Origin of the sequence: Photobacterium sp. Alg240-V54 (assembly GCF_900537155.1) — a bacterium.
Classification (GTDB): domain Bacteria; phylum Pseudomonadota; class Gammaproteobacteria; order Enterobacterales; family Vibrionaceae; genus Photobacterium.
Genome location: NZ_UNRL01000001.1, coordinates 749729 through 807399 on the forward strand (window position 1 = coordinate 749729; position 57671 = coordinate 807399).

The 57671-nt window shown below is 38.9% G+C and carries 47 protein-coding genes (2 of these 47 running past the window's edge); 24 read left to right on the forward strand and 23 right to left on the reverse strand.

What is annotated here, in order from left to right:
- Together G6R09_RS03190 and G6R09_RS03195 are read right to left on the reverse strand one after the other, a co-directional pair.
- Positions 1-393 carry the beginning of an amino acid aminotransferase gene (locus G6R09_RS03190; RefSeq protein WP_065166725.1) on the reverse strand. It extends 789 nt beyond the left edge of the window, so 393 of the gene's 1182 nt are visible here — the first part of the coding sequence; the start codon lies at positions 391-393; its stop codon lies off the left edge, out of view.
- 155 nt (positions 394-548) lie between these two features.
- Entirely contained in the window at positions 549-1256 is a 708-nt protein-coding gene (locus G6R09_RS03195; RefSeq protein WP_306440112.1) for a GntR family transcriptional regulator, read from the reverse strand.
- 1164 nt (positions 1257-2420) lie between these two features.
- Between G6R09_RS03195 and G6R09_RS03200 the strand changes: the two genes are divergently transcribed.
- The 6 genes from G6R09_RS03200 (at position 2421) to G6R09_RS19820 (ending at position 10556) form a co-directional block, all read left to right on the forward strand.
- Positions 2421-3854: an APC family permease gene (locus tag G6R09_RS03200; RefSeq protein ID WP_065176972.1), complete on the forward strand. Its 1434-nt coding sequence runs from the start codon at positions 2421-2423 to the stop codon at positions 3852-3854.
- Positions 3855-4085: 231 nt separating this feature from the next.
- Positions 4086-5999, forward strand: a complete 1914-nt coding sequence (locus G6R09_RS03205) for a pyridoxal-dependent decarboxylase (protein ID WP_065176973.1) — start codon at positions 4086-4088, stop codon at positions 5997-5999.
- 159 nt (positions 6000-6158) lie between these two features.
- Positions 6159-7382: an aromatic amino acid transporter gene (locus G6R09_RS03210; RefSeq protein ID WP_163920470.1), complete on the forward strand. Its 1224-nt coding sequence runs from the start codon at positions 6159-6161 to the stop codon at positions 7380-7382.
- Between the two features lie 29 nt (positions 7383-7411).
- A complete protein-coding gene (gene tyrS, locus G6R09_RS03215; RefSeq protein ID WP_065166719.1) occupies positions 7412-8686 on the forward strand; it encodes a tyrosine--tRNA ligase in 1275 nt (424 codons plus the stop codon).
- 274 nt (positions 8687-8960) lie between these two features.
- On the forward strand, positions 8961-10073 hold the full coding sequence (locus G6R09_RS03220) for a M20/M25/M40 family metallo-hydrolase (protein ID WP_163920472.1): 1113 nt from the start codon (positions 8961-8963) through the stop codon (positions 10071-10073).
- A 315-nt stretch (positions 10074-10388) separates the two neighbouring features.
- Entirely contained in the window at positions 10389-10556 is a 168-nt protein-coding gene (locus G6R09_RS19820; protein WP_181314991.1) for a hypothetical protein, read from the forward strand.
- Positions 10557-10644: 88 nt separating this feature from the next.
- Here G6R09_RS19820 and gcvT read toward each other — a convergent pair whose 3' ends face one another.
- On the reverse strand, positions 10645-11763 hold the full coding sequence (gcvT, locus tag G6R09_RS03225; protein ID WP_065176975.1) for a glycine cleavage system aminomethyltransferase GcvT: 1119 nt from the start codon (positions 11761-11763) through the stop codon (positions 10645-10647).
- 250 nt (positions 11764-12013) lie between these two features.
- On the opposite strand from gcvT, the gene gcvH reads away from it, so the two are divergent.
- Both gcvH and gcvP read left to right on the forward strand, forming a co-directional pair.
- Complete coding sequence (gene gcvH / locus G6R09_RS03230) at positions 12014-12394, forward strand: glycine cleavage system protein GcvH (RefSeq protein WP_065166716.1); 381 nt, start codon at positions 12014-12016, stop codon at positions 12392-12394.
- A gap of 22 nt (positions 12395-12416) precedes the next feature.
- Complete coding sequence (gcvP, locus tag G6R09_RS03235; RefSeq protein WP_163920474.1) at positions 12417-15293, forward strand: aminomethyl-transferring glycine dehydrogenase; 2877 nt, start codon at positions 12417-12419, stop codon at positions 15291-15293.
- 98 nt (positions 15294-15391) lie between these two features.
- Here the strand turns inward: gcvP and G6R09_RS03240 are convergent, their stop codons facing one another.
- Genes G6R09_RS03240 through G6R09_RS03255 form a run of 4 tightly spaced genes read right to left on the reverse strand, consistent with a single transcriptional unit; the run spans position 15392 to position 21887 of the window.
- The gene (locus tag G6R09_RS03240; RefSeq protein ID WP_065166714.1) at positions 15392-16252 is read right to left on the reverse strand and encodes a hypothetical protein; all 861 of its coding nucleotides are present in this window, start codon (positions 16250-16252) and stop codon (positions 15392-15394) included.
- Positions 16249-17490 (reverse strand): hypothetical protein, encoded by a 1242-nt coding sequence (locus tag G6R09_RS03245; protein WP_163920476.1) that lies wholly within the window; start codon positions 17488-17490, stop codon positions 16249-16251. The genes G6R09_RS03240 and G6R09_RS03245 overlap by 4 nt, the downstream gene beginning before the upstream one ends.
- Positions 17491-18132, reverse strand: a complete 642-nt coding sequence (locus G6R09_RS03250; protein WP_163920478.1) for a hypothetical protein — start codon at positions 18130-18132, stop codon at positions 17491-17493.
- Positions 18129-21887 (reverse strand): ATP-binding protein, encoded by a 3759-nt coding sequence (locus tag G6R09_RS03255; protein WP_163920480.1) that lies wholly within the window; start codon positions 21885-21887, stop codon positions 18129-18131. The genes G6R09_RS03250 and G6R09_RS03255 overlap by 4 nt, the downstream gene beginning before the upstream one ends.
- Before the next feature lie 284 nt (positions 21888-22171).
- Between G6R09_RS03255 and G6R09_RS03260 the strand changes: the two genes are divergently transcribed.
- The 3 genes from G6R09_RS03260 to G6R09_RS03270 all read left to right on the forward strand — a co-directional run bounded on the left by G6R09_RS03260 (position 22172) and on the right by G6R09_RS03270 (position 25594).
- Complete coding sequence (locus G6R09_RS03260) at positions 22172-23038, forward strand: WYL domain-containing protein (RefSeq protein ID WP_065166913.1); 867 nt, start codon at positions 22172-22174, stop codon at positions 23036-23038.
- Positions 23039-23652: 614 nt separating this feature from the next.
- A complete protein-coding gene (locus G6R09_RS03265) occupies positions 23653-24330 on the forward strand; it encodes a hypothetical protein (protein ID WP_065166914.1) in 678 nt (225 codons plus the stop codon).
- A 148-nt stretch (positions 24331-24478) separates the two neighbouring features.
- Complete coding sequence (locus G6R09_RS03270) at positions 24479-25594, forward strand: HD domain-containing phosphohydrolase (RefSeq protein ID WP_065166915.1); 1116 nt, start codon at positions 24479-24481, stop codon at positions 25592-25594.
- Positions 25595-25620: 26 nt separating this feature from the next.
- Here G6R09_RS03270 and pcp read toward each other — a convergent pair whose 3' ends face one another.
- The 3 genes from pcp to G6R09_RS03285 are packed head-to-tail and all read right to left on the reverse strand — an operon-like array spanning position 25621 to position 27878.
- The gene (gene pcp, locus G6R09_RS03275) at positions 25621-26259 is read right to left on the reverse strand and encodes a pyroglutamyl-peptidase I (RefSeq protein WP_065166916.1); all 639 of its coding nucleotides are present in this window, start codon (positions 26257-26259) and stop codon (positions 25621-25623) included.
- A 13-nt stretch (positions 26260-26272) separates the two neighbouring features.
- Positions 26273-27178 (reverse strand): DUF979 domain-containing protein, encoded by a 906-nt coding sequence (locus G6R09_RS03280; protein WP_065166917.1) that lies wholly within the window; start codon positions 27176-27178, stop codon positions 26273-26275.
- A complete protein-coding gene (locus G6R09_RS03285) occupies positions 27171-27878 on the reverse strand; it encodes a DUF969 domain-containing protein (RefSeq protein WP_065166918.1) in 708 nt (235 codons plus the stop codon). Before G6R09_RS03285 ends, G6R09_RS03280 begins: the two co-directional genes overlap by 8 nt.
- A 432-nt stretch (positions 27879-28310) precedes the next feature.
- On the opposite strand from G6R09_RS03285, the gene yfcC reads away from it, so the two are divergent.
- The 4 genes from yfcC (at position 28311) to G6R09_RS03305 (ending at position 32013) form a co-directional block, all read left to right on the forward strand.
- Positions 28311-29759, forward strand: coding sequence for a putative basic amino acid antiporter YfcC (gene yfcC / locus G6R09_RS03290; RefSeq protein WP_240345703.1), 1449 nt, complete (start codon positions 28311-28313; stop codon positions 29757-29759).
- Positions 29760-30037: 278 nt separating this feature from the next.
- Positions 30038-30634 (forward strand): LemA family protein, encoded by a 597-nt coding sequence (locus G6R09_RS03295; RefSeq protein ID WP_235004321.1) that lies wholly within the window; start codon positions 30038-30040, stop codon positions 30632-30634.
- A complete protein-coding gene (locus tag G6R09_RS03300) occupies positions 30635-31396 on the forward strand; it encodes a YgcG family protein (RefSeq protein ID WP_163920484.1) in 762 nt (253 codons plus the stop codon). It abuts the gene before it with no gap.
- Positions 31396-32013: a TPM domain-containing protein gene (locus tag G6R09_RS03305; RefSeq protein WP_065166921.1), complete on the forward strand. Its 618-nt coding sequence runs from the start codon at positions 31396-31398 to the stop codon at positions 32011-32013. Before G6R09_RS03300 ends, G6R09_RS03305 begins: the two co-directional genes overlap by 1 nt.
- A 102-nt stretch (positions 32014-32115) precedes the next feature.
- Here G6R09_RS03305 and G6R09_RS03310 read toward each other — a convergent pair whose 3' ends face one another.
- From G6R09_RS03310 to G6R09_RS03325, 4 genes are all read right to left on the reverse strand, one after another.
- Positions 32116-32484 (reverse strand): DUF6404 family protein, encoded by a 369-nt coding sequence (locus G6R09_RS03310; protein ID WP_163920486.1) that lies wholly within the window; start codon positions 32482-32484, stop codon positions 32116-32118.
- Positions 32485-32699: 215 nt separating this feature from the next.
- Positions 32700-33695 carry a transposase gene (locus tag G6R09_RS03315; RefSeq protein WP_163920488.1) on the reverse strand — a complete coding sequence of 332 codons (996 nt, stop codon included), beginning with the start codon at positions 33693-33695 and terminating at the stop codon, positions 32700-32702.
- 110 nt (positions 33696-33805) lie between these two features.
- Positions 33806-34150, reverse strand: a complete 345-nt coding sequence (locus tag G6R09_RS03320) for a sulfatase-like hydrolase/transferase (RefSeq protein ID WP_205522973.1) — start codon at positions 34148-34150, stop codon at positions 33806-33808.
- Between the two features lie 156 nt (positions 34151-34306).
- Positions 34307-34825 (reverse strand): hypothetical protein, encoded by a 519-nt coding sequence (locus G6R09_RS03325; protein ID WP_163920490.1) that lies wholly within the window; start codon positions 34823-34825, stop codon positions 34307-34309.
- Positions 34826-35219: 394 nt separating this feature from the next.
- Between G6R09_RS03325 and G6R09_RS03330 the strand changes: the two genes are divergently transcribed.
- Positions 35220-37325, forward strand: coding sequence for a S9 family peptidase (locus G6R09_RS03330; protein ID WP_235859631.1), 2106 nt, complete (start codon positions 35220-35222; stop codon positions 37323-37325).
- Positions 37326-37382: 57 nt separating this feature from the next.
- Here the strand turns inward: G6R09_RS03330 and G6R09_RS03335 are convergent, their stop codons facing one another.
- The gene (locus G6R09_RS03335; protein WP_163920499.1) at positions 37383-38138 is read right to left on the reverse strand and encodes a ZIP family metal transporter; all 756 of its coding nucleotides are present in this window, start codon (positions 38136-38138) and stop codon (positions 37383-37385) included.
- A gap of 314 nt (positions 38139-38452) precedes the next feature.
- Here G6R09_RS03335 and G6R09_RS03340 point away from each other — a divergent pair, with 314 nt between their 5' ends.
- From G6R09_RS03340 to G6R09_RS03350, 3 genes are all read left to right on the forward strand, one after another.
- Positions 38453-38695: a hypothetical protein gene (locus G6R09_RS03340; RefSeq protein ID WP_163920501.1), complete on the forward strand. Its 243-nt coding sequence runs from the start codon at positions 38453-38455 to the stop codon at positions 38693-38695.
- 143 nt (positions 38696-38838) lie between these two features.
- Positions 38839-39153, forward strand: a complete 315-nt coding sequence (locus G6R09_RS03345; RefSeq protein WP_163920502.1) for a hypothetical protein — start codon at positions 38839-38841, stop codon at positions 39151-39153.
- A 344-nt stretch (positions 39154-39497) separates the two neighbouring features.
- Positions 39498-40499, forward strand: coding sequence for a YadA-like family protein (locus tag G6R09_RS03350; protein ID WP_163920504.1), 1002 nt, complete (start codon positions 39498-39500; stop codon positions 40497-40499).
- Between the two features lie 6 nt (positions 40500-40505).
- On the opposite strand, the gene G6R09_RS03355 is transcribed toward G6R09_RS03350, so the two are convergent.
- The 4 genes from G6R09_RS03355 to G6R09_RS03370 form a co-directional block, all read right to left on the reverse strand.
- Positions 40506-43628, reverse strand: coding sequence for an efflux RND transporter permease subunit (locus G6R09_RS03355; protein WP_163920506.1), 3123 nt, complete (start codon positions 43626-43628; stop codon positions 40506-40508).
- 3 nt (positions 43629-43631) lie between these two features.
- A complete protein-coding gene (locus G6R09_RS03360) occupies positions 43632-44855 on the reverse strand; it encodes an efflux RND transporter periplasmic adaptor subunit (RefSeq protein ID WP_163920508.1) in 1224 nt (407 codons plus the stop codon).
- Positions 44856-44963: 108 nt separating this feature from the next.
- Positions 44964-45716, reverse strand: coding sequence for an exonuclease domain-containing protein (locus tag G6R09_RS03365; protein ID WP_163920510.1), 753 nt, complete (start codon positions 45714-45716; stop codon positions 44964-44966).
- Complete coding sequence (locus G6R09_RS03370) at positions 45716-47602, reverse strand: DUF294 nucleotidyltransferase-like domain-containing protein (RefSeq protein ID WP_065166932.1); 1887 nt, start codon at positions 47600-47602, stop codon at positions 45716-45718. Before G6R09_RS03370 ends, G6R09_RS03365 begins: the two co-directional genes overlap by 1 nt.
- Before the next feature lie 583 nt (positions 47603-48185).
- Here G6R09_RS03370 and G6R09_RS03375 point away from each other — a divergent pair.
- The 5 genes from G6R09_RS03375 (at position 48186) to G6R09_RS03395 (ending at position 53704) form a co-directional block, all read left to right on the forward strand.
- Complete coding sequence (locus tag G6R09_RS03375; RefSeq protein WP_087844649.1) at positions 48186-48629, forward strand: Hsp20 family protein; 444 nt, start codon at positions 48186-48188, stop codon at positions 48627-48629.
- Between the two features lie 256 nt (positions 48630-48885).
- Positions 48886-50793, forward strand: coding sequence for a molecular chaperone DnaK (gene dnaK / locus G6R09_RS03380; protein WP_163920512.1), 1908 nt, complete (start codon positions 48886-48888; stop codon positions 50791-50793).
- Positions 50794-51058: 265 nt separating this feature from the next.
- Complete coding sequence (locus G6R09_RS03385; protein ID WP_065166934.1) at positions 51059-51970, forward strand: DnaJ C-terminal domain-containing protein; 912 nt, start codon at positions 51059-51061, stop codon at positions 51968-51970.
- Positions 51971-52077: 107 nt separating this feature from the next.
- On the forward strand, positions 52078-52530 hold the full coding sequence (locus tag G6R09_RS03390; protein ID WP_107204480.1) for a hypothetical protein: 453 nt from the start codon (positions 52078-52080) through the stop codon (positions 52528-52530).
- Between the two features lie 184 nt (positions 52531-52714).
- Positions 52715-53704, forward strand: a complete 990-nt coding sequence (locus G6R09_RS03395) for a hypothetical protein (RefSeq protein WP_065166935.1) — start codon at positions 52715-52717, stop codon at positions 53702-53704.
- A 93-nt stretch (positions 53705-53797) separates the two neighbouring features.
- Here G6R09_RS03395 and hflX read toward each other — a convergent pair whose 3' ends face one another.
- The 4 genes from hflX to G6R09_RS03415 form a co-directional block, all read right to left on the reverse strand.
- Positions 53798-55141, reverse strand: coding sequence for a GTPase HflX (hflX, locus tag G6R09_RS03400; protein ID WP_065176984.1), 1344 nt, complete (start codon positions 55139-55141; stop codon positions 53798-53800).
- A 124-nt stretch (positions 55142-55265) separates the two neighbouring features.
- Positions 55266-56024 (reverse strand): TatD family hydrolase, encoded by a 759-nt coding sequence (locus G6R09_RS03405; RefSeq protein ID WP_065166937.1) that lies wholly within the window; start codon positions 56022-56024, stop codon positions 55266-55268.
- Positions 56025-56195: 171 nt separating this feature from the next.
- A complete protein-coding gene (locus G6R09_RS03410; protein WP_163920514.1) occupies positions 56196-56897 on the reverse strand; it encodes an SH3 domain-containing protein in 702 nt (233 codons plus the stop codon).
- A gap of 386 nt (positions 56898-57283) precedes the next feature.
- Positions 57284-57671, reverse strand: partial view of a LysR family transcriptional regulator gene (locus G6R09_RS03415; protein ID WP_163920516.1) — the 3' portion only. 539 nt of this gene lie beyond the right edge of the window; only the last 388 of its 927 coding nucleotides appear in the window; its start codon lies off the right edge, out of view — the gene reads right to left on this strand; its stop codon occupies positions 57284-57286.

Genomic DNA, 57671 nt, shown 5'->3' on the forward strand with positions numbered 1-57671 from the left:
TTTATGGTTGACATAACTTGGATCGGTCAGCCAGACAGTGGTATTCGCATTCGCTACATGGATCAGATCTGCCAGCATACGCAACGCCCCACTCGCGCCTGGCGTTTGAACACCAACTGTGCGGCTATGTGCTGATGTATCAACAAGCAATAAATCAATCATTGCTTGGTTAAACACTTCACTTCCTGCAAGCCCCACATAAGATTTAGTGGTTTGAGTTTGCAATAAGCGGGTTTCGGCTTGTGAGATTGCCGTCATGATCGGGGTCTGACCGTGATTATTACGATAAACGCCAATGCCAAGATCCATCTTATTTTCACGCTGATCAGCATTATAAATAAGTGATAATGATAATATTGGATCAGGTTGTGCAGCAGAGAGTTGTGTGAACATGAATTAAATTCCATTTAACGAGCATGAGTTCAAATTAGCATTTCAATTTCATGTCGTCATTAGAAATAATCACCTCACACACATTTATTATAAGGAGACAAGATGGATTAATTGATTAAGTTAAACTTTATAACTTAATCAATTATTGAAGGATATTACCAAATGGTTTCATCACCAGGTAAGTTTAGTAATGCTTTTAATGATGGTGCTTTTTCCAGTAAAGAATATAAACGCTCGCTGTGTTCTTCTAATAATTGGCATGACAACTCAACATTGCGCGCTAATACCGCTTTCATCAACGCTTCATGTTCACCGTTATCATGATATTGCTTTTCTGGTGATAAGCGTGCATTAAGTAAAAAATGGCGATAACGTTCTTGCTGATCGTAAACATGCGAGATCATACCTCGAATAAACTCAGATCCCTCACACGCTACTAGCGATAAATGAAATTCTTTATGGCGTAATTCCCATTCATCATAATCAAACAAGGCCGATTCAGGATCTAAACGATTAAGCTTATGAAAAGCAGTTAAAATCTGTAACTCCCAAGCCTCATCACCTTTTTTAATCGCATCCTTTAACGCTACGTGTCCTAGTGCCAAACGGGCTTTTAAAATACCCCGCAGTTCATCAAGAGACACATCAGCTACCCAAAAACCTTTTTGTGGTTTCATAGTGACATACTTTTGCCACGATAATTGCACCATCGCTTCTCGTAGCGGTGTTCCACCAACTTGATAACGCTCTTTTAATTCACTTAAAAGCAGTTTCTGTCCAGCTTCAAACTCACCACATAAGATATCGTGCCTTATTTGGCACATTATTCTATCGCTTATGGTTGCAAAGTTATTTTTAGTCATACCAACCATCTAGTCTTTTCATCAGATTAAATATAAAACTCGTATCATTAACAATCATCACTGATCATTACCAAATTTTATTACTCTTACACGCCACAAAACCGCATTATTTATGAATAATCCCACTTCACTTTAATGCTCTAAAAGTAAATAATTATTCACAATATAGTCACAGTAACAAATCTGTGCTTATGTTTTTGTTGTTAACTCAAATTATGTGTTATCTACAATAATTCGTTTTTTATACTAATAATGACTATTTATAGTTCATCGATTACTTATAAAACTAAAAATCAATAAGTTAAATAAGTCATGCCAATAATATACAACCCCTTACTGAAACTTAAATATACCATAAACATATACAAATTTAATAAACGTTATATTTTTAACCATTATATTTAGAAAAACTACTTCTTATGCTGTTTTATGAGCAATGTAGCGATATTTATACTAAATAAAAAATATAATATTAGACATGAATGCCTAACTTATCTTTTATTATTATGACTAATCGTATTTATTCTATTGTTTGCGTATTTATTATTAATCTCATTATGTTCAATTGGCATAATCAACACGGTGTATTCAGTTTTTCTATCATTCTATGGTCGTTAGTTCCTCTTCTGGGTTTACATTATGTTATTAAACACTATGAACTTTTCCACAATAAAGCACTTACCGTTATCAATTCATATTCTGCATGGGTATTATTCTTTGCTTGGATAACATGTATATGTTTTTCTATAACAATGCCTTACGCTGTAAATGTGATTAGTGAAACCAATGACCATTATATTTCACTGTATATCTTATCGCCTGCCGTTAGTTTATTCGTCGCTAGTATTGCTGCGTTTATCGCCAGCTTAATAACTCTCATTGTTAATCGACTAGTGCGTTAATTATTATAACCACACACAATATGCATATTGCTTAGTAGTTTCCCCTCTTAAATATACAACTATCACCAAAACGACAATTGCTTAAAAATGCAAATTAAACTATCAGAATTTAGCAGCTAAATTCGCTTCCCAAAACTAAAATCGATCATTACTATAAAATCGATTTTTACGGACAGACAGTTTAAATATCGATATTTTTAACATTGATAGAGTATCGTTTTTTAAGTCTTTACTGCTTAACTGATAGATTTTGAGGTCTACAATGGCAAGCTCCAATTCTTCACCCGCTAAAATTGGCGTATTTAGTTTCGTCATGATTACCGCTGCGGTTGTTATGAGTGTTCGTACACTCCCAATGACAGCGCAGCCAGGAATGATGACGATATTCCTAACGTTAGCTGCAGCAATTTGTTTTATGATTCCGACCGCACTTGTTTCGGCAGAGCTAGCAACAGCTTGGCCTGAAGATGGTGGTATATTTATTTGGGTTCGTGAAGCATTTGGCGAGCGCATGGGTTTCGTTGCTGTATGGATGCAATGGATTCAAATGGTTTTCGGCATGACATCGATTCTGATGATTGTCGGTGCAATTTTTGCCTATGCTTTTGATCCAGCATTAGCACAAAACAAGATGTACATTCTTGCCGTAATCTTAGTGGTTTATTGGGCATGTACGCTAGGTAATATGCGTGGTGTTAAAACACTGGGTTGGGTATCTACTCTTTGTGTAATCTTGGGTGTATTTTTACCATTCTTTGTACTTGTAGCATGTGCGATTGCCTACCTTGTTGGTGGTCACCCTATTGTTACTGACCTTTCATTTACTACAGCTAACCTTATTCCTGATTTTTCAGACAAAGGTACTTGGGCATTATTCATTGGCTTCGTATTCGTAGTAATGGGTATGGAAGTATCAGCATCTAACGTATCTCACGTTAAAAATGCTGAGCGTAACTACCCTATCGCAGTGTTCTTAGTGGCATTATTTGTAGTTATTGTGTCTGTTGTGGGTTCATTTGCTATCTTCATTGGTATTCCAACTAAACACATTTCAATGACAGCGGGTCTTATCCAAGCATTCCAGACTTACTTCAAGATGTGGGGTCTAGGTTGGTTAACACCTATCATGGCAATTTGTATGGCTATCGGTCTTGCAGGTCAAGTTAACTCATGGGTTCTTGGTCCTGTTCGTGGTCTACAAGCAACCGCTAACGCTGGCGCACTACCTAAGGTTCTCCAAAAAACTAACAAACAAGGCGTACCTGTTAACCTTATTTACCTACAAGCTATCCTAATCTCAATTGTGGGTGTGCTTATCTGTGTAATGCCTAACGTAGACTCATTCTACTTTATGCTACTAGGTCTAACATCTCTTGTTTACATCGTTGCTTACTTACTAATGTTCTCTGCTGCAATCTACCTACGTTACAAACGTCCTGATATCAAACGTAGCTTTACAGTTCCTGGCGGCAACATCGGTATGTGGATCTGCTCAGGCTTAGGTATCGCAACATGTCTACTAGCGGGTTACTTTGGCTTTCAAGCTCCGTCAAGCTACGTTGGCACTGCAAGCAGTTACTTCAACTTCCAGTTCTTCGGCTTACTTGTCATGATCATTATCCCAATCATTGTATACGCATGGGGTAAACGTTCAAACAAAGCTGAACTAACAAAAGCTGCTGCTAAAGCACACTAATAAATAACAAAACCTCCTTAACGTTTATCAACGCTATCGCAGGTAATAGAGAGAAAGCCGTTAATCGTAACCGTTAATGACTTATCAATAATGGCTTTCCTCTCTATATAACAATCGATTTAGCGGTCTCAGACCAAAAATTATTAAATTAACTACTAAAAACAATATATTCATTATGACTCACAAACCGTCTTTTGAATTGCGTTTATTGATAAGTAAATAGGTTTTATTATGAGCGACAAAATGAACGTAGATGCCCTATTCTTAGGTCCAAAATCAGAAAACCAAGTATTCTTCAAAGAAATGATGGATTACGCTGTCAGTGAACATATGCACTGGCGTTCTGATTTCCATCCTGAAGATGCGCCATTAATGACGCCTGTTACTCAACATCAACCTGATTTCCGCGATACGCTTTACCGTACTGAAGGTATTTTGCAAGATCTATCAGCACGCCTTAAAACAAAGTCAGTGCCATGGTTCTCTCCTCGTTACCTTGGCCACATGAATGCTGATACATTAATGGTGTCAAACCTTGCATACGTGATGACGATGCTTTACAACCCAAATAACTGTGCACACGAAGCGTCACCTGTGACGACAGAACTTGAGTTGGCTGCAGGTCATGACCTATGCCGTATGTTTGGCTACGATGTAAACAAATCATGGGCACATATCACTTCAGGCGGTACTGTTGCTAACTATGAAGGTGTTTGGGTTGCACGTAATCTTAAAACAATGCCACTCGCCATTGCAGCTTGTGATAAATCAAAAGATCTTGTTGAAGGTATGACTGAGCACCAGCTACTGAATATGAAATCTAAAGATATTCTAGATTTAACAGATGAGTTGAAAAAACGCGGTATTTTTGAAGAAGTTCGTGCATTAACAGCACGTGGCGTTGGGGTTGATGCAGGTAAACTAGGTAAGTTCTTAGTGCCTCGTTCTAAGCACTATTCATGGATGAAAGCAATGGATGTACTTGGCCTAGGTCAAGAGCACATTGTTCCTCTAGACGTTGATGGTAACTACCGCACTGACGTTGAAAAAATGCGTGAAGTAACATTCAAACTCATGGAAGAAGGCACACCTATTCTTGGTATGGTATCTGTTGTTGGTACGACTGAAGAAGGCTCTATTGACGCTGTACATGAAGTGATCAAACTTCGTCAAGAGTGTGAAGAGAAATACGGCGCATCTTTCTACGTGCACGTTGATGCAGCATACGGTGGTTACGTACGTTCAATGTTCCTTGATGATGATAACCAATTCATGGAATACGATGCACTGATCGAGCGTTATCGTAACGATGATGTGATCCCTGAAGGTGTTGTATGGCCTAAACGTGCTGTTTACGATGCGTTTGCGGCAATGTCTGAAGCTGATTCTATCACTGTCGATCCACATAAGGTTGGTTTCATTCAATACGCAGCGGGTGCTGTCGCTATGAAAGATAAGCGTATTGTAGACTTAATTTCTTACCACGCCGCTTACGTATTTGAAGAAGCGGGCGACGAAAATGAAGAAAATAAACAAGTCGTACTTGGTTCTTCTATCATGGAAGGTTCAAAAGCCGGTGCAACAGCTGCTGCAGTATGGGCCGCTCACCGTCTAGTACCACTAAACATCAGTGGCTATGGTCATGTGATTGGTCGCGGTATTGTGACTGCCGATTGGTTTGCGAAGAAATTAGCAACAGCAGAACCATTTGTTGTTGATGGTCGTCGGTTTGAGGTTCGCCCTCTAATGCACCCAGACTTCCATATGGTTGACTTTACTTTCAAAGAAATCGGTAACGATAGCTTAGAAGCGCATAACAAACTAAACCAACGCATTTACGAACTATGCTCTTACGCAACAGGTCGTACTTACACTAAAGACTTCCTAACCTCTTCTACTTCTCTATCAGAAGAAGAATACGGTCAAACTCCACGTCTCTATGCAGAAAGCCGTGGCTTTAGTGACAATGAATGGAACACTGTTGGTTCTGTATATATTCTTCGTTCAGCGGTAATGACTCACTTCCTACGTGATGAAATTCGCTTTAATAATTACTGGAATAACCTTCGTGATGTATTCACAAGCCTTCTAAGTGAAATTATTGATGAAGAAAACAAACAAAAATTAGCACATACCGCTGCTTAATAAGGAATACAGCGCCAGTCTTCATGACTGGCGTTTTTTTATACCAATGAAACCAACTTATATTTTAATTAATTATCGTCGATTATTCATTATCGACGGTTAAGTTCTTATTGCCTAATACCTTGGTAACTATTAGGTACTATTCACAGGACAATCGTCATGAATGTAAAGTCTATTGGCGCGACGCTGCTAATTTCAGGAACCATGTTAGGCGCTGGAATGCTTGCTTTACCCTTAATTTCTGCAGGGTTAGGGATTTATAATACCATTCTATTATTAACCGTTTTATGGGCAATAATGACCTATACCGGATTAATGCTATTAGAAGTTTGTCTTAATTACCCAGAAGGCACAGGCCTTGAAGCCATTGCTTATGATTTATTTGGCAAAACAGGTAAATGGGTAATTAATATATCACTACTGTTATTACTTTATGCGTTATCGTGTGCATATATAGCAGGTGCATCATCGATATATAAAAATGATTTCACTGATTATTTTCATATATCGTTATCATCACATACCATTGCAATCGTATTCACAATAATTATTGCTACCATTGTGTTTATTAGCACCAAAGCGGTTGATATTGCCAATCGAGTTTTATTTACCAGTAATATCGTTATTTTCTTTATTCTGGTTATTACGATTATTCCTTACCTTCATGGTCATTTTTTAGTCAACAGTCACGATTCAGCAAAATATGCTTTTGCGGCGATTCCTGTATTTATTACTGCCTTTGGTTTTCATGGCAGTGTACCCAGCATGGTGAAATATATTGGCCGTGATAACCCCAAAACATTACGTAATATTTTTGTTGCTGGCGGTTTACTTCCGCTCGTTGTTTATATTATTTGGGAAATTAGCATGTTAGGCTCGTTACCTCGATTTGGTAACCATAGTTTTCAATATGTTGCACAACACGGCTCAAGTGTTGGCGTTATGCTTCAACAAATGCAAATATTTATTCAAAATAACAACATTATTTACCTAATTGGTGCTTTCTCATCCATTGCCATGTTCACTTCCTATCTATGTGTTTCATTAGGGTTATTTGATTCATTGGCAAGCACCTTTAAACGTGGTAATAATACCATAGACAGATTAATGACTGCTGTACTGTGCTACTTGCCACCTTTGGTTTTCACGCTTGTGTATCCTAATGGCTTTGTTCCAGCTTTAGGTGCTGCAGCAATTTTCTTAACAATCCTAGCAATTCTGTTTCCTGTGCTTGCCCTTAGAAAACTTCGTGGTAAACAACATCAAATTGAATATAATGTAGCGACAAATAATATAGCGTTATTTGTTGTAGGATTTATTGGTCTACAAGTCATAATAAACCAGATACTGACATTGAATAATGCCGTACCTATTTTTAAATAAACGTAAATAAAATGATTATTGGAGAACACATGAATCATTTGAATTTAATTCAGGAGCTTAAAGATCGCGGTCTGATCGCTCAAATTACGGATGAAGAAGCTTTAAGCGAACGTTTAGCGAAGGGTCCGATTACATTATATTGCGGCTTTGATCCAACGGCAGATAGTTTACACCTAGGTCATCTGGTACCTCTACTTTGCCTTAAGCGCTTCCAAGAAGCGGGTCATAATCCAGTAGCCTTGGTTGGCGGCGCTACCGGTATGATTGGTGATCCAAGCTTTAAAGCGACTGAGCGTTCACTTAACACTTTAGATATTGTTGCAGACTGGGTTACTAAAATCCAACGTCAAGTTTCTCCTTTCCTTGATTTTGACAATGCAACAAACCCTGCTCGCATGGTAAACAACCATGACTGGTTTGGTAATATGGATGTTCTAACATTCTTACGTGATATTGGTAAGCACTTTTCTGTTAACCAAATGATCAGCAAAGAATCTGTTAAGCAACGTATTAACCGTGACGAAGTAGGTATCTCTTTTACTGAGTTCGCTTACAGCTTGCTACAGTCTTATGACTTTGCAAGCATGAACAAAGACATGGGCATGGAACTGCAAATCGGTGGTTCTGACCAATGGGGTAACATCACTGCCGGTATCGACCTAACTCGTCGTATGAACCAACAGCAAGTATTCGGTATGACTGTACCGCTAATTACTAAGTCTGATGGTACTAAGTTTGGTAAAACTGAAGGCGGCGCTGTTTGGTTAGACCCAAGCAAAACTAGCCCATACAAGTTCTACCAATTCTGGATGAACACAGCAGACGCTGACGTATACCGTTTCCTACGTTTCTTTACTTTCCTTTCTGAAGAAGAAATTCAACAGATCGAAGAAGATGATCGTAACAGCGGCAAAGCGCCTCAAGCACAACGTATTCTTGCAGAAAAAGCAACAGCACTAGTACACGGTGAAGAGCAATTAGCAGCAGCGCAGAACATTACTCGTTGCCTATTTGAAAATGACCTTGAGCACTTATCAGAATCTGATTTTGCGCAACTAGCACAAGATGGTATGCCAACAGCACAAGCATCTGCTGAAGACGATCTTCAACAAGTACTTGTTAACGCTGAGCTTGCGACATCTCGTAGCCAAGCGAAAACTCACATTTCGTCAAATGCAATCATGGTTAATGGCGAAAAAGTAAGCGATGCTTACTACGCTTTCCAAGATGCTGACAAACTGTTTGGTCGTTACACACTTATCCGTCGTGGTAAGAAAAACTACAGCCTTATCGTTTGGGGTTAATCCTTAACCGATAATTGTTATCTTGATTATAGGTAACACTAAAAACCACCGTTACTAATCATAGCGGTGGTTTTTTATTACTAATAACAAGCACCTCGCACCTCGCACCTCGCACCTCGCACCTCGCACCTAAATTCTTTCCACAAATACGATACCGCTAACACAATTTGATATTTTTATTAATAAATTGCCACTTAATTTGATTTAACCCCAACCCCTACTCTTCCGTTTGCGTTTACAGTCATAGCATTCCATACCAACGTGAAGCTAAATTATGTCGACTATTAATCAACAACGCCTTATTAACCACTTTATTGAACTAATCAAAATCAACAGTGAATCACGCAATGAAAAAGCCATTGCTGAAACCCTAGCTGAACAATTAGGTGAATTAGGTTTCAGTGTTCATCGTTTACCTGTGCCAGAAGCGGTATCTAACGGCTTTAATATTTATGCCCGTTTAGACGGTAATATCAATGACACTATCGCAATTAGTTGCCATATGGACACCGTCAATCCGGGTAATGATATCGAACCTATTATTGAAAATGGCGTGATCCGCTCAAAAGGCGACACCATTTTAGGCGGTGATGATAAATCAGGCATTGCTGCAATTATGGAAGCGGTACGTTGTATTCAAGCTAACAACCGTGATCACAAAACCATTGAATTAGCATTCACTGTTCATGAAGAAGGTGGCTTACAAGGCTCTAAACTGTTTGATATGAGCTACATTACCGCAGAGAAAGCGATTGTATTAGATTCAGGCGGTGCAATTGGCGCGATTGTAACCACAGCACCCGGTCAGCAGAGTTTAAAAATCACCATTACAGGTAAACCTGCCCATGCTGGTTTAGCGCCAGAGGAAGGCATTAACGCATTAACCGTTGCGGCTGATGCTATCACCAACATGCGCTTATCACGTATTGATGAAGAAACCACAGCAAACATTGGCGTTGTTCAAGGCGGACAAGTGACCAATATTGTAATGCCTTCACTATACCTTGCAGCAGAAGCACGTTCTTTAAATGATGCCAAGCTTGAACGCCAGACTGCACATATGATTGAAACCTTTGAGCAAGCTGCAGCAAAACACGGCGCTCAGATCAATATCGAATCGAGCCGTTCTTACAATGCTTATCATATTGATGATAATGACCCACATGTACAAAGTATTATGGCGGCATTTAGCGCTAATGGCTTAACCCCATTTACAAAATCAACCGGTGGCGGTAGTGATGCCAATGTATTTAATGGTAATGGCTTAAAAACAGTCAATCTATCAACGGGTATGAGTAAAGTTCATACAACAGAAGAATTTATTACCGTTGATGACATGACAAAAATCACTGAGTTTTTATATACATTCCTATGTAAAAATGACTAATAAACAATGCAAAATTAACAATAAAAGCAGTTAACTTACAGCGACTTACTAATTTTCACTCATAATTGAAACAAGTAAGTCGCAATCTCAAAAAGAAACACAAATAAAGCCACACAACCAGTCACTAGTATTAACATTTATTTTTCGATTTTGAAAATTATGTCACTACCATGACATTTTAAAACGGTATATAGTATACCCATATAAAATAATGAGCAGCATGTTAAACAAATACTATGACTAACTTCTATATCCAATCATAATCATCTTATCTCAGATATAGAGCACAGCACCCAAAATAAAGAAGATTTAACGATGGATATTCAACATCTAACACCAACCGAAAAAGATCTGTTTATCAAAACATTGGCTGAGTGTTATCGACGTCTAAAAGCAGCAAAAATAGAAGCAAAAGAACTCACAAAAGATGGGTTTCAATTAATGTTTCGATCAGTTTATAAAGATATAAATAATATGACTTAATTATTTTTATAGTTGAGCACAGAGGCGTACAACTAGACGCCTCAATAAAGATGATCAACCACAATAAACACTTATCGGCTACGGACATCTATCCACGATAATAACGTTGAGCAACAAAAGGCATTTTAGTGACTGTCATTGGCAATCGCTTACCACGTACCTCTGCAAATAATACTGTATCAATCTCACTAGATGTCAGCGCGACATAGGCCATGGCAACAGGGATCGCAATTGATGGACCAAAAGTACCACTGGTCACACACCCTACTTGGTTATTATCAGCATCAAACAATAAGCTACCTTCTCGAACTGGTGCTTTAGTTTGTCCAATCAGCCCGATTCGCTTACGATCTACAGCTTTCGTTTCCATCTGCGTTAAAATAATATCAGCGCCGATAAAGCCACCAGCACGTTCACTACCTGTACGACGAATTTTACTGATCCCCCATAATAAACTTGCTTCAATCGGTGTGGTTGTCGAATCAAGATCATGCCCATACAAACATAACCCACACTCTAGACGCAGAGAATCACGAGCACCCAATCCGATCCATTCAACACATTCATTAGCCAGTAAAGCTGTCGCTAATGCTTGTGCATGTGAATTTGGTACTGAAATTTCAAAACCATCTTCACCGGTATAACCTGAACGGCTGACATAACATTCTTGACCTAACAGCTCAATACGTACTGCATCCATAAATACCATCTCACGCACTTGAGGGTTCAATTGTGCTAACACCTCGACAGCTTTAGGACCTTGCAACGCTAATAATGCGCGATCGGTAATGACTTCCAGCTCTACACCTGCTTGTAAATGTGATTGTAAATGTGCGATATCTTGCGCTTTACAGGCTGCATTGACCACAATAAACAAGTGATCGCCAAAATTCGTCACCATCAAATCGTCTTCAATACCACCCGCTTCATTGGTAAAAAATGCATAGCGCTGTTTGCCTTCCGGTAAATCAATAACATCCACAGGAACCAGCATTTCGAGCATTTTTGCCGCATTTTCGCCCCGTAAACGTAGCTGTCCCATGTGTGAAACATCAAACACCCCAGCGGCATCACGACAATGCAAATGCTCCTTTTTAACGCCCAAATTATACTGCACAGGCATTTCATAACCTGCAAAAGGCACCATTTTGGCCCCCATTCTAACATGTAGATCATATAACGGAGTCTGTAATAAAGGTTGAGACATGATGATTTACTCCCAAATAGCCACAGGCGATATCCAATGATTGATCCACCCTATCAAAAGCACCACTAGAACGGAAAAGCCAATAACTGATATCTTGATCGCATCCGCAATATTGTTAAATAGCTATGACAACCAGCAAACGGTTACGTAGAATTTGAACCAATAAATTAACATTCGCAGCTTGAATACAAATACTAACAATATTAATCAACATTGTTACTCATACAATCTTCCCTACAGGAGTATAAGCATGGAAACGACACTAAAATTTACAACCAGCCATGAGTGGGTACGTGATAACGGTGATGGTACTATCACCATGGGCATTTCAGAGCATGCACAACAATTGTTAGGTGATGTTGTTTTTGTTGATCTGCCGGATATTGGGGATGTTACTGATGCAGGAGAAACCTTTTCATTAGTCGAATCGGTTAAAGCAGCTTCTGATATTTATGCGCCCGTTAGCGGTCAAATTCTTGAAACCAATAGCGAACTTGAAGATAGCCCTGAGCTCATTAATGAGGAACCTTATCTTGGTGGTTGGATAGCTAAAATAAAATTAGACGATATGTCACAGCTTACCGCACTAATGGATAGCGATACGTACCTTGCATCTATTGCTGAAGTATAATGCCATCGCCAAGGAAACAATAATGACGTCTACTACATTACTTAGCATTCTTAGTGATGACTCTCGTTTTGCTCAGCGACATAATGGGCCGAACCTGTCGCAGCAACAACAGATGTTAGCGGCAATTGGCGTATCAAGCATTGAGCAACTTATCCAACAGACTCTGCCAGCGTCCATTGCATTACCTGAACCAATGGCATTACCAATGCCACAAAGTGAAGCCAATATGCTAGCTTCACTCAAACAGATCGCATCTAAAAATATTATCAACAAAAGTTATATTGGTCAGGGCTATTACAATACTTATACCCCGAGTGTGATTTTACGTAATATTTTAGAAAATCCAGGGTGGTATACCGCTTATACGCCTTATCAGCCTGAAATATCACAAGGCCGTTTAGAGTCATTGCTTAATTTTCAGCAAGTAGTGATGGATATGACAGGCATGGATCTCGCCAATGCGTCTTTATTGGATGAGGCAACCGCAGCCGCTGAAGCAATGACGCTGTGTCTTCGTGCCGGTAAAAATAAAAGTAAGCAGTTTTTCATTGCCGCCAATGTTCACCCGCAAACGATTGATGTAGTTAAAACTCGTGCCCAATTTATTGACATTGAGATTGTTATCGGTGAGCCACAACAACTCCAAGACTACGATGTATTTGGCGCATTATTACAATATCCTGCAAGCAATGGTCAAGTTGAAGATTTAACTGATATTATTGCAACTGCGCACAGTAAAAAGACCTTGGTCACCGTTGCCAGTGACTTGCTAGCCTTAACCTTATTGACACCACCAAGTGAAATGGGAGCCGATGTAGTGATTGGCAGTGCGCAACGATTTGGCGTACCAATGGGCTTTGGTGGCCCTCATGCTGGCTTTATGGCAACCAAAGATCAATACAAACGTACTATGCCAGGACGCGTTATTGGCGTATCAAAAGATACCAAAGGTAACCGCGCACTGCGCATGGCAATGCAAACTCGTGAACAACATATTCGCCGTGAAAAAGCGACATCTAATATCTGTACCGCCCAAGCGTTACTTGCCAATATGGCAGCTTTTTATGCGTTATATCATGGGCCAGAAGGGCTTCAAAAAATCGGCCGCCGTGTACATCACTTTACTGCGATTTTGGCTGCTAGTTTACAAGATAACGGCTTTATTATTGAAAATAGCAGCTTCTTTGATACGCTCACATTAGTTACCGCAGAACAAACAGACAGCCTGTATCAACAAGCACTGGACGCTGGCGTCAACTTACGCAAATATTCCAATAAACTGGGTATTAGTCTTGATGAAACCACCTCGATTGATGATATTCGAACTCTGTTTCATTTACTCACTAATCAAGCACTTGATCTAAGTTACTATACTGAAACCATTGCTACTGATGAGTTTGCTGCAATTCCTGAGCGTTGCCGTCGCCAAAGTAAGTTTCTGGCCCATCCGGTATTTAATCGCTATCACAGCGAAACCAACATGATGCGTTACATGAAACAACTCGAGAATAAAGACTATTCACTCACCCATGGCATGATCCCGCTTGGTAGCTGCACGATGAAACTCAATGCTGCCACAGAAATGATCCCTGTCACTTGGCCTGAATTTAGTCAACTCCACCCATTTGCTCCACCAGCACAAACATTGGGCTATCAAGAGCTAGTGCAAAAGCTATCGGCTAAGTTATGCACGATCACCGGTTATGACGCTGTCTCGCTGCAACCTAACTCTGGTGCACAAGGTGAATATGCCGGGCTTATTGCGATTCAACGCTATCATCAAGCCAATGGTGATCACCATCGTAATGTATGTTTAATTCCAAGCTCAGCCCACGGTACCAACCCAGCTTCTGCTGCAATGGTGTCAATGAAAGTGGTTGTGGTGGCTTGTGATGACCAAGGCAATATTGATCTTAATGATTTACAAAACAAAATTGATCTACACCGCGATAATTTGTCTTGTATTATGATCACCTACCCTTCAACCCATGGTGTGTATGAAGAAGGCGTACAGCAAGTGTGTGAACGTGTTCACGCCGCAGGCGGGCAAGTCTACCTTGATGGCGCAAATATGAACGCACAAGTGGGATTAACCAGCCCTGGATTTATTGGCTCGGATGTTTCTCACTTAAACCTTCATAAAACCTTCTGTATTCCCCATGGTGGTGGTGGTCCGGGTGTGGGACCTATCGGAGTTAAATCGCATCTTAGTCCTTTCTTACCGGGGCATATCGATAATCAACACCCACAGGAAAATCAATATGCTGTATCAGCAGCAGCACTCGGATCAGCTTCAATTCTGCCGATTTCATATGCCTATATTTCAATGATGGGTGAAGCAGGACTAAAGCAAGCTACCGAGATCGCGATATTAAATGCGAACTACATAATGGAACGTTTACGACCTCATTACCCTATTTTGTATCGCGGTACACAAGGTCACGTCGCCCACGAATGTATTATTGATATTCGTCCATTAAAGGCTGCATCTGGTATATCAGAAGAAGACATTGCAAAACGCTTAATGGACTATGGTTTCCATGCACCTACAATGTCGTTCCCTGTCGCGGGTACATTAATGATTGAGCCTACAGAATCAGAAGATTTAACCGAATTAGATCGTTTCTGTGAAGCGATGATCGCCATTCGCGAGGAAATTAATCAAGTACAAACTGGCGCATGGCCTTTAGAAGATAATCCATTGGTTAATGCCCCTCACACTCAAGCCGATCTGCGTGATGCTGAATGGACTCATTGTTATAGCCGCGAGGTTGCTTGCTTCCCATCACCACACACTCAAACCGCGAAATATTGGCCAAGTGTGAATCGTGTTGATAACGTATTTGGAGATCGAAATTTAGTTTGTTCATGTCCAAGCATTAAGAATTACGAAGAGTAATTTTGTAAACACTCACAGATAACGAAGTTGGAAGCTAACTTTAATTAAAAAGGCGAACCGTTTAGTTCGCCTTTTTTAGCCAAATTTGTACACAATACCTACTTCAGATTACAACTTACTAGAGAACACTGATTCTTGATCAAGTGCTCTTGCGTTATTGCCAATGTATTCATCTCAATTAAGGTTAAATGCTCTCGTATTGATGAGCTAACATCTCTACTCTTGAGCCTCTCAAGCTGATCTAGTTGTTTTAAAAATTCATCTAGCTTATTGATACTTTGAAATAACTCCAGATTAAAGGCAGGAACAACCCAACAGTGTTTAGCATTACTTAGCTGCTCAACCATATCCAAGCCTGCTGGATCGTAATCATAGAAAAAGCCTACTTCAACGGCATTGTTGTCAAAGCATTCAATCAGAGTTGGTAGGTCTTTTTGGTTTTTTCCGTGACCACGGTAAACAAGCACAGCGGATTGCCATTCATCTGGCAAAGAGAATACAACTTCTTTCCATCGAACCATTAGCTCGCCATTTTCGATAATAAGTACTCGGCTAAAACGTGGGAAATCTAAATCATCCAACTCTACAGAAGCTACATACCTAGCTTCTTTTGGTACATCTGGCTGGTTCTTTAAAGGGATATTCACATTACCAGCTAAGCTAATGAGCTGCTGAAACACACCACCTTTTGCAGACTTCTCGCTAATACCAGGGCGTGCAGTATCCATCCGAGAGTTGCTACTCTGTTGAAAGGTCAGAAGATTTTCTCCCAATATTGAAGTAAAATACTTTTCAATTTCCCTCAATTCTGAACGGGATAAAAGAATTGAATTGCCACTAACGGCCCCGACTTCTACGAGCCTGCAAACTTCAGTATTGGACTTGTTGGCAGGAATCCTCTCCCTCGAATTAACAACAATCCTCTTAGCAGCATTAATTAGCGATAGAGATAGCGTCATTTAGCACCTCCGATTGTTTTAAAAACAATATCACTAATAATCACATTACCGTCATAAGGTAATACGACTTCTCTTTCTTCCTTAATTTGAACGATACTCTTCAAACCGACTTTTTGCGCACAAATGTATCCATCTACCAGTAAAAGCCAGTCCTCTAGTTCTATATCGAGATCAAACAGTGTATAGCTTTGCGCAGCAGATAGAGGGAGAATGTTAGGGTTGGATTTTATTGCCTCAAACATTAACTCTAGCGCTTCATCTACCTCGTTTAGTTCAAACTCTTCTTCATCTTCACGGACATCTGTAACTTCGATACTGTCTAAATCTGAAGCTTTGCCTTTTTTCCTCACACAGCTAGCAAGAGCCCTTACAGCCAAATCAATTAAGTCATCAGCTTGAATGTCACTGTTAGTATTTCCGTAGGCTCGTACTTCTGTTTTCGAAACCTGAGACAAGCAGTCAGGCAAACATTCAATGGAATCTATAGATGGCGAAAAGGTTTTGTCATCTTGGAACTTAGCTGCAAAAACATCAATAATGCGATTAAGCTTGGAAGATTTCTTATCTCGCTGAAGCTTTACCAACATATCGACCATTTTTTTGTTTGATACATTTAAGTCCTTCAATGCTATATCGATTTTAGATTTAAGTAGCTTCAAAAGAATTCGCTCAAGGTGAATATCAGTTTGTACCCACTCCCTTAGCTTTTTCACACTTAAATGCTCGAAGATACTATTGATTCTACCGATCTCAAGTTTGCATCGACCGATTTGACGAATTTTGTCATCAACATCAGTGACCATGCTAAATTCATCCGCAACGATCCTATGAAAAGAAGACACGGTCTCAACTAAGGCGTCATTTATCTCGACTGTTATCTCTCGAATTTCATCTAAGTAGTGTTGTTTTTTATCATCATTGAAGTCCTTAACTCGTCGGTAACTGTCAACGGCATAATCCAAGTTTTCAATCTGATTAGAAAACTCACCATGACGTTCTCTGAATCTATAACGACTCGTTACCCTATCCAGTAAACGTTTAACAGACGAATGAATTTGGACTCCATGCTCATCATCTAAGTGATATGCCAACTGATGTTTTGTAAGCGCTGCAATTGCAGCTTTATTGCTTTCACTATGATGAAGTACTCCAGCTTGCTCATAACAAGCCTCGTCTACTACGTCAGTATGAGTACTTAGAGCTCGCACAGCTTCTTTTGACTCCACTTGTCGAGACATCTAAATCAACCCCATTTGAGTATCTAATTCATTTCCACCATCAGCTTCATTTTCCAGCATCCCTTCATTAATAGCGATAAACTCCAAAGTCTCATAAAGCAATGACCATTTCGCTGTAGCGATAAAAAGAGAACCAGTTGATGATGGAGATACAAAGTATCCTTCTTGGACAAGATAATCTAAGATCGACCTCAGCTTCGTTTTACTCTCTTTGCTTTTATAGGCTCTTTTAAGCTTGTGTGCAATATGATCAAGCTGATTTTGAAGTGAGTTACTTTCCTCTATTGCTGCAAGTAACTCTGACTCCGAAAGCTTGCCACCAGCCATGATAGGTCTGGAGTCTGAGTCGATATTTCGGGCTAGCTTTAGCCAAGCGATTATCCCTTCCATCGTCTGTGAAAAAACTTCAAAGTCTTTGATAACTTCATTTTTCTTTCGGGTGTTATCGATGTTCTCGTATCCACAGTAAAAACCTAGGCCGTCTTGTGTTTTGACAGTTGTCATGCTTATTCGAGATAGGTATTGGTTCATGTCACTTCGATTTCTCGTATCGGATAAATATGTGTACTCAATAGGAGATGCATATTCACAGATCACTTTTTTACTCATAAGCAATCGGAAAACCGATTCAAACTTATTCATTCAACCACCTCCGTAGACTGATTTTGTTTCGACTCAGAAAGCAATGGGTTGACTCTGCTTCTACGTCCACCAATAAATGATTTAACACCCACATTCTTCACTATGTGATTTTTTGTCGCGAAGTACTTGTAAGTCGCTGGATGCAGATCTGGCTGAGCAGTGAACAAGCAAATACCTTTTTGAGCCATCATGTCGAATAAAATAGCCAGATTAGAGATGGAGATTTTCCCTAATTCGTCTAGCGGCCAGTGAATGGCAACGTCTTCATCCTGACACAAGAATCGAGTCATCCCACAGAAAACAACGATAATTGCCAGTTTGGAAATCCCTTCGGAGCCTACCTTTTCTAAATCTTCATCATTACGAACCACGGCTGGGCGTCCGTTCTCAACAATCGTTATCTCCATCTCGACCAAAGACTCTAAGTTTTTAGATATCTGAGCCTCTTTAAATGAAGCCAGCAGTTGCTTGAAAGAAGCAAGAAACGCTTTGGAAGGTAGACCTCTTGAGGTTTCGCCTGACCATCTATCCAATTCGACACTAAACAGGTTGAGGTCTTTCCAAAGATCAAAAGTATGAATCTTGCTTGACAGTTTAATGTGTATGCTGTCGATAGCAGGGAAAGGATTGCCCGTTTCAATCGACTTATCCAGAGTGGTTGAAACTGAATCAACCTTACTATTCACCTGTTTTAGAGTTTGGTGATAGTTAGATATTTGAGTCGATATTGAGCGAAGTGTCTCAATTTTAACGTCCCTAACATCTGGAATCACGTTAAGGACAAGCTCCTCAAGGTCTCCCAAGCAAGCAAGGGAAAATTGAGGACTATCGTAGTTGATAGCATAGTCATAATTTTCTGAAAGCTTCGTCATGGTCGCAGAGCGCATCAGTTCCCACATCATCTTTATTTCATTGTTGTCATCCAACCCTAAGATTGTGTTACTTACGTCTTTTACTTTACTAACGATTTCTTTCTTAAGCGTGTTAATCGCAGTAATTTTATCCGTCACGAGACTCACTGCGTGCTCAACAGAATGAAATTCCGAATCTACAGAGAGATCCTCTACGTTAGCTAAATCTGATTCATCGACCGCTTTTTCTAGACTATTAGTACAAGAAGTAAGCTGCGCTATGGCCTCCTTGACTGTAATGAGATCTTCTTCATCTAACTTAATTGAAGACGATACTTCATCAATTCTTTTGTTTACCGACTTCTCATAGTCGTCTCTCTTCGCTTCACCTCTCGCGATCTGGCGCTCTAAAACCAAAATTTCAGAATTATAGCTATCAATGTATTTCCATTCTGATTCTAGCCAAGTACCATAACCGTGAATTAAAGCTTGAAATGTTTTTATTTCCTCACATTGGCGCTCGAGGGATTCCCACTTCAACTTGGCTCTTTCGATGCTGACAGGATCCACTCCTTTATTCATCAACGCCTGGTTGAACGCTAACTTGTAGTCACTAACTCTGTCTGAAGTTATCTTTTCTTTATTTTTAATCAGATCATCAATAGCACTTTTTTTCGCGTCTTCTTCTGACAAACGATAGTCGAAGTTAGCTTTTACCTGAACACGCTCCTGTAGATGGCGCTGTTCTTCGTTTTCAAGTTTTTCTTTCAGCTCAGACTTGATAGCGAAAAATTGCGACTCTAGTACGCTTTTCTGTTTCTTAACTTTAGATCTACGACTTTCAGCATCACTTTCAAACTGGACTGTTTTTTGATCTTTTAAGAGATTGAGCTTACTCAATTCTTCCTCAAAGACTTTTGTTCTTTGACTTTGAATTTTTATTTCTTTGTGAAGCTTATCTGCTTCTTGCTCATCACTTTTAGCTCTGCTCTTCGCTTTACTTTGCCGAACTTCTACTTCTGACTCCTTGATTTTTAGAGTCTCTAATCGCTCTGAAAGCTTCTCTTCACTCAGACATAAATCAGGAAGTGCGATTGAATCCAGATCCAAATGGAGACCAAAAATCGACTCCGTAGCTTCTGGGTCGAAAAATGGTTTCAAGTTTTTCGCATTTAACAAACTAGGAGTTATTACTTTGCCTATATTGCCGCGCCAATCAGGCACTTTTTGATCTAGGTACTCGTTGAGCGAACCTTTTGCTGGCAATAATGCACGACTAACAGAAACTATTTCATCTGAAATTTCTTTTAATTCACTAGTACATGTGTGGTAAGTAGAAAGACTGCTCTCATGATTTTTCTCTGCCTGACGTAGTTGCTCATTCAAATGAATTACTGCATTGTGAGAAGCATTAAGTTTTTCACGCTTACTCTCAAGATCACTTTCCAGACTACGTAATTCACCTTTTTGCTCTGGTGTGAACTCTAAAGACTGCCCTTCTAGAATTGCAAGTCGGAATTGTTCTTGTCTTATCTTGTCAGACTGTTCATCAAACTCATCTTGCAACTTTTTCTTTTGAAGGTTGATGTCACTCTGCATCGCCTCTAAACGGTCGTTTTTTTGCTCGAATATCTCTTCCTTAGTGTTGAGTATGCTATTGATTTCTCTTTGCTTACGGGAGCGGAAATCAGCACATTCGAGTTCCAATTTTTGCACCTGGCTGTTAAATGTACTTTCTTCGGTTTCTACGTCTTCCAGTAAGTTGTCGAAATGTTTCTTTGCAGATTCTGTTTCCTTCAGCAAGTCACTCAAGCTATTATAAAGCGTGATTTTCCCTAAAATATCATCCTCGTTCTCGTACTTGTCACGCTTATTGTAAATAGCATCAACTACTTTGGATTTCCTTTCAAACTCAGTCCGATGAATGCTTAACTCAGTATCAAGCTTTTGAAGTCTATCTTTCCTCTCACTGACCAGGGAGCCGTACAACTCCTTCTGCGAACGAATTTTGTCAGACAACTGAGTATCATTTGATGCCAGTTGACGCAGATAAGAAGCGATTTGAGCTCGATAGGAGTTTAATTGCTTTATGTACTCATCAAGGCTGTCTTTACTTGCAACTGCTTCATCGAACTTGCTCTTTTTAGTGTCTAGTTGAACAAACACATCTAGGCTATTTGCTAAGTTGATATACTCTTTCTTATATGGAACATCGTCCATTGATGTATTATTCAAAAAACAATCAACAATCATCGTCTTGAAACGACTCAACATTTTCTTATGGCGCATCATTGTCGCCGTCAAAATATCGATATGATTCATGTTATGGCTCGCAGAACACAGCGAATACTCATGGGCGATTGCAACTAAGTTTTTACCCGCACGACTTCTTTGAGCTAAACGGTTTTTATTATTTAAAATGACTGCGCGGTAATCGACACTGGTTTCAATTTGCGAACTTACTAACATTGACTGAGACACAAGGTTTTTAAGCCATGTACGAGTTTCACTTCCCTGCTTAATTAGCTCGTCATACAAATGCTGAGAAAACAATTGTTCAGCGGTTCCTGTCAAAAACCGATAAGCGACACTGGAGCCATTCCGATACATTACAGAACACTTTCTCTCACCAAGTTTTTCATATTCGAATACGATGACAGATTTTGGGGTGGGCAAATAGTAATCGACAAAGGAAACTTTATCCGCTTGTCTATCCACCAGCTTACTCGGATCGGCTCCATAAAAGGCTGGAAGTAAACTTAACAAAGTCGATTTACCAGCTCCGTTATCACCCGTATTGTTGCTATGTCCGATAGCCTTGACCTTGAATAGTTTCCCTGGGATAAATGAGTGAAAAAGTACGATCCCTAGTAGTTTTGAGCTTTTTGTTTCAGATTTATTCATTTCTTTCATCACAGTACGGTAGAGATATTCTCAACCCCTCGGTTAGTGAATGATCTACAACAAACTTACTGACTCAGCTGCCACTAAGTAAGTCCATTATTTGTGCTTCCAACTTCCACCAGAGTTAAGAGGCTGCGTTTAAGATAGAAATGCCTCAACACCCAAAAGATCCAAGTGTGTCGTGTCTGCTAGCGGTCAAGAAATCAACTAGTATCATATTACATTGGAATCAAATGATTCGTTAGAGTAAATTAGTACAGTTCATTTTGATAAGGGTAATCATTGTGCGTTGTGTCGAATCTCCACAAACCAAGCGACTAAGGCTTATTGATTTCTATCTCTGCTTCTTTGGGAAAGTGAATCGCTCCGACCTTATTCAGCACGGTGATATTGCTGTTGCTACAGCAAGCCGCTCTTTTAATGCTTACAAAGAACGTTTTCCCAACAATACGGTTTTCAACGAAAGCCTGCGAGCATACATGAGGTCATCATCGTTTAGCCCAGCTTTTGAGCATGATCCCGAAGCTGCTCTGAGGTTAATCGCATGGGGTCAGGAGGTTAACTCTATTCCTGTAACAACTTATGGCGTAAGCAGCTTCGCAACAGTGTTGGACTCCCTTTCAATTGATATCGTCTCTCAAGTCACAAGGTCGATCCTGAATAAGCACAGTATTTCCGTCCTGTACAGTTCCTCAACTAGCACCGAGACTAGAACCCTGACGCCTCATTCTATATTTAAAGGACTTGGGGCTTGGCACATTCGTGCTTGGGACAGTAAAAGACGCAAATTCCTGTGCTTTCGAATCAGTCGAATCCTTAAGGCTGAGAAAACTGATTGCCTATACAGCATCGCTATAGAAGATGATGATCTTTGGAGTAGTAATGTCGTACTAAGTGTTGCGCCACACTCTAAGCACGAAAATAGAAATGACTTAGCCATTGATCTTGGTATGGGTGGTCAATACGTGCGAAATATTACTACTAACGAAGCTTTAGCAGGTTTCGTATTAAATGATCTTAATGTTGACTGCACTCCTGATGCTTCTTTGCCGCCGCATGCCTTCAACTTACAGTTGATGAATAGACACGAGCTAGAGCATGTTGACTCTATTCGAGCCCTAGTTCCTGGATTTAAATCAGGAAACCGATGACCATCACTAAACACCAAATTAGCGTATAGACAGCTATACATATTTGTTTTGTATATCCTTAACGAGTAGGACAATGAGCTTTAAAGCTACCTCAGATACTGGCTGGGTTAAGCCGATTAATCAGATACTGGCCTCAACCATTTAGGAGTGCAAACTTTATCCATTGAAGTCTACGGTAAACTTCTTCTTGAAATTACTAATGCTACCGATAGTTCTCGGTTCTATTCGTTCTACGCATGGGTATTTTATAATACGTTGGTACATATTTAATTTATTCACATAATTTATAAGCGGATCTTTTGATTCGCTTTTTTTATATTTTTAAGACACTTTTCTTGTATTTAAGAACAGTCAAATACCTATCACGCTTTTATATAACTACAACATATAGTTAGCATTAAAATAAAAACAAACTTTAAATAAATACTAACAACAAAAAATGCCACAACAAAACATAACACCATGATTAATAAATAAAAAAACAAATAATAAACAGCAAAAAGCATTAATAGATTTTATTTATTAATAACCTACCCTGTAAATATAGTTGTTTTAAATAACTAAAAAATCACATTTAAATTTGATCGACAATATAAATATACAAAGGAAGTGTTATGAATAAATTTATTTTATCTGCATTCATTACAACAGCATTATTTGGCTGTAACTCTAATGATGGTGAAGATATTATTGTTGATAAAGTTGGATTAGATATTTCGGCTCTAACTGAACAACAAAAACAAGATTACGCTCAAATTTCTACAGACATCAATGCATTTGTTTTATATGTGGCAGGCACTTGTGTTGATAAACAAGAACAGATCAACGCTGATTTCACAACATTAAGATGTAATATTGCCGATCATCTTACTGATATCGCTAAAACTGAATATTCAACGATTACACTGGTTGATGGAAAACTTGATATTACTCGTGAAAATAACGCACGGTTTATTATCAAGACAGACGAAGATGTGAAGTTTAAAGCGCCGACAATTAGCAGCGATACTCTTCGTTACCGCCTAAGTAGCGATAATAGTATTACCGTTCAAATATCAGGTGAAGACGAGCAAATACTCACCACCAGTTTCCGTGGTTTTTATACTGACGGTAGTCTTTCTGATAATGGTTCTTGGACAACTGAATCGATCAAAGACCAATCTTTTATCTTCACTGATGACGAAAACACTCAACTTATCGCACTCACTGAGGGTCAAGCCAAACTGATAGGAAAAGACGAAAAAAGCTATAGCTGGTCAACAGATACAATGGGTAAAGTCGTTCTGAAATAATCATCATGGCATAGGAATAGCGTCAATATAGCGCTATTCCACTCCACAATGTAAAAAATAGTGCTTATAGCTAATAAATAACTATACAAACAAATTTTCCTGATCAAATATAAACCAATGTGCATATGTTATGAAAAGGATTTTTTTGATGTATTCATTCCTAAACTCAACCCGTTCTCTTAAAGAGCGATTGGATCTCTTTGTTGCTTCGGTACAAGAATTATACCCCGATATTATAGGGATTGCTGTAACTCGAATGGATGATCACGATAATTTATACTCCGTTTATCGTAGTGCTGATTATGGCGATAATTTTCCAACATTTATTGAGTCTATCAGTAAATCACCACGCTTAAGTAAAATGCGCTCGTCATTAGAGCCAAGTATTATTGATAATATGCTTTGTCACCAATCATCAGTAAAGCGTATTCATTTACGACTATTACAGAGTAATTGTATTTCAAGCATGGCTTGTCCAATTTATACTAATGGCGTTTTTATTGGTGTACTGTTTATTAATGCCAGAGTAAAAGATTTTTTTAGCAAAAAAGTCAATTATTTTACGGCTTTCTCTCTTCTTATCACGCTTCTTATTAGTGATGATTTTAATAATAAAAAAGCATTTCACTCTATTGTCAAAACAGTCTTATTGTTAAGTCACCACAAAGATCCAGAAACTCAAAACCATCTAAAAAGAGTGGCTGAATATAGCCGCTTAATAGGGCTTTATTTAGCAAAAAGAAAAAAGTGTAATGGCGACTTTGTTGATTCTGTTTATCATTTTTCTGACATGCACGATATCGGTAAGTCTCTTATTCCAGAAGATATTTTATACTCAACTGACATATATACCACAGAGCAAAGAGCGATAATGAACCAACATCCTGAATTAGGTTGTCAGTTACTATCCAACATATTAACTACCTTTAAATATAATAATAACCAAGAACTGGATATTATTTTAAATATTATTCGTCATCATCATGAACGCTATGATGGAAAAGGATACCCTAGTCAACTCAAAGGTACGGATATTCCATTAGAAGCACGTATAGTAACGGTCGCGGATGTTATTGATGCATTGTTAAGTCACCGACCTTATAAACAACCGTGGTCAATCGACGATGTTGAACTGTATTTAATCAATGGTTCAGGAACTCTGTTTGATCCCTTATGTATTGATGCCATTTTAGATTCACTTGACAAAGTCACACTTATTCAAAGCCGCTATCCCGATATTATTGAAGAAGAGCTACCGGTGTAGCTCTTATATCAATTTATCAACAATAACTAGCAGATAGTACCGCCAGTTAATTGAATATCTTGCTCATTATCAATCACTGCTTGAGCGGCCACCTTTAAACCTTCAGCAATCATCACTAACGACATACTCGGTTGTTCCGTGAGCGCTGCTTGCTCTGGTAAGAGGGGAATATGAATAAAACCATGCCCAATATCAGTATCACGTAAGTAATGCTGCACACCATAAAATAAGTGATTACAGACAAAAGTACCCGCTGTATTAGAAACCTGACACGGAATGCCTGCTTGTTGTAACGCTTGCGTCATCGCTTTAATTGGTAAAGTTGAGAAATACCCATCAGGGCCATCAACAACAATCGGTTGATCAATCGGTTGATTACCTTCGTTATCTGCAATACGAAAATCATCAATATTAATCGCCACACGCTCTGGTGTGATCGCCGCACGTCCACCCGCTTGACCAACAGTGATCACATAATCTGGCTGGTGATGTTTAATCGCCTCAATTACGGCGTCAATTGCTTTAAAACGCGTAACAGGGACTTGGCAGATAACAATTTCACCGTTATTAAGTGCCACGCCCTCAAGTAATTTAACCGCTTCTAATGCAGGGTTAATTGCTGCGCCACCAAAAGGCTCAAATCCGGTAATTAGTATTTTTTTCATGGTTATTTGTCCTTTAAAAAGCCAACGTGTACATTAAGACAATATTGAAGGCTAGCATCACTAAGCCAGGTAAAAATTGCGTCATAATTATTTGATTTTTATTCTTAAGTTCTAATAGTGCAGCAGGAACAACATTGAAGTTAGCAGCCATAGGTGTCATTAATGTACCGCAATAGCCCGATAGCATGCCTAGTACACCTACAATAGCTGGGTTACCGCCTTGCTCAATGATCAATAATGGAATACCAATACCGGTCGTGATCACCGCAAACGCAGCAAAACCATTACCCATAACTATCGTAAATAACATCATCCCCACACAATAAGCCACAACATAAGCTTGCAGATTATTATCTGGCACTATCATCTTAACTAATTGTGAAACGGTATCACCGACCCCTGCTTGACTAAATAAATAGCCTAATGCAGCTAAAAATTGTGACAATATTGCCGCCCAGCCAATACCATCAATTAAGCGACGGCCTTCATTGATACTTTGCGTTGCGGTTCCTTTGGTGATCACTAACGCGACACCAATTGCTAACACTGAACTAATACCCAGCCCAGTAAGCGCACCTAAATCAGTACATTGACTAACGACAATGGTACCAATTGGAATCAGCACAGCTGGAATAAACAGTTTATTTTTAAGCGTAATCGCACTCTTTGCCTTGGTGCTGTCGTCGGTAGTGTTATAACTGCCGACCCCCATAAAGCCACCCGTTGCCAGCAAGGTTAACGCCAATACTAATAACCCTGTTACCCAATGAGGCATCAAGGGACCACACATAAAAGTGATACCATAAATCAGCCAAAATGCACCAGTTCCCCACCGCTTAGCACTACTCTTATCGGCAAAACTTTGTATCGCAAAAGCAATCAGTAATAAGCCTGTGGTTTGATAAACATACTCAAGCATTATCTTGCTCCTTTAGTGGCGCAGGTTGGGTGGCCAAATGACGCGCTAAGCGCATATCTTCCAATTTGCAACACACAGCAAAGACGGCGAAAGAAGCAATCGCTGTTGGAAGTGCCCACAAGTACATTTGCTCAAGTTCAACCTCAATACCGTTATCTTCCATCACACCTTTGATCAGTAACAATCCACCTGCGCCAATGAACAATAGCTGACTAAAGAAATTACCAAAGTTTTCACTCACGGCAGATAAACAACGAATACGTTGGCTTTGGTTATCAGTTAACTCACCCACTTGCTTTTCTGCGGCGGCTTCAGCCATTGGCGCTATTAGCGGACGGATCATTGATGGGTGTCCACCTAAATGTAAACCCATACCATTAGTTAATTTACGTAGCGCAAGATAGGTTAGTAATACACGACTCACTGAGGCACTTTTCATACTACCAATTAAAGTTTCAGCGCGTTGACGTAAGCCATACCGTTCTAAAATACCTATCATAGGTAATATAAGAATAAACAGTGACATGTAACGGTTTTTGGTAAATGACTCCCCTAAAATAGATAAAATCTCAAATAATGGAATGTGAGCCACTAAACCCGTAACAACACCTGCGGTTAAAATAACGAGTAAGGTATTTAATTTAAATGCTAATCCTGCAGTGATGATCACTACACCAATTAATGGCCATAAATCCACCATGTACGTCTCCTGTTATTTGAATAATATGCAATAAACCAATGCGTATTAAGCATGCAGCTATCGCTATTAATAATCGTGATATTTAACGGAGATTACGAAAATAAATTTGTAGTTTCCAGTTAAATTTTGTGAGCTATAACCAGCACAAACAACAAAAAATAGACTAATAAACAATAATTTATAAAAACAAATCTATTAAAACCTTGTATTATTCTCACAGCAAATAAATATCCTTAGTTATCATGCAAAATATAATAATACTCATGGTAACAACAAGAAGATTAAATTGATAAGTAACGCATAACAATTGATATTTTATGCATACAATATCATTTTATAATGGATTATATTTTGCAAAGTTCAATTGACCATCCCATCACAGCCAACACCAAAAAGTCATGGCAAGTACCTGACACATTAATCATCATTTTTATGGTTGGTGTATTAGCGACCTTACTGACTTACTTAATTCCTGCAGGTAGCTTCTCTCAACAAACCGTCAGTTTTATCGCAGATGGGGTTGAAAAAACACGGACAGTTATCGATCCTACCTCGTTCACCTACGCAATAGATGCTAGTGGCGATAAAATTTATAACACTGTCGGTTTATTTAGCGCCGGTGGCGGCATAGGCTTAATGAACTTTATGTTTGAAGGCTTAGTCTCTGGCAGTAAATGGGGATCTGCTGTCGGTGTAATTATGTTTATGCTGGTGATCGGCGGTGCATTTGGTGTCGTTATGCGTACTGGTGCCATCGATGCGGGTATTTTAGCACTGATCCACAAAACTAAAGGTAGCGACTTTTTATTCATTCCCGTTTTATTTGTCTTGTTTTCACTAGGTGGTGCTGTATTTGGTATGGGTGAGGAGGCGATTGCATTTGCGATCATCATCGCCCCTCTTATGCTTCGTCTTGGTTATGACGGTATTACTACAGTAATGGTAACTTATGTCGCGACTCAAGTCGGTTTTGCCTCTTCTTGGATGAACCCATTTTCAGTTGCTATCGCGCAAGGTATTGCCGGAATTCCAGTACTTTCTGGTATGGAATTACGCTTACCAATGTGGGTCGGCTTCACCTTAATGGGTGTCATCTTTACTATGCGTTATGCGGCTAAAATCAAACGTAGCCCAGAACTATCCTATAGTTTTAAAACCGATCAATTCTTACGTGAAAAAACCGCGGATGTTCAGCAATCACAGTGGCATATCGGCTATACATTAGTTATCGCAACCGTTGCTATTACAACTGGATGGGTGGTATGGGGTGTTGTCGCCCATGCATGGTATATTCCTGAAATAGCATCACAATTTTTCACTATGGGTTTTGTGGCAGGTATTCTTGGTGTCGTGTTCAAACTCAATAATATGACCTTAAACGATATTGCGACTTCATTTAAAGAAGGCGCTGGCGTTATGTTAGCCCCTGCTTTGCTTGTTGGTTGCGCAAAAGGCGTATTGTTAATTCTTGGTGATGGCTCCGCTGATGAACCTAGTGTGCTTAATAGCATTTTAAACAGTGCCGGCGGCGCAATCAGTGGCATTCCTGACGTTGCTGCTGTATGGATTATGTATCTATTCCAATCGATATTTAACTTCTTTGTGACTTCAGGCTCAGGCCAAGCCGCACTCACCATGCCATTACTGGCACCTTTAGGTGATATTGCTGGTATTTCTCGTCAGGTAACGGTATTGGCCTTCCAATTAGGCGATGGTTTTACCAATATCGTTGTGCCAACATCTGCATCATTAATGGGGACATTAGGGGTTTGCCGTATTGATTGGGGTGACTGGATCCGCTTTAGCTGGCGTTTTATGTTACTACTGTTTATCACATCAAGCGTAATTGTAATTTGTGCTCATCTTGCTGGGTTTAATTAATAAAATAGCAACGACGGTGAAGACCAAATTCACGATTAAAAACAGCATCATACCCATGTTAATCTAACCATTAGCATGGGTTATTTTTTATGTATCAACCATTCCCGTATAGAATTTAAAACCACTATCCTCGGCATTTTCCCGATTAATTTTATTAAAAAATGACGCTTTAACATAAAATAGTCACAATTATAGATAATCATTTACCAACTATGATGAAATTTATGCTTTACTTGATTAATAATAATCACTTAAAAGCATAACACAGGAATTTTATAGTGAAGTATCTAAAATCAATTAAATATTTGTTTATAGCATTACTGCTAACTCAGTTAACGGGGTGTGGTATTAATACTATTCCCACTCTTGATGAACAAGTTAATGCTGACTGGGCACAAGTTCAAAATAACTACCAACGCCGTGCTGATTTGATCCCTAATCTCGTCGCCACCGTAAAAGGCTATGCCGAACACGAAAAAGATACTTTAACTGCCGTTACTGAAGCACGAGCAAAAGTGTCTTCGATGCAAGTGACGCCAGAAACATTAAATAATCCAGAAGCCTTTAAAAAATTTGAAGCCGCTCAAGGTCAATTAAGCAGTGCACTGTCTCGATTAATGGTTGTGTCTGAACGTTATCCTGATCTTAAAGCAAACCAACAATTTATTGCGCTTCAAGCACAATTAGAAGGCACAGAAAATCGCATTGCTGTTGCTCGTCGTGATTATATTAATGCAGTAAAAGCCTTTAATACTGAGATCCGTACTTTCCCTGGTCGTTTATGGCATTGGGCAATGTATAGCGATTTGAAAATTAAACCCAATTTCACCGCAACGACAGCCAATGCTGATGTTGCACCTAAGGTTGAGTTTTAAATGAAAAAAGTCCTTTTAGCATGTGGACTTTTATTGCTCGTCAGCCAAAATGTTTTGGCTGCGATCACTTTTCCAGCCTTAACAGGAAGAGTGGTCGATGACGCCCATATGCTTAATCAAGCGCAAACACAACAACTCGATCAGATTCTGGCCGCAGAAGAAAAATCATCATCAAACCAAGTTGTTGTGGTCACAATCCCTTCAACCAACGGTATTCCTATTGCTGATTATGGCTACCAATTAGGTCGAGCATGGGGACTTGGTCAGAAGCAACATGACAATGGCGTGCTATTAATTATCGCTAAAAATGACAAAAAAATGCGCATTGAAGTCGGTTATGGCTTAGAAGGCGCACTACCTGATGCCATTGCGATCAATATTATTAACCATCAAATCAAACCTGCGTTCAAAGCGGGTAAATTTGCCACAGGTATTGATAATGGTGTCAACGCTATTATTGCTGCAATCCATGGTGAATATAAACCTGTCGCTACTGAAGATAAACCGCCATACGATTTCTATTTGTTCATTCTGTTTGTAGTGATCATTCAAATTATTGCCTTTAGTCGTCGACGCCGTAATCGTTCAACCTACTACGGCCGTGATGGCGATGTTTTCACCAGTGGTGGTTTTGGTTCGTCAAGCCGTGGTGGCTCTAGTGGCTTCGGTGGCGGTTTTGGCGGCAGTGGTGGTAACAGCGGCGGTGGTTTTAGTGGTGGCGGCGGTGGCTTTGGCGGCGGCGGTGCATCAGGAGGATGGTAATGAAATTATTTACAAACGAGCAGCTACAAACAATTAGTCAAACCATCAGTGATATGGAAAAAACCACCGATGCTGAGTTAATCACCGTAATGGCAACTAAAGCTGATGACTATTACTTTGTACCTACCCTATGGGCTGCCATTATTGCGTTATTTGTTCCGGCTCTGTTAACGATTACTCCGTTATGGTTAGAGCTAACAGATATTTTATGGGTACAATTAAGCACCTTTATTATTTTGACATTAATTTTTCGTCTTCCCGCAATAAAATACCGTTTATTACCTAAAGCTGTAAAACATCGTCGTGCAAGTCTTATTGCTCGAGAGCAGTTTTTAGCCAATGGTGTTCATCGCACTAAACAACATTTAGGTGTAATGATCTTTGTTTGTGAAGCCGAGCATTATGTTGAAATTCTGACAGATTATGGCATTAGTGAACGTATCAGCGATGAAGCATGGCAAAGCTTAGTGCGTGACTTTACCAAAGATGTTAAAGCAGGAAGAACCTTTGAAGGCTTTATTCAATGCTTACAACAATCAGGGAAGTTACTGACAAATGCCCTACCTTATACAGAAGAAAAAAATGAATTGCCTAATTGCTTAGTCGTGATTGATTAATCTATCTAGCAATCTATTATTAATATTCATTGTTGAAATAGCCGTTTGGTTATTTCAACAATTTATTTAACCCTATCAGTTGCTCCCTCTCCAGCGGAATATTTATCCATTACATGATTCGTTAAAATGGTTATCTTGCTGCCATTGCTCCCAATTATCAATCTTTAACCTTGTTTGAGTTTTTGCGACATTCACCGCTAATATTGCTGCAGTAAACACCCCAAAAAATACACTCGCATATAGATAATAAACAGAAAACTCTTCAAATTGCCATATAATCAGCCACATCATAAATCCCCATGACAAAGATCCAAATACTGATTGTAAAACAAATAACTTCAACGGTGACTCAAATAAACGAGGCTTAGGATTTGCTTGAAATAAGATTAAGCATGCAGGGTAAGGCTTCGTCAGGTACCTATTAACACCTTTTTTCTCTAAATATAATTGTATAAAATCGGCTCGCTTCATTATCTCTTCCTATATTATAAATAAAATAGATCACTGATTTAATGTAGAACTCAACAATAATAGTCGATCATTATTATGATGATATATAAGCACTAACAACTGTGCATATTTATAATCGTGGGTTACATCACATTCTTATTCTGGACCAGGATCGACAACACCCACAATCCTAACAACTGTTGCGGTATTTTCATTCGATTATAAATAAGCTAACTCTAGTTAGGATGTAGCCGGTGACTCGCCGACTTTCCTTTACACCACTGACCACCAATACGTTGTTTGAAGGCACACATTCGAGACCATTTACCGCTTACATTAGCGTAACGTTCCATAAATTGTTCACTATGCTCAAGCCAAGCATTCGATGTTATTCCCAATTGTTGTAAAATCTTGGGTTGATTCGATGATATAAACCCTTGTTTATCTTCGCGAATACAACGACCAGTCCAGTCTATAAGTTCAAGATAATCGGCAAAGGCAAAGTTTATTCCTGCCGTTTTAGCCTGATGTTCAGCACCCACAAAGGGTAATAATTGAAAAGATGGTAGTTGTTTAGTGGCAGTTTTAGGTTGCTGATATTCACGAATGCGCTGCTGAATCGAGGTGAAATCTGACTGTTCTAGTGACGGTGTAACGCCAGCTCTGATCGGATTTAAATCAACATACATCATGCACGATAGTAACGATTGTTCATCTAATAGTGCTTGAGACTTAAATCGCCCTTCCCAAAACGCGCCTTTACACTGGTCTTCTTTATTGGCTTTTCTAGCGATTTCTTCATTAAGACAGCGCATAAACCAACTAATGCTGCCTAATCTTTGCTGCCATTCAGTGATTAAATTTGATAACGCCTGCTGTTTTTCTGCGCCTACTTGTCCTTCTTTTAAGAAATCGACCGCAATAGGATGACCATTAAATAGTTGCAACCAGCGCGATATTACTGCTTTCGGCGTTAGCTTTTGTTGTTGCTCAGTATCTATTTTCAGTACCAAATGATAATGGTTACTCATCACCGCATAAGCACAAATATCGATACAAAAAACAGTGGCTAATTGTTTGATTTTATTTACTATCCAACCTCGACGATGATGATAGTTTTTGCCGTTATACGGATCGTCACCACATAAATACGCCCGCCGTACGCAGCGGTTAATCACATGGTAAAAAGGTGTAATTTGAGGCTCGATCAATTTGCGTCTTGAGATTGTCATTGGTTTCACCATAAGCAACTTGAAGCTTAATTGTAGTAGCTCATGCCTTATGTGCAAGGATATGGCTGTCCTTAATAAAAGGTCCTCAAAAAGTTATGGCTGTCCCAATATCACCCCGGTTTGATGCCTAATTCTTTATTAGTGTATAGCCCCGTCGTGGTTGGACTCATTCCGGTTAATAAAGCCGTACGCGAAGGCCCACATACAGGCACTTGGCAATGCGCATTGGTAAACGCCGTTGAGCGATGAAACAAACGATCTATATTGGGTGTCTTTGCTTGTGGATGTGCCCCTAAAGCACCAATCCAATCATTAAGATCATCAATGGCAATAAACAGCACATTATCCTTTTTAGCTGCTATTGGTTGCCCCATCACCCCCACAGTGGTTAATGCTGCAGCTGATACCGATAGTGAGGCAGTGTAATGTATAAATGACCGTCTAGTAACTTTCATGTTCGTTCTTTTTTGTCAAAATAAAAGTAAATGAAAGCATCTACGGTCTTTAAAAACAAACAATCATAAAATTCTAGAATCAAATGACCATCACAAATTTGATTGCAATCTTTTCTAATGTGAATGTGTGATAGCTATTATTTTATTTACTACTCATCAATCTATAAAATTATAGTTGTTATTAAATACCTCTTGGGTCTTATTTTGATAACGCTGAGCTAACTCTATAATGTCATTAAATTGCAGTTCATTGTTAGCGGTATAGCTTACAGTTACAGACTCTAATGGCATTGAGATCGCTTTATAATGCTGGCTGTTATACATCACAACTGTCGATAAATGAATGACAATATTAGTATTAAAATATGCGGTCGCTAACTGCATTTTTTCACCACTAACAAGCTCACGATTGCCTTGATTAACGTCATGTTGAAGTTTCATTGTAAGTTGTTTAACGATGGTTGAAAGTGGTGAAGTGGCGGTTAATAAAGTTGCTCCATCAGCTGTTATCGTTACAGTTGACAATAAATTCTGAGAGTAAACCTGTCCTAAATTCAATGTATTACCATTAATATTTACCACATGTTGTGGGTATAGCGTTGTATACAAATCTCTCGCACCGATAAGTCCAGCTAAAACAAGTACACCTATCGCAATAACACTGTTTTTTTTCATTTTATTACAATCAGATAACTTATATTGTTTTCATCATAAATAATTCGTTGATCGTTTTTATGATAAAGATCACGTTTAGTTGTGGTTTTTTATTCATTCTCACAACATGAAACAACAAATACCCACACAATCACTTAATTACTTAAAAATCAAAATCTTATTGTAAGATATTCAATAATGAAAACATCAATTACCATCTTGCTATGCTCTTTCATAGACCAACAATGATTATTGTGTATTTGCGTAATTATTAAGCTTTTGTTTTGTCGAAGTGAGGATTGAAAAAACGCTTATTCGCCCCAAGATTATTATCATCAAAGCAAATAATATTGCTGTATCTATTGGTCTTACTGAGTGGTTTTATTCCATTCAGTTGCCACAAAAGGACAACACTGTGAACGACACAACATCAGCGACAGCTCATGATGGCAACATCAATCAAACCGTTATTGCACCTGTTGCTAAAAAGATCCCTCATGAGATGCGTATTCATAACGATACCCGTATTGATGATTATTATTGGATGAGAGATGACAGCCGAACGGATCCTGAGATCATCGCGCATCTTAATGCTGAAAATAGCTATACCGACGCAGTGATGGCGCACACCAAAGGTCTACAAAAAACATTATTTGATGAATTAAAAGGACGTATTGTTAAAGATGATAATACGGTTCCTGTAAAGCAAGGCAGTTATTATTATTCAAGCGAAGTATCAGGTGATAACGAGTACCCTATTTCTGTTCGTACAACTGATTTTACAGGCACAAATAAGCAAGTATTACTCGATCTTAACCATCTCGCATCAAAGCATGACTACTATGATGTATCTAGTTTAAGCGTTAGCCTTAATGAAAATTTATTGGCTTATGGAGAAGATACTGTCAGCCGTCGTATATACACGATTAAGATTAAAGATCTGACTACAGGTCAATATCTTGTTGATGAAATCACCGGCACCAGTGGCTCTGTCGCTTGGCAAAATGACAACCAAGCGTTTTACTATATCCATAAAGACCCTCAAACCTTATTAGGCTATCAAGTTTATCGTCACCGCTTAGGTACACCACAAGCAGACGATCAGCTCATTTTTGAAGAAACCGATCCAACTTTTTATACTTCAATCGGTAAAAGTAAAGATAATTCACTTATCTATATTTGGCATTCAAGCACCGAAACTAGCGCCGTCTCTGTTATTGATGCTAACGATGCTAATGCGCAAGCAATCTCGTTCTTAGATCGTGAAGTAGGCTTAGAATACAGTATTTCTAAACTAGATAACTGGTTCTATATTTTAACCAACTATAAAGCGGTTAACTTTCGCTTAATGAAAGTGACAACATCTGATATTGGCAATAAAGATCATTGGCAAGATGTGATCCCAGCTCAAGAAGGAGCAATGCTGGAAGATTATGAGATCTTTAATGATTATCTAGTCTATCAGCAGCGTGAAAATGGCTTAACTCGCGTGACAGTACGTGATCTTCACACTCAACAACAGCAGCAATTACAGTTCAATGATGAGGCATTCACGCTTTACCTTTACGGTAATAAAGAGATCGATACTAACAAATTACGTCTGTATTACTCAAGCATGACCACCCCAGGTACTCACTATGATTTTAATTTAAGTGATGGTAGTAAAGTCGTATTAAAACAAGCACAAGTTTTAGGTGATTTTGATGCAAGCAATTACCGCTCTGAGCGCATAATGGTGCCTGCTCGCGACGGTAAATTGGTTCCAGTATCATTAGTTTATCGTAAAGATTGCTTCAAAAAAGATGGCACTAACCCATTGTATCAATATGGTTATGGTTCATACGGTGCCATTATCGACCCGAGCTTTTCATCAACCCGTTTAAGCTTATTAGATCGCGGTTTTGTATATGCGATTGCTCATATTCGTGGCTCTGAAATGTTGGGACGTCCATGGTATGACGACGGTAAGAAACTCACCAAGCAAAATACCTTTAATGACTTTATTGATGTTACCCAATCGCTAATCAAGCAGGGCTATGGCGCGAAAGACAAGATCTTTGCCGTGGGTGGATCTGCCGGCGGCCTATTAATGGGGGCAATCATCAACCAAGCACCTGAACTTTATTGTGGTGTCGCAGCACACGTGCCATTCGTTGATATCGTTACAACGATGCTGGATGAGTCTATTCCATTAACAACTAACGAGTATGATGAGTGGGGTAATCCAAACCATAAAGAATATTACGATTATATGTTGAGCTATTCACCCTACGATAATATTACAGCGCATGACTACCCTCACCTATTGGTAACTACAGGGTTACATGACTCACAAGTACAGTATTTCGAACCAATGAAATGGGTTGCCAAACTGCGTGATATTAAGACAAACGATAACCGTCTGTTGTTCAAAGTTGATATGGAAGCAGGACACGGCGGCGCATCAGGTCGCTTTAAGGCACTCCATGAAGATGCCTTAGAATATGCGTTCTTTATTGATCTATTAGCTGAACAGAAATAACACTAACGACATACAAATTAATTAACCAATGGCGACTTACTCAGTCGCCTTTTTATTTTAAGTCCAGATAGCCACTACGGCCATTAATAGAAAGCCAACCACAACGAATGTGAAGTTTTTTAAATCACAGCATTTATCAACCATGGTAGATTGTTTTAAGCCATGTAGTGTGCCGAGATACAAAAATGTACCAGCAGCTAATGAGTAAAAAATAGGCTCTAATAATGGGTAACTGCTGGTGTATTCTAAAACACCCGATCCTAACGCAACCCCTAGCGGCAACATTAAAGTAAATAACCCAAACATTAATAAAGACTGGCGCAATGATAAACGACTTTTACTTAATTGAACCGCTAATGAGAAACTTGCAGCCCATTTATGCGCTAAAATAGCGATCAGAATCATCACCATCATGGTAATAGAACCGCTTAATCCTAGTACTGTACCTGCTAATAACGAATGAATAGATAAAATAATCATCGCTAAAATAGCAAATGCCGGACTATTACTATCACCATGTTCATCTAAACGACGACCTAAGTGTTCAAACCATAATAGAAGCAAAAAGACACAGCCAGCTAATACAAAAGCAATAGGATATTCAATACCATGATCTAAAAATGATGTTGAGGCATCACCCAGCATATGAATTAAACCAGCACCAAGAAAGACGCCCGACGCTAATGCTTCTGCCGCAGGAGACTCTAAAGGTCGCGTCGTTTTAAATTTACGAAAAAACGGATACAAACCAGCAAGCACAGTAGTCACAAAAATAAGCACTACTGATAATATTTTAAATTCGTCGAGATTCATGGTGTATTCCGCATCGTTAAACAGCCAACTTTATAGCACTTACGCTGTTACTCTGCGAACAATTTGAATGTAAAACATTAATTCCATATTGCAATAATATTAATTATTGACTGTATTTAATACGATTAATGATAATCACCATAATATTTCAAAAAACACAAATAAAAAATAACAACTAAAAATCAACAATTTAACTAATGACGTGAGAACTATTTTTATTTTACGATATAAAAAAACACGATAATCGCGCTTATTTAAAAAAATGAACTACGATTATTGAGTCCCGATATAATATAAAAAATAGAGGCTTTTATATGGCAACTCAAAAAACAAAAGAATCAACACATGAGACAATGGAACGCCATTACTCTGACGATGTAAAACACAAGCATGATAAGGATCATCAACAATATCGTGATCATGAGCCATCACATGGACACCATATTCACGGTGGTGTTGGCGCAGCACATAAAGAAACTCATCACCATCACCATACCACCCATCATCATCACCACTATTATGGTCCGGTTACTATTATCAATGGTGATGAAGAATAACCACTCAATAATGTAATATAAACATGTAGGTAGTTATATCTGCATGTTTATAATTATATGTTGGTTTATTTACGAACAAGAAATCTATTTTTATTTCATTTATACTATAGCCCCTTAATTCTCACTCTAAAACCGTTTATTCTATGAAACAATTTATTATTACATGCTTATTTTCACTATTATTAGTTGGATGTGTAACTGAAAGCGTACGCACGATTCCGACAAAAGTGAGTGTCAATGCAGGGTTAGGATTTAATCCTTGTGGGAGTGAAGTTGAAGGTTACCAATTTGAGCCGAATGGCGTTATTTCGATATCTTGTCTCAATGGAAATATTTACTCGGTACGTGATCGACAACAATTAGAACAAATGAAACAAAAGGTTATTGAATGTCAAAAAAAAGGCTTTAATGATTATAGCGCCTGTTTATCCGACAAAAATAAACCAAAGAAAAAATAATAAAAACAAACACTAAACAAGCCTACCGATAAGAAATATAGCTATTTAGTTATATTACAATTAGACTCAATCATAGAATTTAGAGCTTTAGCTCTATCTTGTATAAATAACAACCCCATATTTTTTATCACATCAATAAAAACATTATATCAAGATCAAAAAATAATCATGTTGAGCTTTCATTGATATCAAAAATATATTTTCATGCTTATTTTCTATATTATTGGTATCTTATTGATAATGATTATAGTTACTTAAAAAATGGTAAATATAATTCTATTTATCGCTCTAACTTTTCCATATGAAACAAATAGTATTACCACTTATTTCATATGGAACTAATCATGAATAGCTATCAAAAAACATGTGCTGTACTTGCAATGTTATCAACATCAACAATAACCTATGCATCACCTACCAATGCTCATAGCCCATCAAACCTTTTGTCTCATAACATTACTCTTGGCTATCAAGCAAAAACAGATTCAGGCAAAGATTCAGCAATTGCTATTGGTGCAGCCGCATCAAGTACAAATAACCAATCTATTGCAATCGGTACTAATGCACATGCTAACGACAACAGCGCTGTTGCTTTTGGTGCCGCCTCATCGGCAACAGGTATCCAAAGTACGGCAACAGGTTCACATGCTATTGCTATTGGTAACTATGCCTCTGCTGATGCAAGTACCATTGCTTTAGGTGATCATGCTCAAGCAACAGGTAAAAACTCGATTGCTATTGGTAATGGCTCACAATCAAACGATGGCCAAGTTTCTTTTGGTAATGCCAAGCTTCAGCGTCGTTTAGAACATGTTGCAAATGGTAAAGCTAATACTGATGCCGTTAATATGGGTCAATTACATCAACAAATTACTCAAAGCCATATTTATACTCAGCAACAAAAAAATAACGCTATCATAGAAGCAAAACAATATCTGGATAAACAACAACAAATTGCGGTTACGGAAACGAAACACTATGTTGCACAACAAAACATCGCAACCTTAAACAATGCTAAGACATATACCGATCAACAAGCTGTTACAACATTATCAGCGGCAAATCAGTACACAGATCAAAAAGTAAACCTGCTGACTCATCGTATTGAAAAAGTACATAACCAAGCCAATGCCGGTATTGCCAGTGCGATGGCTATGAGCTCGATTCCAATGCGACAAGGTTATCATTACACGATAGGTATGGGTGCAGCAAACTATGGCAACCAATCTGCAATGGCTATTGGAGGAAAATTTGATGTTGGCCAACATAGCATTGTTACTTTAGCGGCTTCTGATGATAGCCAACACAATGCCGGTATTGCGGCTGGTTTTGGTTTCGGTTTTTAAGCAACACTATTTATCAAACGATGGCTGCCACCAGTAATTAAAGAAGCGTCGATAGCCTCGTTTAATATCATTCAAAATTAAATATAAAGCAGGCACTAATACTAGAGTGACAACGGTTGCGAATAAAATACCAAACGCAAGCGAGGTTGCCATTGGAATAACAATTTGTGCCTGCAAGCTAGTTTCTAATAATATTGGCGCTAATCCAAAAAAAGTTGTTAGCGACGTTAATACAATCGCTCGAAAACGGCGACATCCTGCTTCGGTAACAGCATCATATAATGGCATCCCCTGTGTTAAGGCGCGATTGATAAACACCACCAGCACTAATGAGTCATTTACCACCACTCCAGATAATGCCAAAATACCAAATACACTCAGCAGATTCAGTGAAATATCTGCGATATAATGCCCAGCTATCGCACCAATAATACCAAATGGGATCACTGACATAACAATCAATGGCTGGCTATATGAGCGTAATGGTATTGCCATTAGGGCAAAAATAGCAAATAGCGCCAATACCGCATCTCGAATTAAGCTCCCTTTGGTTTGTTGCTCTTCCTTTGCTTGTCCATCCAATTGAATGGTGATCGCTGAATATTGTTGACGTAATTGCGGTAAATAGTCTTTGTTAATCTTGCTATATATCTCTGAGGGAGAGACTTTATCTTTATGTATATTAGCGCTTACCACCAACGTACGGCGTTTATCAACTCGATTAATACTGTTAAGCGCAGGAATAACCGTTAGCGTTGCTACTTCCGAAAAAGGAACTAAACTGCCATCCGCTAGAGTGACTTGCATATTTTGAAGATCCCCAATACTACGACGTTCACCAAAGGGGTAACGGACAATGACTTTCACTTCTTCGTTATTGCGTAAAATGCGCTGAACTTCAATTCCTTGAAAAGCGTGTTGTACTTGATGGGTAAGACTTGCTACCGATAACCCTAATAATTGCCCAATCGGGGTTAGCGTAATATTTATCTCTTGTGTCGGAGCTGATAAGTCATCCTCAATATTAAACACCCCTTGATAGCGTGCTAATTGTTGTTTTAATTGCGTTGCCGCTTGCATAAGCTGCTGATTATTATCACCTTGTAATCTATATTGGATATCACTTTTCTGACGGTCGATTGAAGCTTCATAAGAAATTGTTTTTACTCCAACCAAGGGCGGAATATTGCCTTTCCATTGTTCTAAAATATCAAAACTCGTTATCGGTAAGCTTTCACTTTTTTCTAACTCAACCAGTACAAACATGTCGTTACTGTCTTGCATATTAACGAAGCTATGTTTAATAACATGAATACCTTGCTGCTGATAAATTTCCTCATCTGTTTGATAAAGAGCCTGTTCTAATTGATTTATCACCTTAATATTATTTTCTGTTGAATTGGAATCGTTCATTTCCACCAATACTTGAATATAATCAGACGGCAATTTAGGAAAAAACACCCACCGTAATTGACCACTGAACACTAACGCCAATGCTAAACACAACACACCAACAAAAGTGGCTAATACACTATACCGATGCGCAATAGTAGTCATAATAAAACGTCGATAATGAACATCAATAAACCGATTTACCGCCTGATTAAAGCGTAATTTAATACGCAATAATGGATTATTCCACCGCGATGGTTGAGCTAAGCGAGAACGGGCTAAATGTGCAGGTAGAATCAGTTTCGATTCAATTAACGAAAAGGTTAAGCATAAAATAACCACCCATCCAATAGCTTTAAAAAATTCGGTGCGTGGGTTATCTGACAACAACATCGGCACAAAGGCCGCTATCGTGGTTAAAACACCAAAGGTAGCGGGGATCGCCACTTGTTGCGCGCCTTTAATAACATTGTTTATAGTTTGCCCATGCTGCTCTACTTCAGAATAAACACTTTCACCAACTACAATTGCATCATCAACCACAATCCCTAGAACTAAAATAAAACCAAATAACGACAATAAGTTAATTGATATATTAATACTCTCTAATGGCATAAAGAGTAGTGTACCTAAAAAACAAAATGGTAATCCTAATAATACCCAGAACGCCAATCTCATTTCTAAAAATAACGCCAGAATAATAAATACCAATAACCCGCCATACAGCATGTTAGACAGCATCATATTGAGCCGTCCTTCTAAGTAATGCGACATATCGGCCCATGTATCTATGTATACACCTGGCGGCAATTGCGCTTTCTTATTGGTGACATAATCTGTTATTTGTTGCGATATTAGCGTCGCGTCTTGGTTAGGAAGGTTACGAATTTGTATAACGGCAGCGCGTTGTTTATTAAAGCGATTTAATACAGTGTTCTCGACAAAACCATCAGTGACCGTTGCCAAATCCAATAAACGCAATTGACTGCCATCAGCATTAGTACGCAATACGATATTAGCAAATTGATCACCATGATAAAGCTGTTCGGTGGTACGTACTAATACATCGCCATCTTGTGCTTTTATCGTTCCTGCGGGTAAATCGAGTGAGTGTTGCTGTACCGTCTGCGCAACCTGTTCAATGGTTAAGTTATAATTACGTAACTGCTGAGCAGGAATTTCAATGGCGATTTCATCATTTTTTACCCCAGTAACATTGACTGATGTGGCGCTGGTTTGCTGAATAATTTCTTCTTTAACTATTTGCGCATAACGTTTTAATTGTCGATCACTTAAGTCACCATATAATGATAAAAACATCACATTACTCATGAACTCTGCGCGTTGAATCAACGGTGGCTCCATTTGCGCAGGAAAGGTCGTTATAGCATCAATACGTTGTTTTACTTGATCTAATACCTTATCAACATCGGCGTCATTATCGAGCTCTAGTGTTACAACTCCGGTGCCTTGGTTTGCAATTGCAGTAACCCGTTTAATATTGGCTATATCATCAACCGCTTGCTCTATTTTAATAATGATCCCTTGCTCGATATTAGCGGCAGCAGCCCCGGTATATTGGCTAGAGATAGTTATTTTATTGGTACCAAAGGCAGGAAATATCTCTTTATTAATCAGTTTGACTGAAAATAAGCCACCAATAATGACCAATAACATTAATAAATTAGCTGCGACATGGTTGCGCGTAAACCAAGCAATGATCCCTGATGGCTCCATTCCCTACTCCCCGTTATCTGCAACCTTAGAATGAATAACCGTAAGTGCGGGTTGCTGTTTCAAATCAGTCGGTCTCAATAGCGGCTGATTTAATACTGTTGTAACAGCAGTCCCTTCAAGGTGATTATCAGGCCAAGTTATTGACACTAATTCGCCTTCATCTAATCCGGCACTTATATAGGCATGCTCAAGATCTGTTCGCGCAATTTCAACTTTTCGTATTTGGGTTCGTCCATTAGCACCAACTAACACCACATGTTCATTCCTGATCATATGTCGCTGTAATCGCACCGCATTGGCAATCGGTTTTGCTGCAATTTTTGCGGTCACAAAGGAGCCAAAATTTAACACCTCAGTGCGTTGTTGATGAGGCAAAGTCAATTGGTAAGGATCAGCAACATCAACCAACAGGTAAATCATTCGAGTTTGTGGATCGATAACCTCTTCTGTGCCAATAAAACGAGCGCTCCACTGTTGCACTGTTTGAGCATGAGGTTGATTGGAGAGAGTAACGCTAGTATTAAGCGGATTTGCATCAATAAAGGAAAAAGCTTGTGGTGTAACTGGCAGCCGAATCCGAGCTGTATCAGTGCCATATATCATACCTAGTTGTTCACCAATATTAACGTGGCTACCAACATTTATATGCTTTTCGGTAATTAAACCATCAAAGGGCGCGGTAATTATTGTACGCGTAACATTACGTTGAGCACGAGCTAGCGCTGCTTGTGCAAATTTAACATTCGCCTGTTGCTGTTGCCGTTGTGGAATACGTAACCCTAATGCTGATTGCTTAGCCGTCGCAATATTTCGTAAACTTTTCTTTGCTACAATCCCACGTGCAATTTCTTGCTCTAATAATGCTTTCGCTTGCGCTAATGTTGCCTGTGCTTGAGCAAGATCGGCGTGATAATCATCGTCATCTAAATACGCTAAAATATCACCTTTGCGAACAAATTGACCCACAGCAAATAGCGTTGCTACACGATCAACAATACCGCTAACTTGTACGACAATTTCTGCCTGATGCTTAGGCTGCACCATACCATAAGAATTAATATCAAACGGATACTGCTGTTTTTTAATTGCCACTACTTCAAGCACAGGCATGATCGCCTCAGCAACTTTCTGCTGAGGCTGGGAACGATTTAAAAATAGCCCAACCGACAATGCCACAAATAACAATAAAATCATCACCGGTAAATAACGCCGGATAAAAACATTCATGCTATCTAATCCCTTACTAGCAAACCAAAACGAAATTTCGCTTTAATTTCAGTGTAGATCATGTGCGCATCGTGTGATGTTTATATATATAATTAACAGATATTAGCTTTAGTATCGCTTTAATAATTGGATTAAATTAGGCACGTTATTACCGTAAATTTTATGAATGAGTACCATTAAAAGTTCTCCACAGGCCACAGCGTCAAATAATGCATGATGGGCCTGATATTCAGGTAAACCTACACGCTGACGAGCAGAGCCTAAACGTGCATCCTGATGTGATATTTGGTTACTGTATAAAGATTGATACAATGGCAGCGTATCTAGCCACAGCAACGGACAATCATTGAGGTGATATTTATGCTGTAAATAAGCACTTATAAAACCTTGCTCCATAAAGCAACCATGAGCGACACCAATTTTGCCAGTTAAAGCAACCAACATTCGCGTCATCACCTCATCTAAGGCTAAGCCCTGTAATAACATCTCATGATCAATATGATTAATAACCGCGCTATTAGGTTTGATGATCGCATCAGAGTTAACAAATTCACTGACACATGTGCTCATATCAATGGTATTAGCTGTCATTGCCACATAACCCACCGATAATATCTGGTCTTGCAGAGGATCAAAGCCTGTGGTTTCAAAATCAAGCGCGAGTAATGGCCATTGATTAATCAAGCTTGATGGCTGCGGTAACGGCGCACTGAATAATGCTTTAATCGGTGGCGGTAAATCAGGGGATTGTTGCAATAAAGTCATTCTACGCTGATGTAAATCACGTAGATGATCACCAAATAAGCGTTGCCACCATTGATACCGATACCACTTAAATAATCCTTTCTTAATAGCCTCCATTAGCAATACTTCATCTTCATTATTTCTTGATAACGGCTAATCAACTTAAACGTTTCACGTAAATGTGTGCGTTCAAAACTATTAAACGCATTTGGATTAATATGGTTATTAGGTATTTTACCTTGCTGTAATGCTTGAAGTTGATGGCTATAACGGATCTGAGTGATAAATTGAAACGCCCCTAATAAGTCTTTAAACGTGGCTTCATTAATTACTTTATGCGTTAACAGTAATTGTAATCGCTCTTCGGTGTTCGTTTTATAGTCCACACTGCTATCAGTACTGAATAATCGTGATACTAATTGCAAATATTGCACCCGTATTAGATTAACAATAATACTCAAGGCTGCTGCTTTTATATCAAGAGTATTGGCATTTTCGCCCTCTTTAACTAAAACCAAATTTCTAAAAATACTCAGTGGTGGCTTTTGTGCTAATGCATTGCGAGCAAGAGCAGATATTAGCCGCGCATTGTTAACCAATTGCTGACACATACATGTTTGCAACTCATTGGCTAACTGTGGGTTTCCTGCAATATAGCGACTATCGAGAAAAACACTCATTTCAAGCAATAAATCATATTCAGGATTTACTGCCCACTTTTGATAATACGCTTGCCACACCGCTAATGGCTGACACCACTTGTGAGTAACGGCCATAAAACGCCCACTGCATAACTCGTAACCACACAACGCCATCCCTTTACTGACATACATAGCTAAATGATGAAAATATACCTTATCTGCATTGGTCGCGTTATTCGCTAAAATTAAGCCATGATCTTGATCAGACAGCATATGTACTTCATTTCGCGCATGAGAGCCCGCTACTATCCAGCAATAATCACAAGGAGCAGCGCCTAAATACGCTTCAGCCATCATCACTAAACGGCGATTGTAAGCATCCATAATCATTGCCATTACTTGACCAATAACATTAATAGCAACTCTTGCTTCAACTAAAGCTTCAAAAATAGCTTGTCGTTCAATCGTAAATGCCGCCAGCTGCTCTAACCGTTCAATCTTATTAATTTTATCGATCAAAAAGATCGCTTGAATACGATGATTTTGAACTAAATCTGATGGTGTAATGACCCCAATTGGCAATCCGTTATCAACCACTGGAATGTTTTTGATACCATGTTGCATCATCAATGCAGCAGCTTTGATCACCAAGTCGTCACGGTTAACGGTATAAGGCATCTCCGTCATCACTGCAGTGATCTGCTCTGTAATAGGTATACCGCCAGCCACCACCCGTTTAGTCATATCTTTATCGGTAATTAAGCCAATAAAATCATTCTTATGCATAATAAAAGCACACGAAGAATTAGCATTAACCCGCATTGCCATTGCGACAGCTTGAATGGTTTGGGTACTTTCAACTAACACGATTTGTGAATTAAGTACCTCAATAATCGGTTTAAAAAATAATCCTTTTTCATGTTGTGACCATACAACATTTAATCCACTCTGAAGTCGACTTTGCGCATGTGATGCAAAATGAGCTAAAGCATTCGGCTGATCATTTAATTTGGCTAGTAATGTGTTAATAGACAAACAATAAATTAACGCATCTTCAATAACGGTAATGGTATAAGGATCACTCGCGATATTCGTCTCTTGCTGAGTTAATCGAGAAAATCCAAAAAAGTCTTCTGCAGCTAATTTAGCTCGTAAGCTACCATCAAGGTTACGCTGTTCAACAGCCCCTGTTCGCAATAAATACAGTTGATCACTTTCTTGTAAGTCAATCACCTCTCCCTTACCAAAATAGCGAATAGTGATCATTCCAGCGATATCACGCAATGTTTTTCGATCGAGCTTATCAAATGGGTCAACCGCCGCCATAAACTCAACAATATTAGGAATCAAGGTTTCAGACATATCAATAATCACTCGTATTACTGCATCATAGCATTTAAATAAGTATTCTTAACCAATTGATAATATAGCTATTATTAGTTTTTATCATGCTTAGCGTTTGATTACTGCAATCAACACCACATAAATCATAGTGCAATACTCACCTGTAAAATTTCTCTACTTATAACGCTTGAAAAGGTTTTTTTTGCCCTCATCTATTACTAAACAAGGATGAGAATACGGTGAAATGCGGATGGATTATCAACCAAGACACCTATTTAATAAAACGCAATACAATATTTTAGCGCGGATATTTTTTAAAAATCAAAACGTTAGAAAAAACCGCCAAAAAACATTAGAAAATCTAATCAAAAAGTGTTGACGACTCACCACCGGAAGCATATATTAATTACATGAACTGCCAGATGGAGTTCAAACCGCTACTAAGATTCGCCTTATTAGGGAATGCCTTATTAGCACTTTATATATCGAATCAAGATCCTATTACGGACTGATTCACTTAGTTTGCTGTTAAGTCACCTTGTCGCTAATGACATACTTAACAAACAACTAAGACTATTGCTTATTATTGAGGATAGTTTTTATGCGTAATGTAGATTTCACTCCCCTATACCGTCATGCTATTGGCTTTGATCGCTTGTTTAATCTTGTTGAAGCAAGCAATACTAAAACCCAAGCAGCCGGATACCCTCCGTACAATATCGAACAAACAGATGAGAACAACTACCGTATCACTATGGCAGTTGCAGGTTTTTCTGAAGAGCGTTTAGATCTTACTCAAAACGAGAATATGCTTGTTGTAACTGGTACTCGTGCACCAGAAGAAGACAAGAACTTTATTTACCAGGGTATTGCTGAGCGTAACTTTGAACGTAAATTCCAACTTGCTGATTACGTAAGCGTTGTTGGTGCTAATCTTGAAAATGGTCTGCTACATATTGATCTTTTCCGTGAAGTACCAGAAGCGATGCAACCACGTAAAATCACGATTGGACAATCAGCATCAGTAGCACCAACGGCCGAGTAAAGCTCGCCATTATCAGTGCTCCTCTAGTAATAACGTTGAGCTATTAGCTTCATCAATATCGCCACTATTTGGGCAATGACCTAATAGCTCCGTCACTATTCAACCCTATTATGGGTTATTTAAAAAATTTAGTTAGATTGATTCTTACTATTCCAAAGAATTACATGAACGATTTTCATGGTTCTTAACGGCACATTAATAACCCGCTGTTCGAATAAGAAAAACTAATCAATCTGGCACGCAAAGGATATTAAATATGAGTAAGATTATCGGTATTGACTTAGGTACAACTAACTCTTGTGTTGCTGTTTTAGACGGTGATACTGCACGTGTTATTGAAAATGCGGAAGGTGAGCGTACCACAGCATCAATTATTGCCTACACTGATGGTGAAACCTTAGTCGGACAGCCAGCAAAACGTCAGGCAGTGACTAACCCTGAAAATACCTTATTTGCAATTAAGCGTTTAATTGGTCGTCGTTTTGAAGATGACGAGATCCAACGCGATCTTGATATCATGCCTTACAAAATTGTAAAAGCAGATAATGGTGACGCATGGGTTGAAGCAAAAGGCCAAAAAATGGCAGCACCACAAGTTTCTGCTGAAATATTGAAGAAAATGAAAAAAACAGCAGAAGAATACTTAGGTGAAAAAGTTACTGGTGCCGTTATTACTGTACCTGCTTACTTTAATGATGCTCAACGTCAAGCAACAAAAGATGCCGGTCGTATTGCAGGTCTTGATGTTAAGCGTATTATCAACGAACCAACAGCTGCTGCATTGGCTTATGGTCTTGATAAAAAAGCTGGTGATAGCGTGATTGCGGTTTATGATTTAGGTGGTGGTACGTTTGATATTTCGATTATTGAAATTGATAACGTTGATGGCGAGCAAACCTTTGAAGTATTAGCAACCAATGGTGATACCCATCTTGGTGGTGAAGACTTTGATACTCGTCTAATTAACTACTTAGTAAATGAATTTAAGAAAGATCAAGGTATCGACCTTAAACATGATCCACTGGCAATGCAGCGTGTAAAAGAAGCGGCTGAGAAAGCGAAGATCGAATTATCATCAGCACAACAAACTGATGTCAATTTACCTTACGTTACAGCAGATGCAACAGGTCCTAAACACTTGAATGTTAAGATCACACGTGCAAAATTGGAATCACTGGTTGAAGACCTAGTACAAGGCACACTAGAGCCTGTAAAATTAGCTTTAAAAGATGCAAACTTGAACATAAGTGATATTACTGATGTTATCTTGGTTGGTGGTCAAACACGTATGCCGATGGTACAAAAAGTAGTGACCGATTTCTTTGGCAAAGAGCCACGTAAAGACGTTAACCCAGATGAAGCTGTTGCTATGGGTGCAGCTATCCAAGCGGGTGTTTTAGCGGGTGATGTTAAAGATGTGCTATTACTTGATGTAACACCGCTGTCATTTGGTATTGAAACCATGGGTGGCGTGATGACAACCTTGATTGATAAGAACACAACTATTCCAACAAAAGCGAATCAAGTGTTCTCGACTGCTGAAGATAACCAAAATGCAGTAACGATCCATGTTCTTCAAGGTGAGCGTAAACAAGCGACACATAATAAGTCATTAGGTCAGTTTAACCTTGAAGGTATTCAAGCTGCACCACGTGGTATGCCGCAAATTGATGTGACATTTGATTTAGATGCGGATGGTATTTTAAATGTATCAGCCACAGATAAAGCAACAGGTAAAGCACAAAAAATCACCATCCAAGCTTCAGGTGGTTTGACGGATGCTGAAATTGAAAAGATGGTTCAAGAAGCAGAAGCTAACAAAGACGCAGACAAACAGTTTGAAGAGTTAGTGATTGCCCGTAACCAAGCTGACCAATTAATTCACAGTACCCGTAAGCAAATAACTGAAGCAGGTGAAAGTTTCCCTGAAGCAGAAAAAGCTAATATTGAAGCAGCCATCACAGCACTTGAAGCGGTTAAATCTAGCGATGATAAAGCCGCGATAGATACTCAAACGCAAGCGTTAATGGCTGCGGCACAAAAAATAATGGAACATGCTCAGGCTCAAACCCAAGCAAATCCTCAAGGACAATCTGACGCTAACCAACAACAAACAGCGAAAGATGATGACGTTGTCGATGCTGAGTTTGAAGAAATGAAGTAAGACACTATTGTACTGTATCGATAACTGGCTATGCCGTAATCAACAGCACATAGTAAAAACTTCACAATAACAATGGGCGTAGAGATCTTAATCTCTCGCCCTTTTCGACGATCACAATAAGAGAGAATCCCATTAGGCTAACTATCTGTGCCTTTTTAAATCATTAACCATTTAAGTGTGGAGCTGTTTTTGGTTATTATAGGCTTAATTAGATGATTTAGAATGTTCCAGATAGTTGTCCCGATAGGGATAAGAGGTGTTACCAATGTCAAAACGCGATTTTTATGAAGTTCTTGGTGTCGCCAAAACTGCTTCTGAGAAAGAAATTAAGAAAGCTTATAAAAAGCTAGCAATGAAATTCCACCCGGATAAAAACCCAAATGATCCATCCGCTGCTGATAAATTCAAAGAAGTAAAGGCAGCCTATGAGATTTTAATGGATAAAGAAAAACGCACTGCTTACGACCAATTTGGTCATAATGCGTTTGAAAATCCAGGTATGGGCGGTGGTCAACGCGGAGGCCATCAAGGTTTTGGTCAGCAAGGTGGCTACAGCGATTTTGAAGACATGTTTGGCGGTGCTTTTGGTGACATGTTCTCTAATGCACGTGGTGGTCGTGGCGGTTTCGGTAGTCGTCACTCTACTCGCCCTCAAAAAGGTGAAGATCTTCAATACACCATGGAAATCGATCTTGAAGATGCTATCAGTGGCGCATCGCGAGTTATTGATTTACCCGTGTTTGAAGGCAGCACTCAAACCAATAAAAAACTTAATATCAAGATCCCTGCAGGTATCGAAGATGGCGGTCGTATTCGCTTAACAGGTAAAGGTCATCCGGGTATTAACGGCGGTAGTCAAGGTGATGTTTATATTCAAATGAATATCCTTCCACACCCTCGTTACACGCGCGAAGGCAATAACTTACTTTGTAAAGCAACCACTGATTTTGTTACCGCAGCATTGGGCGGAAAAGTGGAAGTGAATACCTTAGGCGGTGCTATTAGTTTGAAAATACCTGAAGGTACTCAAAACGGCCGTAAATTCCGCCTTAAAGGCAAAGGCGTTACTGATCGTAAAGGCAACACTGGTGATTTAATTGTTCAACTAGTCATTGAAACACCACTTAACCTTAGTGAGCGTCAGAAAGAATTGCTTAATGAGTTTGCAGCAGCTTAACCTACACTAAATTAAACGCATTCTATAATGAAGCCAATATCAACGAATGTTATCATTCCAAGATATTGGCTTTTTGCATTCAACTTAGATTAGCAGTAGGAACAACCATGCTGAAAAAAATCATGACTACCAGCTTGTTAGTGATTACAGGTATCAGCTTTACCACCTCTTGTGCATTTGCTGCAAATATCATGGATATCAACCGCGCAGTAGAAAACAGTCGCCATCTGCTTCCAGGGGAAACTTTCACTCTTGATGCACCTTGCCGCTTATTTACTGATTACAGTTACAAGATCTATCACTGCCAAGCCATGATCGCTCCACTTGCATTAATAAAAGATCAAACATTAGCAGCTACCAGTGAAAATGATAAGTTACTTAATCGTCAAATTGCTTTTGTTCGTAAAGAAGGTGGCTTTGCTATTTTTCGATTACTGCCCGTTTCGAGCCACCCCGTTGTTGAAGAAAATGATGGCGATAGTCGTTATACGCCACCAGCTGCGGCTAAAAAGCAATTGTCATTTTTAGGCTTTAAAGGTGGAGATAAAGAGCAAAAATGAGTTAATAATCGCTCATATTAACGAGATCAATCGCCTAATTATTGCCAATAAAATCACTTTTGTGTGATCCTATAAATAATTCACTAAAATTGGTGCGCCTTTAACCAAACTCGATTTAGAATACGCAGCAATCATCCTGTTGCGTTATTTCTAGACTAAATTGTGAGTCCAATTTTTACCCGCTATGATTGAACATAAAATTGAACAATGGGGCATTCGCCGCGTTGAAAAACACCTTAAGCGCCAACAACCACTGTTTACACACATATCAGATAAAAAGCTCTGTCAGCTTTGTGTTGGCTTATCATTCTTGATTGGTTTCACGACAACATTTGTTATTGTTGCATTTGAAATTTATCTTGAACTCTTAGGTGAGAATTGGTTAGCATGGGATAATCTGATTAAGCTTTTACTGCTCAATATTGTCTTTATTGGCTTAGAGTTACTGCTACTCTTTGAAATCGGTTTTATGACAACAGCATTGCTTATTAACCGAGCCAGTGCTGAAAATCACTTCTGTGACAAAATGAAAGCCTCATTAGTCCGCGCAGTGATGGAACTCTCTGAACCCATTGATAATATTCATGGTATTAAACCTTATAAAGAACTCAGTAAGTTTCGTTATATCAAAGTTGCTCTTTATTCAGGTAAAGATATTCTGAGTAATTTTTTAATCAAAGCAATCTTACAAAAATCAATGTCTCGCAGCAGCGTGCGGGTTTATATTCCATTAATTTCAACCTTAATTACCGGATTTTGGGATGCATGGGTCCAGCAAAAAGCCCTACGTGAAGTAAGATTACGGATTTCAGCGCGAATTTATGTACTGAACCAAATAGCACATCACCAACAAAAGCAGATCTCGATAACTTATCGCACTGCCCTATTACGTAGTATTGCCGTACGCCAAAGCTATAAGCAAGAATGTGATGTCAATTTAGAATTGTTTTATGACGAGATTTATAAGCAGGTGCCAATAACACTGACAGACATTGAATCACCGACGCTGTTATTACAAAGTTTAAGCCTGTTAAACCCAACCGAATATAATGATGTTATCGATATACTGACGACATTACTGTTCTTCCGTCAACGGTTAACAGCGAATGAGAAAAAGCTCTTGGTTCAATGCGGTATTATTGAGCAACAAAAGATCAATCCGTTATTAGCGTAGCGGTAGAACAACGCCACAGTTATTGACCCTGTTATTAAATACGCCGCAATCTATTAACCCAATCATTCGGTTATTGATTACGGCGCTTATTGATTAGTCGTTATTTTGCATTTGCTTTTTAAGGCGCGCTAAGTTGATTGGATTAGAGCGAACAGTGAAAGTAATATGCTCATATTCATATTCTTCCTTAGTCACACTCATACTTGAACGAATTTCGCCGATAATACCGTTAGCAGTATAAGGAACGATAATTTCATCCTCCACCATCTCGTCTTGCGCCACACTGACGATATATTGATGCAGTTTAGTAATATCAGCCGGATTACGGGTCGATGTCATGATCGCATCAGGAAACTCAGCCATTAATGCCTGTTGTTGCTCGAGACTCAATTGATCAGATTTATTTAGTACTAATTGTTTAGGTATATCATCCACGCCGACTTCATGTAGCACTTCATGAACCACATCAAGTTGCGAACGGAAAGAAGCATCAGAGGCATCAACCACATATAACAATAAAGAAGCATCATGCGCTTCTGCCAATGTTGAGTGGAACGACGCCACTAAGTCATGTGGCAGTTTCTTAATAAAACCAACCGTATCTGACACAAGAATACGTGGCTGAGTAATCGGCTGTAACGCACGCACAGTAGTATCTAGCGTCGCAAACAATTTATTTTCCACTAACACTTCACTGCCGGTTAAAGCGCGCATCATTGATGATTTACCCGCATTGGTATAACCGACTAACGCAACGCAGAAAAGTTCTGAACGTTGAGCACGACGACCTTTAAGTTCATTTTGAACACTAGCAAGTTCACGTCTTAACTCAGCGAGTTGGTCTCGTATTTTACGACGATCGAGCTCAAGAGTGGTTTCACCCGCACCTTTACCCATTTGACGCTCTTTATTGCCACTGGTTGATTCACGCAGGCGTGGCGCTAAATAATTAAGGCGGGCAATTTCAACTTGTAGCCGTGCTGTTCGAGTACGCGCATGACGACTAAATATTTCAATAATAATACCGGTACGATCAAAAACCTCAACACCGAGTTGATTTTCAACATTACGTAATTGTGATGGGCTTAAATCACAATCGAATACTACAACATCAGCACTACCAAAAGGTAAATCTTCAGACGGTAGTTCACTAAAAAGCATTTCATCGACAATGTCATCGTCATCATCGAAATCGTCTACTATGCCTTGATTGCCAGTCAGGTGGGCTATTTCTGCCATTTTACCGGAACCAAGCACATTCATGCGTTGGGTTGAACTGAGTTTTTGTGATTGGGTGCCAACAACTTTAAAACCAAGTGTGGTAACAAGACGGGCTAATTCAGCCAGTGACGCTTTTGCTTCATCACCTTTAAATTGCGGGGTTTGGATTGAAATAAGTAAAGCGCGATTTTGTGAGGCTTTTGCTGTTAATTGCATAATTTTCTATTCGTGCACCTAGGTGCACCCTATTTTTTATATTTGGTTCATCCTACGCTGTTATTCGTCCGCTTTATATAAAAATAGACTGCTGTTGAAACTATCAAGGTAACTGCATCGCTATTTACAGCGACTTTCTCAAATAACGGCAAGTATTAGCAGCTAATATGTTGCTTAACTGCTCAATCGATATTTGATGGTGCTTGGCTAGTGCTGCAACGACATTCACCACCATACTTGGATCTCCTTTTTCAGCGTTATATTTACATGGCGCATCAGATTCAACTAACAACATTGATAATGGTATGGTTTGCACAAATTGCCAATAATGATCATCGACAAAGATCCACGGACTCGCTGAAACAAAATGCCCACATTGCTGTAGTTGAGCTAATTGTATTTCAGAGCCTTCGTACCAATGAAATAACGCTCCTTCGATACCATATTGCTGCAATATTGGCAGTGCTAATTCGATATCATCTTCCACCACATGAAGATTGACGGGTAAATCATACTCAGCAGCTAGAGCAACAAACCGAGCCATTAATTGTGCGCCCTGCTGTTTTAACTGCTGCTTTTCGATCACCGTTTTGTCATCAAGATAAAAAAACGGGATACCAATTTCGCCAATACCACTGAGCAAATTATGATGCTGATGGATCAAGGCTATCACCGCTTCTATCATGGTTTCATCTGCGCTAACTTCCGGATGAACACCTAAAAATAATGCAATCGCATCAGGATATTGCTGCTTTAACTTCAGTAGCTGCTGTGCGCTCTCAAGTGTCATCGATACAGCACCAATGTTGTTACCTGCAGCAATAAAAGCGGCCAAGCTTTCAGGCGCGACAGACTCTAAGTGACAATGAATATCTGTGATCATTATTTATACCTACTAACCCAAACCAACAGCATACGCAATATGTACTCAAGCGACCATCATCACGATGACATAAACCAATAAATAATAAAAAACCCTCTATTAACGAGAATATTAATAGAGGGTTGGTCAGATTGTATTATCCACTAAAATTCACTGGATAATACAATGGCTTTATTTAGTCGTGGTTGCCGCCGCAGCTGCTGGCGTAGCAACTGTCGCTCCAGTATCTTTAGCAGGAGTTGCAACATGGGTATTTAATTTAACTTGTGTAGGTGATGTTATGCCTGCTTGCTTAAATTGTTGTTGCATCGCTAACATTTGCTGTTGTTGCTGTTGCATTAACTTCATCATGTTAGATTGCATAGTATTAAAATCACTTGGATTAGCTATGGTGTTCCAAGTGTTTGCAAACGCTTGATTCATTTCAAGTTGCTGTTTTTGCATCGCATCAAAAAATTTCTTATTCTCTTTTTGATTATGACTATTACCTTGGAATTGCACTATTTCATAATGAAATGGCCCCTGTGGCGTTTGTAGAACACCTTTGGTCACACTCTTTTCGCCATCTTTGGTTTTTACAGTATTCGTGGTTTGATCTGGTAATAGCTTAGTATTTGCCTTAGCTATCATTTGTCGATCAACACTTTGGATCCAACCAGTATTACCATTGGTTGCATCGCCTACTTTTTCCCAACCATTATTTTGGTAAATAGTCATTAATGGCACATCTGATTTTATTGTTTCCACAACTGTAGAAGTGACGCTTGGGTTTTCATAAACTTTGATCGTTTTGATACTAGAATCAGCCCACGCTGCTGTACTTAAACAGGTAATAGCAATGATACCTGAAATTGCCACCGCTAAACGTTTCATATAAACCTCTAATGTCTATTTATATAACTTAAAAGTAATTAAAAACTGAGTGTATAAATAGTGCAATCAATAGCTTTATATTAATCAATGAAAATGAATCCAAAATGAATATTTGTATTCCAATAGCCAACAAAATAAAACGAAAATGCAATATAACTATTTAAAAATATGCTGTTATAAAACCACATGTTTATTTTATTTCGATAACGTTATTATTTATTCATAAAAACAAATAAACGTTCTATCGCTAATATATAACGATAAAACTCATTTTTAATCTTGTTTAATAATAGAAACGATCTATTTGAATAAGATACGCCGTTAAATGTAATATTCTAGTAGCTTATGTTATTGAACATTGTCAATAATTTTTCATTTGTGAGGCTTTATTTTACTGTTTTCATGCCCTGAGTAATTAATTGACGTAGCCATTGATGACTCGGATCTAAATCAAAATGTTTATTCCACAATAAAAGGTAGCCACCAGGCTCTAACTCAATCGGTATAGGACGGCTAACAAGTTCGGTATTCTCGATCATTGCTAATGCCGATACTGAAGGGTAACACATCAATAAATCACTTTGCTCACACAGTTTTATCGCTGCATAGCAATCGGTCATATTAACGGCATTATCAAGTTTTTTATGTTCAAGCGCTAATATCTCATCCAATAGCCAACGTTTAAGACCACCAATACTGACTTGTAAGTGACGATATTTTAAAAAAACATCCAGATTCCAAGGTTCATTTAATGCAGGGTGTCCTTTACGCATT

What these genes read in the sequence shown, in the direction of transcription:
- G6R09_RS03195 (WP_306440112.1), bottom strand. Translation starts at nt 1,256, where the DNA reads ATGACTAAAAATAACTTTGCAACCATAAGCGATAGAATAATGTGCCAA.
- G6R09_RS03200 (WP_065176972.1), top strand. Translation starts at nt 2,421, where the DNA reads ATGGCAAGCTCCAATTCTTCACCCGCTAAAATTGGCGTATTTAGTTTC.
- G6R09_RS03205 (WP_065176973.1), top strand. Translation starts at nt 4,086, where the DNA reads ATGAGCGACAAAATGAACGTAGATGCCCTATTCTTAGGTCCAAAATCA.
- G6R09_RS03210 (WP_163920470.1), top strand. Translation starts at nt 6,159, where the DNA reads ATGAATGTAAAGTCTATTGGCGCGACGCTGCTAATTTCAGGAACCATG.
- tyrS (WP_065166719.1), top strand. Translation starts at nt 7,412, where the DNA reads ATGAATCATTTGAATTTAATTCAGGAGCTTAAAGATCGCGGTCTGATC.
- G6R09_RS03220 (WP_163920472.1), top strand. Translation starts at nt 8,961, where the DNA reads ATGTCGACTATTAATCAACAACGCCTTATTAACCACTTTATTGAACTA.
- G6R09_RS19820 (WP_181314991.1), top strand. Translation starts at nt 10,389, where the DNA reads ATGGATATTCAACATCTAACACCAACCGAAAAAGATCTGTTTATCAAA.
- gcvT (WP_065176975.1), bottom strand. Translation starts at nt 11,763, where the DNA reads ATGTCTCAACCTTTATTACAGACTCCGTTATATGATCTACATGTTAGA.
- gcvH (WP_065166716.1), top strand. Translation starts at nt 12,014, where the DNA reads ATGGAAACGACACTAAAATTTACAACCAGCCATGAGTGGGTACGTGAT.
- gcvP (WP_163920474.1), top strand. Translation starts at nt 12,417, where the DNA reads ATGACGTCTACTACATTACTTAGCATTCTTAGTGATGACTCTCGTTTT.
- G6R09_RS03240 (WP_065166714.1), bottom strand. Translation starts at nt 16,252, where the DNA reads ATGACGCTATCTCTATCGCTAATTAATGCTGCTAAGAGGATTGTTGTT.
- G6R09_RS03245 (WP_163920476.1), bottom strand. Translation starts at nt 17,490, where the DNA reads ATGTCTCGACAAGTGGAGTCAAAAGAAGCTGTGCGAGCTCTAAGTACT.
- G6R09_RS03250 (WP_163920478.1), bottom strand. Translation starts at nt 18,132, where the DNA reads ATGAATAAGTTTGAATCGGTTTTCCGATTGCTTATGAGTAAAAAAGTG.
- G6R09_RS03255 (WP_163920480.1), bottom strand. Translation starts at nt 21,887, where the DNA reads ATGAATAAATCTGAAACAAAAAGCTCAAAACTACTAGGGATCGTACTT.
- G6R09_RS03265 (WP_065166914.1), top strand. Translation starts at nt 23,653, where the DNA reads ATGAATAAATTTATTTTATCTGCATTCATTACAACAGCATTATTTGGC.
- G6R09_RS03270 (WP_065166915.1), top strand. Translation starts at nt 24,479, where the DNA reads ATGTATTCATTCCTAAACTCAACCCGTTCTCTTAAAGAGCGATTGGAT.
- pcp (WP_065166916.1), bottom strand. Translation starts at nt 26,259, where the DNA reads ATGAAAAAAATACTAATTACCGGATTTGAGCCTTTTGGTGGCGCAGCA.
- G6R09_RS03280 (WP_065166917.1), bottom strand. Translation starts at nt 27,178, where the DNA reads ATGCTTGAGTATGTTTATCAAACCACAGGCTTATTACTGATTGCTTTT.
- G6R09_RS03285 (WP_065166918.1), bottom strand. Translation starts at nt 27,878, where the DNA reads ATGGTGGATTTATGGCCATTAATTGGTGTAGTGATCATCACTGCAGGA.
- yfcC (WP_240345703.1), top strand. Translation starts at nt 28,311, where the DNA reads ATGGTTGGTGTATTAGCGACCTTACTGACTTACTTAATTCCTGCAGGT.
- G6R09_RS03300 (WP_163920484.1), top strand. Translation starts at nt 30,635, where the DNA reads ATGAAAAAAGTCCTTTTAGCATGTGGACTTTTATTGCTCGTCAGCCAA.
- G6R09_RS03305 (WP_065166921.1), top strand. Translation starts at nt 31,396, where the DNA reads ATGAAATTATTTACAAACGAGCAGCTACAAACAATTAGTCAAACCATC.
- G6R09_RS03310 (WP_163920486.1), bottom strand. Translation starts at nt 32,484, where the DNA reads ATGAAGCGAGCCGATTTTATACAATTATATTTAGAGAAAAAAGGTGTT.
- G6R09_RS03315 (WP_163920488.1), bottom strand. Translation starts at nt 33,695, where the DNA reads ATGACAATCTCAAGACGCAAATTGATCGAGCCTCAAATTACACCTTTT.
- G6R09_RS03320 (WP_205522973.1), bottom strand. Translation starts at nt 34,150, where the DNA reads ATGAAAGTTACTAGACGGTCATTTATACATTACACTGCCTCACTATCG.
- G6R09_RS03325 (WP_163920490.1), bottom strand. Translation starts at nt 34,825, where the DNA reads ATGAAAAAAAACAGTGTTATTGCGATAGGTGTACTTGTTTTAGCTGGA.
- G6R09_RS03335 (WP_163920499.1), bottom strand. Translation starts at nt 38,138, where the DNA reads ATGAATCTCGACGAATTTAAAATATTATCAGTAGTGCTTATTTTTGTG.
- G6R09_RS03340 (WP_163920501.1), top strand. Translation starts at nt 38,453, where the DNA reads ATGGCAACTCAAAAAACAAAAGAATCAACACATGAGACAATGGAACGC.
- G6R09_RS03345 (WP_163920502.1), top strand. Translation starts at nt 38,839, where the DNA reads ATGAAACAATTTATTATTACATGCTTATTTTCACTATTATTAGTTGGA.
- G6R09_RS03350 (WP_163920504.1), top strand. Translation starts at nt 39,498, where the DNA reads ATGAATAGCTATCAAAAAACATGTGCTGTACTTGCAATGTTATCAACA.
- G6R09_RS03355 (WP_163920506.1), bottom strand. Translation starts at nt 43,628, where the DNA reads ATGGAGCCATCAGGGATCATTGCTTGGTTTACGCGCAACCATGTCGCA.
- G6R09_RS03360 (WP_163920508.1), bottom strand. Translation starts at nt 44,855, where the DNA reads ATGAATGTTTTTATCCGGCGTTATTTACCGGTGATGATTTTATTGTTA.
- G6R09_RS03365 (WP_163920510.1), bottom strand. Translation starts at nt 45,716, where the DNA reads ATGGAGGCTATTAAGAAAGGATTATTTAAGTGGTATCGGTATCAATGG.
- G6R09_RS03370 (WP_065166932.1), bottom strand. Translation starts at nt 47,602, where the DNA reads ATGTCTGAAACCTTGATTCCTAATATTGTTGAGTTTATGGCGGCGGTT.
- G6R09_RS03375 (WP_087844649.1), top strand. Translation starts at nt 48,186, where the DNA reads ATGCGTAATGTAGATTTCACTCCCCTATACCGTCATGCTATTGGCTTT.
- dnaK (WP_163920512.1), top strand. Translation starts at nt 48,886, where the DNA reads ATGAGTAAGATTATCGGTATTGACTTAGGTACAACTAACTCTTGTGTT.
- G6R09_RS03385 (WP_065166934.1), top strand. Translation starts at nt 51,059, where the DNA reads ATGTCAAAACGCGATTTTTATGAAGTTCTTGGTGTCGCCAAAACTGCT.
- G6R09_RS03390 (WP_107204480.1), top strand. Translation starts at nt 52,078, where the DNA reads ATGCTGAAAAAAATCATGACTACCAGCTTGTTAGTGATTACAGGTATC.
- G6R09_RS03395 (WP_065166935.1), top strand. Translation starts at nt 52,715, where the DNA reads ATGATTGAACATAAAATTGAACAATGGGGCATTCGCCGCGTTGAAAAA.
- hflX (WP_065176984.1), bottom strand. Translation starts at nt 55,141, where the DNA reads ATGCAATTAACAGCAAAAGCCTCACAAAATCGCGCTTTACTTATTTCA.
- G6R09_RS03405 (WP_065166937.1), bottom strand. Translation starts at nt 56,024, where the DNA reads ATGATCACAGATATTCATTGTCACTTAGAGTCTGTCGCGCCTGAAAGC.
- G6R09_RS03410 (WP_163920514.1), bottom strand. Translation starts at nt 56,897, where the DNA reads ATGAAACGTTTAGCGGTGGCAATTTCAGGTATCATTGCTATTACCTGT.